Source organism: Arthrobacter senegalensis (assembly GCF_059091765.1).
The window spans coordinates 396,203-453,227 of the sequence record NZ_JBNHGZ010000003.1 but is presented as its reverse complement, the minus strand read 5'-3'; the positions used below and the strand labels follow the sequence as shown (position 1 = coordinate 453,227).

Genomic DNA, 57,025 nt, shown 5'->3' with positions numbered 1-57,025 from the left:
CGCTGATCCAGTGGCTGCGCGACAACCTGGGCCTGGTCTCATCCGCGCAGGAGGCGGAGCAGTTGGCGGGCACGGTCGAGGACACCGGCGGCTGCTACTTCGTGCCCGCCTTCTCGGGCCTGTTCGCCCCGTACTGGCGCCAGGACGCCCGCGGAGCGCTGGTGGGCCTGACCCGCTTTGTGACCAAGGCGCACATTGCCCGGGCCGCGCTGGAGGCCACGGCCTTCCAGACCCGGGAAGTCCTGGACGCGGTGAACGCGGACGCCGCGGTCCCGCTGACCGGCCTCAAGGTCGACGGCGGGATGGTCGCCAATGATGCGCTGATGCAGTTCCAGGCGGACATCCTGGGCGTGCCCGTGAGGCGGCCGCGTGTTACCGAGACCACGGCGCTGGGAGCGGCCTACGCCGCGGGCCTCGCCGTCGGATTCTGGGAGGACACGGAAAAGCTGGCCCGGAACTGGGTGCAGGACAAGGTGTGGGAGCCGCAGATGCCCGCGGAAGAACGGGAACGCAGGCTGCGTTTGTGGAAGAAAGCGGTCACCCGGACCTTCGACTGGGTCGACGACGATGTCCTGTGAACGTGCGGTAAAGTGGTCCCATGTTCGCACTGCTCCTTAGCTAGCCGCTGCCGCGGGGCCCAGGCCCTGCTTCAGCGGCCCGCCCCTCCGATGCCGAGGGGCTTTTGTGTGTCTAGGGGAGTCAGGCCAGTGCGCAGTACAGACAAAAGGACGAGGCAAGCACAGTGAGTACGCAGCCGGGAACGGAACAGCACGAGTACAGTTTCTCCGCCATGGAGGCCAAGTGGCCGGCCGTGTGGGAGCAACTTGATGTCTTCGCTCCCGCCGACGACGGTTCCCGCGAACGCCGCTACGTGCTGGACATGTTTCCCTACCCCTCCGGCGACCTGCACATGGGCCACGCCGAAGCCTTTGCCATGGGCGACGTGGTGGCCCGCTACTGGCGGCTGAAGGGCTACGACGTCCTGCACCCGATCGGCTGGGACTCCTTCGGCCTGCCGGCCGAGAACGCCGCGATCAAGCGCAACGCCCACCCCAGCGAGTGGACCTACGCCAACATCGATACCCAGGCGGCGTCCTTCAAGCGCTACGCGATCAGCGCCGACTGGTCGCGCCGGCTGCACACCTCCGACCCGGAGTACTACCGCTGGACCCAGTGGCTGTTCCTGCGGTTCTACGAGCGCGGCCTGGCCTACCGCAAGAACTCCCCGGTCAACTGGTGCCCGAAGGACCTGACCGTCCTGGCCAACGAACAGGTGGTCAACGGGGCATGCGAACGCTGCGGCACGCCCGTGACCAAGAAGAGCCTGAACCAGTGGTACTTCAAGATCACCGATTACGCCGACCGCCTGCTGGACGACATGGACGAGCTCAAGGGCCACTGGCCGGAGCGCGTGCTGGCGATGCAGCGGAACTGGATCGGCCGCTCCGAGGGCGCGCACGTCCGTTTCACGGTGGAGGAGGCGGGCGGACGCCCGGCCCAGGACGTCACGGTCTTCACCACCCGCCCCGACACCCTGAACGGCGCCACCTTCTTCGTGGTCGCGGCCGACGCGCACCTGGCGCTGGACCTGGTGGCCCCGGAGCACCACGATGCGCTGATGGCCTACCGGGAGCAGATTAAGGCACTCTCCGACATCGAGCGCCAGTCCACCGAACGCGAGAAGACCGGCGTGTTCCTGGGCCGCTACGCGATCAACCCGCTCAACGGCGAAAAGCTGCCGGTCTGGGCCGCCGACTACGTGCTGGCCGACTACGGGACCGGCGCCATCATGGCCGTCCCGGCGCACGACCAGCGCGACCTCGACTTCGCGAAGGCCTTCGACCTGCCGGTCCGCGCCGTCGTCGACACCGGGGAAGGGGATCCGGCCGAGACCGGGATCGCCACCAGCGGCGAAGGCACCCTGATCAATTCCGGCGAGCTGGACGGCCTGTCCAAGACCGAAGCCATCGCCCGCGCCATCGATCTGGTGGAGGCGGCCGGCACCGGCGAGAAGACCGTGAACTTCCGGCTGCGCGACTGGCTGCTGTCCCGGCAGCGGTTCTGGGGCGCGCCGATCCCGATCGTCCACTGCGACGAGTGCGGCGAGGTCCCGGTTCCCGATGACCAGCTGCCCGTGCGGCTGCCCGACGACCTGCGCGGCGAAGCCTTGTCGCCCAAGGGCACCTCGCCGCTGGCCTCCGCCGCGGACTGGGTCAACACCGACTGCCCGAATTGCGGCAAGGCCGCCCGCCGGGACACCGACACCATGGACACCTTCGTGGATTCGTCCTGGTACTACCTGCGCTTCGCCTCCCCGGACTACGCCGAGGGCCCGTTCGAGAAGGACGCCGCGGCCCGCTGGCTGCCGGTGGACCAGTACGTCGGCGGCGTTGAGCATGCCATCCTGCACCTGCTCTACAGCCGGTTCTTCACCAAGGTGCTCAAGGACATGGGCCTGATCGATTTTGACGAGCCGTTCCGTGCGCTGCTGAACCAGGGCCAGGTGCTCAACGGCGGCAAGGCGATGAGCAAGTCGCTGGGCAACGGCGTGGACCTGGGCGAGCAGCTGGACAAGTTCGGCGTGGACGCCGTGCGCCTGACCATGATCTTCGCCTCGCCGCCCGAAGACGACGTGGACTGGGCGGACGTCTCGCCCTCCGGCTCGGCCAAGTTCCTGGCCCGCGCCTGGCGGCTGGGACAGGACGTCGCCTCCGCTCCTGGCACGGAGTACGACGACGGCGACCGCGCCCTGCGCTCGGTCACCCACCGGACCGTCGCCGACGCGGCGGAACTGCTCGATGCCGGCAAGTTCAACGTCGTCATCGCGCGGCTGATGGAGCTGGTCAATGCCACCCGCAAGGCCATCGACGCCGGACCCGGTGCCGCCGACCCGGCGGTCCGCGAAGCCACCGAGGCAGTGGCCATCATCCTGAGCCTGTTTGCCCCCTACACCGCGGAGGACCTCTGGGCCCGGCTCGGCCACGAACCGTCCGTGGTCAAGGCGTCCTGGCCGGCCGTGGACGAGTCCCTGCTGGTGCAGGACACCGTGACGGCCGTGGTGCAGGTGGCCGGGAAGGTGCGCGACCGGTTGGAGGTGGCAGCCGACGTCGACGCGGACGAGCTGGAGAAGCTCGCCCTGGCCTCGCCGCAGATCATCCGGACCCTTGACGGCCGCGGAGTGCGCAAGGTGATTGTGCGCGCGCCGAAGCTGGTCAACATCGTGCCGGCCTGACCGGCGGCCCGGCCCCGATGAATTGGCTCGAGCACCTCGTACAGCGGTCCAAGCAGTTGCTGCACCAGCAGCAGCAGGCGCCTGCCCGGCCCGGGCAGCCGCCGCGGCACCGGGTCGCCGTCGTGACGGATTCGGCGGCCTCGCTGCCCGCGGACTGGGTCAACCAGCCGGACACGGCGGACTGGCTGCGGGTGGTGCCGATGCCGGTGATGATCTCCGGGCAGATTTACGGGGAAGGCGTCGACGACGTCGCGTCCGCCCTGGCGGTCGGGCTCGCCGAGGGGCGCGACATCAAGACGTCTCGCCCGTCGCCGGGGCTGTTGGAGCGGACCTACCGGGAGCTTGAAGACCTGGGCTTCGACGCGATCGTCTCCATCCACCTCTCGGCCGAGCTCTCCGGCACGATCGAAGCGGCAGGCTTGGCCGCCGACGGCGTGGGCATCCCGGTGGAAGTGGTGGACACGCGCAGCGCCGCTCTGGGTGAAGGATTCGCCGTCATTGACGCCGTCGTCGCGGCGCAGAGCGGTCTCGACCGGCAGGCCGTGACGGATCGCGCCAAGGCGGCCGCCGTGTGTTCGGACGTGTTTTTCTACGTGCCCAGCCTGGACCAGCTGCGCCGCGGCGGCCGAATTTCCGCCGCCTCCGGCCTGCTCGGCACCCTGCTGGCGATCAAGCCGCTGCTGGCCATCCGCGACGGTGCCATCCTGCCGCTGGAGAAGGTGCGCACCGCCGCCCGCGCCCAGGCCCGGCTGCAGCAGCTCGTGGTGCGCCGGATCGAGGAGCTCGACTACGAACCCCGGGTGGCGGTGCACTACTTCGGCAACGAAACCGAGAGCCGGGCCATCGCGGAAACCCTGCAGCAGTACCTGAGCGACGAGGTGCTGCTGACCCCGGTTCCCTCGGTCCTGGCCGCCCACACCGGCCTGGGCGTCGTCGCGGTGGTCGTCGGTCCGCCGACGCCGCCCCTGGACTAGTCGTTCCGGGGAACAACCTTTTGCTTACCTGCGGCACAACTCTCATATCGATACTCGTGTGCCAGTAATTCCAAAGGTGAAGGAACGACAATGAAACATGGCCGCGCCCGAAGTATGGACACGCGCTCCGAAAAGCAAACTGGAGCGCATCTCTGATCACGCCATGTGGTGGCTGCCCATGGTGGCTTTGCTGCCTGCAAATATGCTGCTGCCGAATGCGGACCTGGGCGCCCGGATCCTCGCCAGCCTCGGGGTAGTCATCCTCGTCGAAGCCCTGCTGCTCGCCGGTGTGAGACGCGACAAACGCAAGCGTCTGATCGTGGATATCGAAGAACGCGGGATCATTGATTGCCTCCTCCGGTACCCCAACGCTGTGCCCGGGTCACTGCGCGACCGCTGGGCACCCGGGTCGGCTCAGCTCAAACCAGGCACCATCGGTTCAGAGAGCGCAACGTCATCGAACCCTTTGGCCTGGACCAGGCTATCGGAGCCCCCCGAATCCTCCATGTCCAGCCACTCCCCGAGCAACGGGTGCCGCCTCCGCATACGCGAAAGGAGCTCCGAAGGGACCAGCGCGTGGTCAGTATCCGAACGAGCGACGGTGAAGTGGAAGTGGCAGCTGATGAGATGAGCCTCAACTCCTTGCACCGGCTCGTCTACGGAACAAACGATGGCGATTGAACGCTCACAACCGTGGTCGAGGCACGCCGGGCGAAGCCGGCGGTGATGCCAGGCCTAAGCGAGCTGCTCCAGTTTGTAGGTAGCCATGACGGGGCCATCATCTCTAACAGGTACCGGGAAATTTGTTGCTCAACGCGACACCAGCTTCAGGAGTACCTAGGCCCGGGCTTTACTGCGACCGAGCGCCGGCCGGCCCACGCTGCCATCAACAGCCCTACCAGCACCGCCGCGCCGGCGAAGCCCCGCGGCGAAGCCCATCCGAGCTCCGGCAGCGTCAGCGCCACTGCAACGACCGCGCAGGAGAGCAGGAACTCGACGGCGGCTCGCAGGAGCCGCTGCCTGTAAGCAGGCGACGCGATGAAGTGTGCCAGCGGTACTACCGGCACGATGGCGAGTAGGGCGGTACCGAGAAACGGGTAGAGCCCGTAAAAGACGAAGAACAGCGACGACGCCGCCAGGAGCACCACGAAAAGTGCCAGCTTTGCCGCCCGGTGCGTCCCGCCGTAATCGTCCCAGCGCCGGCAGACGATGGCCCAGGCCGGCAGGCCCAGCAACCAAAGCCCGCCCCAGTAGCCGGTGCCCAGCACCCACAGCGCCACCATCAACAAACCGGGCAGAACGAATGCCAAGACGCGGCCCCAAGTGACATCTCTGCGACCAGGACCGTAAATGAACAGCCCAATCACTGCGTACACGATCAAATACCCAGGCAACAGCTCAGCATCGGGCCGGGTCGCCAGCTCAAGGAGGAGGAACAGCATGCTAATGGCTGCGACAGCCACAGCGGCCACTACCCAGGGGCGGCCTGGAGCCGCCACATCGTCAAGCCACGCCCGCCGATGCATCAGGGTTTCCATGCGTGCAGTATTGCAGAGCGGGCGGTAGATACCCCGCCCGCTCTGCCGCCCATCCTGCACGCCGCACATCAGGACGCGGCAGCATGCGGGTGTTCGCAGGATTGATCAGAAGTCTCGAACGTGGAAGACAGACTTGAGGTTCAACTGGCGCCGGGGCTGGCTTTCTTTGAGGTTGTCGATTAGAACCGATGCTCCAACCCACGTCGCGCCGATTTCGTGGGTGAGTCGTTGGAGCGCCAAGAGTTGACCGCCTGTATCGACCAAATCGTCCACGGCAAGGACGCGGTCTCCGGATCTGATGAGGCCTTTGGGGAGCCCAAGTTGAAGGTGGCGGTCTTTATAGTCGGGCTGGCTCGTGACTGTGACCCAGGGATCGCTGTCGAAGGTTGGGGCTGCGTCTTTTGGCACTGGACAGAACCCGACGCCCAGAGTCGACGCAGTCAGTGCCCCTGTCAGGTACCCGCTGGCGGACGGGCCAATGACAACGGTGGGAGCGGCTGCGCGGAAAGGTTCGGCGAGCAGTTCGCCTATGCCGGCCAAAACCTCTGGCTCCCGCCACCAACTAAAAAGATTGAAGTAGTTTTGGTTGATTGAGCGGGTCGTTTTCCACTCGAATAGCTCCGCCATACGCTGTCGGAGTGCTCTAGGTTTCGCGGCCATGGGCTGAATCCTAATATCCAAGACCGTTTCGCAGGCATCCCCATGCCTAGCTGGAACCATGCCACCAGTGGGAGTGCGAAAGCGCTGAGAATGCCCCGTTGCTTGGCCTGCCGCCGCGGTCCCTTGGGGACTTCGGAACGAATCCGGGGGCTTGTTATCTTGGGTAACCTCCTGCTTCACGCCCGAAGTCGACGGGCTACGGCCAGTATGTCCGCTATTTTCGGTCCGTGCGGGGCGCGAATAAGCGTCGAAAACCTTTGAGCGGCGTAGGCCGGGAAGCTCGCTCTTCATAGTGCCCCCGAAGATCCTGCAGAAGGTTTTCGTATTCGGTCCGTTCAAAGGTGAAGGACTGGCCCGGGAAGATCCAAGGCTCGTCGTCAGCGGCCTGCCAGCCAAATCTCTGCCATGTGATTGTCTGGGGCGTCTGCGACAGTTCCATGCTTACCGTGCCGCACCATAGATCGCCGCAGACCGGACAGAGCAGGAGCGCAATACGCCCGTCGTCGAAGTCACCCGGCATATGTCCCAGCAGTCGGTCTAAGTACTCCAATGCAGCCTTCGGTGACCAATCATCACGTAGTGCGGTGGTTTCATGTTCCGGCCGCGCCGCGTCTTCTGTAATTCGCAGTAGGTCCTTTAGGGGCCGACCGTAAACCAGGAATCCGAGGAAGTCCACCGGGTGCTCTCGTCCTGTGGGAAATTCCGTGTAGTACGAGGTAGCAGTTTGACACTTAGTCGGTGGCGATCGTTTCCCATGCACTCAGTATTGCTGGCGATTTGATTGTCCATGCAGATTTCTGATTTCTGCCGAACAGACAATACGCGTCAAGAGGTACATGCGTGTCACGTCGGTCAAAAAGCAGGGAAGCAGAGACTAGGGGGGCGTCGTTGTCAGGAGAGGCGTCGTCGCGGAGGTCTTCGGACTGCAGAGGCCATCCCAAGGCTGCGTATTCCTTTCCTCCACAGACGGCGCCGCCGGAGCCGCTGTCCACGGGTGCTTGCCAGCCGGCCGGGCCGCAGCACCGCCGACCTAGTGTTGCCGCATGAGCCGACACCGCTGGCTTCCGGCAACCGCCCGCGGCGGCATCGCGTCGCGGTCGCAGCGGACTCCGCGCTTCCGCGTAGCCCTCGGGGCAGCGTTCGTGGTGGCCGGGCTGTGCCTGGGCTACGGACTTGTATCGCTGGCCACGGCTGATGTGAGCCGCTCGGCTGCTCCCATCCTGGAGAGCATTCCGCTGACGTCCGACCGGCCTGCCGGCCCGGCTGCCGACGAAGAAACGAAAGGGACGCCGCCAGCAGCGCCCTCTGCTGCCGGCGAGGACGGTACGGAGACCGCGGATGAACCGTCAGGCGACGGCCCCGGCCTCATCGTCCATGTGGCCGGGGCCGTCGCCTCGCCGGGGATCGTCCGGCTGGCCGACGGCTCCAGGGTGTTCGAGGCCATTGACGCTGCCGGGGGTGCGACGAAGAAGGCGCAGCTCGAGGCGCTGAACTTGGCGGCGCCGTTGACCGACGGACAGCAGGTCTTCGTGCCCTCGCCGGATGCGCCGGGGCCGCCGCAACAGGCGGACGGGTCGGGAGGCGGCGGCGGTGCCGGCGGGGGCTCCGGCGGCGGCGCCCAGGAGTCAGGCGGGGGCGGTGCCGGTGAGGGTCCGGCTGCCAAGATCAACATCAATACGGCGACGGCCGAGGAGCTCCTCGAGCTGCCCCGGGTAGGACCGGTTCTTGCCGCCCGGATTGTCGAGTTCCGCGAGCAGCATGGCCCGTACGGGCAGCCATCGGATCTTGATGCAGTGCCCGGCATCGGGCCGGTCATGCTGGAGGCGCTGGTGGAGCTGGTGTCGGTATGAGCCGCCCGCCGCGATGGCAGCGGTACGCGGATGCGGCCCGACGTCCGACTGTCGTGGCGCCGGACCAGAATGAGTTGGGTCAGCCGCCCAGACGGCGCAGCGACCTGGGCCGGTGGTTGCTGCGGCACGTCAAGCCGGATCCTGCGGCCGCTGAGGCCGCCGCGGCGGAGGCCCAAGGCCGGCGACTGGATCTTCGCCTGGGCCTGGCGGCGGCGGTATGCTGGGCAGCTGCCTTGGCCCTGCCGCTCGCGCCGCCGGGGGTGGTCCTGCTGTCTGCGGGCGTGCTCTTGGGAACCGCCTGTGCAGCGACCGCCCGTTTGCTGTTACCGCTGCGGCCGGCCCGGCTCCTGCCTCGACCAGCCACCAGGTTGGGACGCCATCTTCGGCCCCGGCCGCGGGAAGATCCGCCCCAGCCACGGCCCCCACGGCAGGGAAGCCGGCACCACCCACAGGCCCGGCAGCAGGGGAGCGGAGCTCATCCACGCGACCGGCCCCGGCGCGGCGGCCGCGGCGCGGCAGGCATCGCCGTCGTCATTGTGCTGTGCAGTTGCACCGGGTTGCTGGCACTGACGGTGGGGCTGCAGCAGGCGGAGCGGCTGGCGGGCCCGATCGGGACGGCCATCACCAGCGAGCAGACCATCACCGCCCGCCTGGTGGCCACTGGGGACGCTGCCGAAATGAAGGCGCCGCGGCAGTTTGGGAGCGGCCCGCGTTTCCACCTGACCGCCACCATCGTCGAGGCCACGGCCGGCCGCGTGCGATTCGAGGCCGACACGCCGGTGCTGGTCCTCGGTGGGCCGGAGTGGTCCCACGTGCGGTTCGGCGAGCGGCTGCGGACCTCCGGCAAGCTCGTCCGGGCAGACCCGGGCCAGGCCGTCGATGCCCTGCTGATCGCATCCACTGCCCCGTCGGAGCGCTCGGCGCCACCCCTGGACGCGTGGGTCTCGGGCCTGCGCGGCCAGTTCGTGGCGGCGCTGGCCGGATTGCCGCCCGACGCCCGGGGGCTCCTTCCCGGGATGGTGCTGGGGGACAAGGAACACCAGGGTGCGGACCTCGAGGAGGCCATGCGGCGTACCGGGCTGACGCACCTTCTCACCGTCAGCGGCGCCAATGTCTCCTACGTGTTGGCCTTCATCTACCTCCTCGGATCGGCGTTCAGGCTGCCCCGCTGGGCCAAGGCGGCTGCCGGCCTTGTTGGTCTCGCCGGATTCGTGCTGCTGGTCCGGCCGGAGCCCAGCGTGCTGCGGGCGGCGGTGATGGGCTCGCTGGGAGTAATTGCGGTACTGAGCGGGCGGCGCAGGGCAGCGCTGTCCTTCCTGGCCGTTGCGGTGCTGGTGTTGCTGATCGTGGATCCGTGGTTGGCCGCCAGTTACAGCTTCGTGCTCTCGGTGTTGGCCACCCTCTCCCTCGTGCTGCTGGGGACCGTGTGTTCCCGCCGGCTGCAGCGCTTCCTGCCGGTTCCGCTGGCGCACGCGGTCGCCATGCCGCTGGCCGCGCAGGTCTTCTGTGCCCCGGTCATTGTCCAGCTCCAGCCCGAACTGGCCTTGTATGCTGTCCCCGCCAATGTGGCTGCGGGACCGCTGGTTCCTTTCATCACGGTTGCCGGAATGATCGGGACGGGGCTGCTGCCGCTGTTTCCCGGACCGGGCGCGGCCGTGCTGCATACCGCGGGCTGGATGACCTTGTGGATCGCAGGGGTCGCGCGATGGTTCTCCGAATTGCCCATGGCCGCGCTGCCGTGGGCGGGTGGCCCGCTCGGTGCCGCCGGAGCGGCAAGTGCCGGTTTGGCGCTCCTGTGGGGATTGCGGGCCGCGGACAGGCGGCGGGCTGCGCAGGATCAGCACCTTGGGTCGGACGACGACGACGACGGCGGGACGGCGTTGCGGGGGCACGGCGTCGCTTCCGGCACGCGCGCCTCCGCGTTGCTCAAGCTGGTCTGCTGGACGATCCTCCCCGGGCTCGCTGCAGGAGCGCTGGCGGCTGCGCTACTGCGGCCGGCACCGGCGGGGGAGTGGGACGTGGCGGCCTGCGACGTCGGACAGGGTGATGGGTTGGTCGTGCGGACGGGCGAGGGCAGCGCGATCGTGGTGGATACCGGACCCGACCCGGAGGCGATGGACCGGTGCCTTGACGGACTCGGCGTGGAACGGATCGACCTGCTGGTGCTGACTCACATGCACCTGGACCACTATGGCGGACTCGCGGGAGCCGTGGCGGGACGGGAGACAGCGCGGGTGCTGTACTCGAGCGCCGAGGCAGCGCCACCGGCTGCCGTGCTGGCCTCGCTTGAGGACCGGCGGCTGCAGGCCGAGCGTGCCTTCGCGGGCCTCTCCGGCTCGTCCGGAGCAGTTGCCTGGGCGGTGCACTGGCCGGTGGAGGGCAGCGCCGGCCTGTCCGAAAACGACGCGAGCCTCGTCATCGACATTACCCTGCCCTCTCCTGCCGGGGGATCGACGCGGATGCTGCTGACCGGTGACCTGGAGGAGGAGCAACTGCCTGCCCTGATGCGCCGGTTGGGCCCGGACTTCGCCGTCGACGTGCTCAAGGTCAACCATCACGGCGCCCGGAACGGGGGAACGGCGCTCATCACAGCGCTGCGGCCCGCGGCGGCCCTGATCTCCGTGGGCGCCGGCAACGAGTACGGCCATCCGGCGGATGAAATCCTGGCGGCGCTTCAGGCGGCTGGCACGCACGTCCTCAGGACCGACGAGCTGGGAACGGTCTTCGTGGACGTCGGTGACCGGGAATTGTCCGTCCGCGCCAACCGCTAGCCGGGCAGCGGAGACCCGAGCCGGCGCGTATGGGTGACCTGAGCCCGCTTAGTAGCGGAGACCGAGCGAGGCGGCAGCGGGGACTGCTTTGGGCAAAAGGCCCGGATCGTGAAACTCTTGACCTGAACAAGGAGGAACCTGCCGTGAACCCGCCACCCGGATCCCGCTCTTCGGCTGCCAAGAAGAGCGCCGTCACCGTCTCCTGGCGTGACGTCGAGCCGGCCCCCGTCGTGCTCGTCAGCGGTCCGGAAGAGTATCTGGCCCATCGGGCCAAGGAACGCGTCCGGGGCCTCCTGCGTGGCCGGCACCCGGACCTCGAGCTGGTCCAGCTCGATGCCTCCGCCTACACCACCGGCGAACTCACCATGCTGGCCAGCCCCAGCCTCTTCGGAGAAGCGAAACTCATCGAGGCGTCGTCGTTGGCGCAGATGAACGACGAGTTCCTCACGGACCTGCTGGCGTATGTGGCGGCACCGGCCGAGGACGTCTGGCTCGTCCTGCACCACGGGGGCGGGACCCGCGGAAAGAAACTGCTGGACGCCGTTAAGGCTTCGGGCGCCCCCGTGGTCGACTGCCAGGCCATGAAAAAGGACTCCGAAAAACTGGACTTCGTCAGGCAGGAGTTCAAGTCGGCCCGCCGGGCCATCGAACCCGCCGCGGCTCAGGCCCTGGTGGCCGCCGTCGGCTCGTCGCTCCCGGACCTGGCTGCCGCCTGCTCGCAATTGATCTCCGACGCCGACAGTGCGGTCACCGAAGAAACGGTCGAGAAGTACTACGGCGGGCGGGTCGAAGCCACCGGCTTCAAGGTCGCGGATGCGGCCGTTTCCGGCCGCGGCGCGGCGGCCCTGTCATCTCTCCGGCACGCACTGGCCACCGGGGTGGATCCGGTGCCGATCGTCGCCGTGCTGGCCATGAAGCTGCGCCAGATTGCCAAGGTCAAAAGCGCGTCGGCCAACGCACGCGACCTGGGCATGGCGCCGTGGCAGTTCGACCAGGCCCGCCGGGACGCGCGGCTGTGGGAATCAGATGCTTTGGCCCGCTGCATCCAGGTTCTGGCCGAGACCGACGCCCAGGTCAAAGGCGAGGGCCGCGACCCGGAATATGCCGTGGAGCGGGCCGTGACCTTGATCGCCACCAGCGCGCGCCGCTGAACCTCAGGCGCCGCTGGCGCTTCCGCCGTGTCCCCGGACCCGGCTGCCCATGTAGCCGCCGAGGAAACCTCCGGCGATCGCAACGGCTGAGCCTGCCCGCGCCAAGCCGATCCCCAGCCCCTGACGTCCCCTCCGGCGGGCCAGCCACGAGCCGGCGAATACCAGGGTGGCTGCCGTGGTTGCCGCTGAATGCAAGACGCCGATGCGCCGCGTAGCCGGGTCCGCGGTGGTCCACTCGGCCAGGCCGGCCGCTGCGGTGGGTAGGGCGGCCAGCACGCCCAGACCGACCAAGCGGCGGGCAGCGCGGCGTTCTCCTCCGTCGTCGTCAAACAAGTCGAGGAACACGGCCATGAACCAGGCACCGAACGGCGCGTCGGTCAGGACCGCGTGCGGCGGGATGGCTGTGTCCACCCCACTGAAGAACCGCCTGAAAGCCGGCTTCCCGACCAAGGGAGCGCCCAGCCCGCCCAGCACCCTGACCGCCCCGTCCAGGGCGGGTGAACGCCCCATCCGGTCGACTAAACGCAAGTAAGCATTCGCGCCGTTCATTTCGCCCGCCCCATCCCGCCCCAGCTACCGGCCCGCGCCGGCCCCCAGCGCCCCGCGGGAGACAACCAGCCCAACGGGACACAACCAAAGGTACCCTCCGGGCAGGCCGCCGTCTGCAGCCGGATGCACAAAAGCCGGAGGCCGCCTCCCCGAACGGGTGGCGGCCTCCGGCCTTGGCTTGGGTCGGCCTCTCGGCCGGAGCGCGCTGCTTAGAGCGCGTTGACCTTCTTGGCCAGCGAAGACTTGTGGTTCGCGGCGTTGTTCTTGTGGATGACACCCTTGCTGACGGCCTTGTCGAGCTTCCGGCTCGCGGCGACCAGGGCGGTGGCGGCGGCGTCCTGGTCGGCAGACTGGACGGCACCGGTCACGGCGCGGATGGCGGTCTTCAGCTCGGACCGAACCGAGATGTTGCGCTGGCGTGCCTTCTCGTTGGTGAGGATGCGCTTCTTCTGGGACTTGATATTGGCCACGAAATAACTCTCTTTGTTGAGGAACTTGGTCTTTTGAGGGCAGTCGGTCCGGTCATTGACTGAGCGGCGTGGGGTACCGTAATGGCAACCGGCCCGAGGTGCCCGTCGACCTGCGCGGACACACAGCTATAAATGTTAGCAGATCCGTGCTCAGGGCGGCGGACCTGCGGGGAGCCGACACGCTGCGCCCCGACGGTGAGCCTGCGGACGGCCGACACGCCGGGGCCGGGCCGCAGCTGAGCCCGGGACAGCGATCCGCCCCTCCGATCAGCTCCAGCCGCGCCGGCGCATGGCCCGGGCAATCTCGTCGAACGAGGCCCGCGGCAGCACCGCTCCTTCGCGCCGGACCCGATCCGGCTCCAGTTGCAGCACGCGGTCGAGCTTGACTTCACTCGGGCGGCCCCGCACGTCCCAGGGGCCAGAGCCCAGGTCCAGGTAGTCGCCGTCGCGCCGGCCGTCGTTGTTCCGGTCCCGCGTGGTCAACATGAGCGCCAGCAAACGGCCGCGGTGGTAGCCGATGACCAGGACGGGCCGGTCCTTGCCCCGCGTGTAGTCCTCCTCGTACGGCACCCACGTCCAGACAATCTCGCCCGGATCCGGCGCGCCGTCGGCCTCGGGGGAGTAGCTGATGGTCCCCGTGCCCCGGTAGTCGCCCGGATACGCCGAGCCCGGACCGGATTCCGCACCCCGGCGCCCGGCCACGCCCCCGGGAGGCTGGCCCTGCCTGCCGGCCACCGGACCGCGTCCTTGGGTGGAACCTCCGGAGTGTCCGGCACCGGACAGCCCGCGCAGGGCCCGCACGGCGGAACGAAGCAGACGGTTGAGGCCGCGCTGGGAAAAAGCCATGGCTCTAGGCTACCGACGGCGGCACGGCCGCGATATCGGCGGGGCTGCCGAATCGGCACCACAGGCGAGATCGGCGGGTCCAGCGATCCGGCACCCGCGCGGTCCCGGCAGGCACGCGCCCGGGTGCGCGGATCGCGGGCAGGCGTGGGACACTTATAGTTGAGCAAATTCAGCGTGCTGGTCGACCCGGCCGCATTGCCGTAGCCCGCTTGTCTGAGAGTAAGGAACCATCTGTGTCACCGATGGCCCGCACCGCGCCGGTGCCTGCCGCCACCGATCCGGCGATCATCAGGAACTTCTGCATCATCGCCCATATCGACCACGGCAAGTCCACTCTTGCCGACCGGATGCTCCAGCTCACCGGCGTGGTCCAGCCGCGCGATATGAAGGCCCAGTACCTGGACCGGATGGACATCGAGCGGGAACGCGGCATCACCATCAAGTCCCAGGCCGTGCGCATGCCGTGGGAGCTTGACGACGTCAGTTACGCCCTGAACATGATCGACACCCCCGGCCACGTGGACTTCACCTATGAAGTTTCCCGTTCCCTGGCAGCCTGCGAAGGCGCGGTCCTGCTGGTGGACGCGGCTCAGGGCATCGAGGCCCAGACGCTGGCCAACCTCTACCTGGCGATGGAGAACGACCTCACCATCATCCCGGTCCTGAACAAGATCGACCTGCCGGCCGCGCAGCCGGAAAAGTACGCGGCCGAGCTGGCCAACCTGATCGGCGGCGATCCGGAAGACGTGCTGAAGGTCTCCGGCAAGACCGGCGTGGGCGTCGAAGCGCTGCTGGACAAGATCGTGCGCGACCTGCCGGCCCCCACGGGCGACGCGGACGCACCTGCCCGAGCGATGATCTTCGACTCGGTCTACGACACCTACCGCGGCGTGGTCACGTATGTCCGGGTGGTCGACGGAAAACTCTCGCCGCGCGAACGCATCCAGATGATGTCTACCCGGGCCAGCCACGAACTGCTCGAAATCGGAGTCAGCTCGCCCGAACCCACCCCGTCCAACGGCCTGGGCGTCGGGGAGGTCGGCTACCTGATCACCGGCGTTAAGGACGTCCGCCAGTCCAAGGTTGGCGACACCGTCACCAACCTGCTCAAGCCGGCAGCGGAGTCCCTGGGCGGCTACGCAGACCCCAAGCCCATGGTCTTTTCCGGGCTCTACCCGATCGACGGCACGGACTACCCGGTACTGCGCGACGCGCTGGACAAGCTCAAGCTTAACGACGCGGCACTGATCTACGAGCCGGAGACCTCCGCGGCCCTCGGCTTCGGCTTCCGAGTCGGCTTCCTCGGGCTGCTGCACCTGGAAATCACCCGGGAACGGCTTGAGGCCGAGTTCAACCTGGACCTGATCTCCACCGCTCCCAACGTGGTCTATGAGGTCACGCTGGAGGACAAGAAGGTCCTGACGGTCACCAACCCGAGCGAATATCCGGACGGAAAGGTTTCCGAGGTCCGCGAGCCGATGGTCTCCGCGACCATCCTCGCGCCCAACGAGTTCGTCGGCACCATCATGGAGCTCTGCCAGGGCCGCCGCGGCGAGATGAAGGGGATGGATTACCTCTCCGAGGACCGCGTGGAGCTGCGCTACCGGCTGCCGCTGGCGGAAATCGTCTTCGACTTCTTCGACAACCTCAAGTCGCGCACCCGCGGCTACGCCTCGCTGGACTGGAAAGCCGACGGCGAACAGGTGGCCGATCTGGTCAAGGTGGACATCCTGCTGCAGGGAGAACAGGTCGACGCGTTCAGCGCCATCACGCACCGCGAGAAGGCCTACAGCTACGGCGTCATGATGACCTCCAAGCTGCGCGAACTCATCCCGCGCCAGCAGTTCGAGGTGCCCATCCAGGCCGCCATCGGTTCCCGTATCATCGCGCGCGAAAACATCCGCGCCATCCGCAAGGACGTGCTGGCCAAGTGCTACGGCGGCGACATCTCCCGTAAGCGGAAGCTGCTGGAGAAGCAGAAGGAAGGCAAGAAGCGGATGAAGATGGTCGGCCGCGTGGAGGTCCCGCAGGAGGCCTTCATCGCCGCGCTGTCATCGGATGACTCCAAGGACAAGGCAAAGAAGTAGCTCTGCAGTGCTTGTGACCACAACGACGACGGCGGAGGCGCGCCTCAGTGCCTAGCGTCCTTCCCGTGGGGGACCCGGCGCCGGCCGACGGCCTGCTGCCTGCTCAGGCAGCGGCAGGCGCGGAGGACCGCGCGTTCTGCCTGTATGTGCACATCCCGTTCTGCCGGGTGCGCTGCGGCTACTGCGATTTCAACACCTATACCGCCAAGGAACTGGGTTCCGGCGCGTCGCAGGATGAGTACTCGGGCACCCTGAACACGGAGCTGGAGCTGGCGGCGCGGGTGCTGCGTGACTCCGGCCTGCCCGACCGTCCGCTGGCCACCGTGTTTTTTGGCGGCGGCACACCGACCCTGCTGCCGGCGGCGGACCTGGCGTCGATGCTTCGCCAGGCCGCGGACCTGTGGGGTTTGGAGCCGGGCGCCGAGGTCACCACGGAAGCCAACCCGGACTCGGTCACGCCGGAATCACTGAAGATCCTGGCCGACGCCGGTTTCACCCGCGTGTCCTTCGGCATGCAGTCGGCCGTGCCGCATGTGCTGAAGGTCCTCGACCGTACCCATAACCCGGAACGGGTGCCGCAGGCGGTGCAGTGGGCCCGCGACGCCGGGCTGAACGTCAGCCTGGACCTGATCTACGGCACGCCGGGGGAGTCCATTGCGGACTGGGAGGCCAGCCTCGACTCCGCGATCGCCTGCGCGCCGGACCATATCTCCGCCTATGCCCTGATCGTCGAGGACGGGACCAAGCTCGCGGCGCAGATCCGCCGCGGCGAGGTGCCCGGAATCGACGACGACGACCACGCCGCCAAGTATGAGATCGCAGACGCGCGGCTCGGCGCGGCCGGGTTCGGCTGGTACGAGGTCAGCAATTGGGCCCGCACTCCCGAGGACCGCTGCCGGCACAACCTGGCTTACTGGCGCGGGGACGACTGGTGGGGAGCCGGCCCGGGCGCACACTCGCACGTGGGCGGGGTCCGGTGGTGGAACGTGAAGCACCCCGCGGCCTACGCCCAGCGGCTGGCCACGGGGGTATCTCCGGCAGCCGGCCGCGAAACGCTGGACACCGGCACCCGCCAGCTGGAACACGTGATGCTGCAGACCCGCATCATCGACGGGCTGCAGACCCGGGACCTGGGCCCGAACGGCCGGAAGGCCGTGGCCGGGCTGATCGCCGACGCCCTGGTCGACCCGGCCGCGGCCTTCGCCGGGACGATCCGGCTCACCCTCAAGGGCCGGCTGCTGGCCGACGCCGTGGTGCGGCGGTTGCTCGAGGACTGACCGCGCAGGCCTAAAGCGACCGGCCGATCCGGTGCAGGGCCGCCTCGTAGGCGGAGTCCCAGCTCCACCCGGCAGCCGGCGCGCCCGCCAGCTCCAGCGAGACGAGCCCGTGGACCTGGCCCCACACCACGCCCACCATGGACGCGACGTCGTCGTCCGATGCCCCGGGCAGGGCGGCGGCGACGGCGGCAAACAGCGGCGCGATCGCCGGTTCCGCGGCGCCGGGCGTCGGCTGGCACGGCACCTGGCTGGCCAGTGAGCCGCCGAACATGAGGCCGTACAGGACCGGATGCTCCAGGGCCCACGCCCGGTAAGCCTTGCCCAGCGCCTCCAGTCCGTCGGGAGCGGCGCGCTGCTGGGAGGCCGCGAAGGAGGCGAAACCGTCGTCGAGGATGGCGGTGAGCAGCTCCGCCTTCCCGCCGAAGAGCGAGTACACCGCCGTCGTCGACGTCCCGGCCGCCGCCGCGATCGCCCGGAGCGACACGGCGGGGGCGCCGTCGCGGGTAATCAGGGCCGCGGCAGTGTCGAGCAGCGTGCGCCGCAGCGAATCATCGTGGACTATGGGTCTTGCCATGAGCCCAGTATTCCATAACAATGTTCTGTAACACTGTTACGAAAGGAATCGGCTCATGTCGGAACACGTACACACAGGACGGTTCACAGCCGATCCGGGCGGCGAACGGGTCACGGTCTTCCTCATCGGGATGCGGGCGAACCGCTGGTGGAAGATCGGCAAGGTGGCCCGCACCGCGTCGGCTATGCCGGCGATGCTGGCGCACCTGGCGGCATCGCCGGAGGCCGGCCTGCTGGGCTTCCACCAATGGTTCGGGCGCACCACGATCATGCTCAGCTACTGGAAGAGCCCGGAACACCTGCAGCGGTTCGCGTCCGACCGCTCGGCGCCGCACCTGGAACCCTGGCGGCGGTTCATGCGCGAATCGGCCGGCAGCGGGGACGTCGGTGTGTGGCACGAAACGTACGAGACGGTGCCGGGGGGCCGGGAGAGTGTCTATAGCGACATGCCGCGCTTCGGCCTGGCCGCGGCGACCGGCCACGTGCCGATCGCGGCGGGGATGAACACCGCCCGCCAGCGGTTCTCGCGGCAGGCAGGGTAGGAGGGCGGCCCTGTAGGAGGCCGCAGCGCTGGCGGAACGGCAGCGCTAACGGAGCGGCTGTGGGGGCCGGATGTCAGAGCTACCGAAACAGGCGCAGGTTGTAGGCGTACCGGTAGGGAACGCCGCGGTTGCACTTGACGCCGGCAATGACGGAGTAGACCGTGAGGAAGACCCAGATGGCGGCCGCGATGACGGCAAAGAGTCCGCTGACCGCCGGGATGAGGATCAGCAGGTTCGCAATGATGGCCACCGCCGTGGGCGGAACCGTGAAGTTCAGGGCCTCTTTGGACTCCTGGGCGGTAAAGGGACCCCGGTCCTTGAAGATCAGGTAGATCGCCAGCGACGGGAAGCAACCCAGGATGCCGCCGAAGTGCGCCATGGTGGCCCATTGCCGGTCCTCCGAAGGGGTCAGGGGCAAAGCGGACGCCGACGCGCTCTGGTACTGCTGGCGCGGAGCGGACTTGCGCTCCGGCTGCTGCTGACGAGCAGAGTTCTCGGACACTGGACCTACCTTCGGAAAATCTTCTGACGGCTCACTTCTGTTCCTAGCCTAGCTGTTCCAGCCCGTCTCCCGGTGCATTCCGCGGGCGGGGGCGCCGGACGGAACCGGCTCAAACCGTCAGGAAATCGATGACTTCTTCCACCCTGCCCAAGAGACTGGGCTCCAGGTCGGCATAGGTGTTAACACTGCCCAGCAGCCTCTTCCAGCCGTCGGCGATGTCTATCTGGGTCCGGTGCGGCCAGCCGAGGCCGGCGAGGATGCCGGTCTTCCAATCGGTGCCGCGCGGAACCACCGGCCACGCGGATCGGCCGATGACCGCCGGTTTGATGGCCTGCCACACGTCGACGTAGGGGTGGCCCACAATCAGTACGTTGCCCGCCGCCGCGGGCACGGCCATGGCGGCCTCGGCTATCCGCCACTCCTTGGAGTTGGGGACCAGGTGGTCCACCAGGATGCCGAGCCTGCGCTGCGGGCCGGGGGAGAAGTCCGCCACGGCCGCTGCCAAATCGTCCACGCCGTGCAGGGGTTCGACCACGATCCCCTCCACGCGGAGGTCGTCTCCCCAGACCTTCTCCACGAGTTCGGCGTCATGCTTGCCTTCGACCCAGATCCGGCTGGCCCGCGCGACCCTGGCCCGCTGTCCCTCGACCTTGACCGAACCGGAGGCCGTCCGTTGCCGGACGGGAGCCTTCGCCGCGGGCGCCGCCGGCACCACCTTCACCGGCTCGCCCTCGAAGAGGAAGCCGAAACCCAGCGGGAACGAGCGGACCTTGCCCCGGCGGTCTTCCAGCGACACCAGATGCACACCGCCGGACTTCTCCACCCGGACGACGGCGCCGACCCACCCGCTCTGTGCGTCCTCGAGCACCAGTCCCGGTTCGGCGCCGATTTCGCGCAGTGCCCGGGCCTTGGGGGCGGTGAGATCCTGGGGGCCCCAGCCGTAGCTGCTCATAAACTTTAAGTCCTCTGCTGGTTGTCGTCCTCACGGCACGGCCGCCCGACAATGCTAACAACGGCGGCGACGTATTAGACTTAGCACTTGGACGTGTTGAGTGCTAACGGTCTGTCCGCAGACGAGTTGGAGACAGGAGGAGTGCAGTGAGCGAGGTCCGGAGGCTGGAAGTGCTCCGCGCCATTGTCGAAGACTATGTGCACTCGCGTGAGCCGGTGGGCTCCAAGGCACTGGTCGACCGGCACAGCCTGGGCGTATCCTCAGCCACGATCCGCAACGACATGGCGGCGCTGGAGGAAGAGGGGCTGATCGTCGCCCCGCACACCAGCGCCGGCCGGATTCCCACGGACAAGGGCTACCGCCTGTTCGTGGACCGGATTTCGGACGTCAAGCCGCTCTCTGCCCCCGAGCGCCGCGCCATCCAGAAACTGCTGGAAGGCGCCGACGACCTAGACGATGTCATGGAACGCACCGTGCGGCTGCTGTCCCAGTTGACCAACCAGGTGGCCGTCATCCAGTATCCCCAGCTGGGTGCTGCCAAGGTGCGGCACATCGAGTTCATCCTGCTGGCTCCCAAAAGGGCCCTGGTCGTGCTGATCGCGGACAACGGCAAGGTGGAGCAGCATGTCGCGGCGCTTCCGGCGGACGTCACCGAGGAGGCCCTGGCCACGCTGCGCACGGCATTCCTGTCGGTGCTGTCCGGGAAGCCGCTGGCGGCAGTGCCGGGGCTGCTGAAGACCTCCCCGGTGCCGCCGCAGGCGGGGCCGGCGGGCACGGCCGAGGCCCTGGCGTCGCAGCTTTCGCAGCTTGCCGCGGCCACGAACGAGGAGCGGATCCTGATGGCCGGCACGGCCAACCTGGCCCGTTCCACGGTCGACTTCCAGCTGAGCATCGGTCCCATCCTCGAGGCTCTTGAAGAACAGGTGGTGCTGCTGCAGTTGCTCTCCGAACTGCATCAGGACGCGCGTGGCATGTCGGTGAGCATCGGCAGCGAAAACCCCTACGGTTCGCTGGCCGAAACCTCCGTGGTGGCCACCGGATACGGCCCGGGCGCGACGGCCAAGGTCGGCATCCTCGGCCCCACCCGGATGGACTATCCCACCACCATGGCCGCGGTCCGCGCCGTCGCACGTTATTTGTCACGGATCCTCGCCGGCTAGCCACGCCGCGCAGTGTCCGCACCGGCCGTCGGCGCCGGTGAACCGATCCCCAGGAAGTGAAGTACTACAAGGTGAGTAACCACTACGACGCCCTCGGTGTCAGCCAGGACGCCTCCACCGAGGAAATCAAGAAGGCCTACCGCAAGCTGGCCCGCAAGCTGCATCCGGACGTGAACCCCGGCCCGGAGGCAGCCGAACAGTTCAAGCAGGTCAGCCACGCGTACGAGGTGCTGTCCGACCCGCAGAAGCGGCGCATCTACGACACCACCGGCAACGAGAACGGCAACGACACCGGCTTCGGCGGCGGCTTCTCCGGGTCCGGGTTCGCCTTCCAGGACATCTTCGAAAGCTTTTTCGGCGGCGCCGGAGCGGGCGGCGCCGGTCCGGCCTCCCGGACCCGCCGCGGCCAGGACGCCCTGATCAACGTGCGGATCGACCTCAAGGACGCGGTCTTCGGCGTCAACAAGAAAATCGAAGTGGACACCGCCGTCGTCTGCCCCACCTGCGACGGCAGTTGCTGCCGCCCCGGCACCAGCCCGCGCACCTGCGACATCTGCGGCGGTTCCGGCCAGGTCCAGCGTGCGGTGCGGTCCATCCTGGGCCAGGTCATGACCACTGCCGCGTGCGGCAGCTGCCAGGGCTTCGGTACGGTCATTCCCGACCCCTGCAACGAGTGCAACGGTGAGGGCCGCGTCCGCAGCCGTCGTTCGCTGACCATCAAGCTCCCGGCGGGCGTCGGGACCGGAACGCGGATTCAGCTGGCCGGCCAGGGCGAAGCAGGCCCCGCCGGCGGCCCGCAGGGTGACCTGTATGTGGAAATCCGCGTGAACCCGGACAAGAATTTCATCCGCGAGGGCGACGACCTGCACGTCACGCTCTCGGTGCCGATGACCGCTGCCGCGCTGGGCACCGACCTCACACTGGACACCTTCGACGGCGAACAGGAAGTCAGCATCAAGCCCGGCACGCAGGCGGGCGAGACCCTCACCCTGCGCGGCCTGGGCGTGACCCACCTGCGCGGCTACGGTCGCGGCGACCTGCAGGTGCACGTGCATGTGGAGACCCCGAGCAAGCTGGATGCGGAGCAGGAGGACCTGCTGCGCCGGCTGGCCAGGGCCCGCGGCGAGGAATACACCGAGGGCAAGCTGGCGTCCTCCGGCACTGGCGTCTTCGCCCGCCTGCGGGACCGGCTCGGTAACCTCTAGGCGTGACCAACCACCTGTTCTTCACCGCTCCGGGCGAGCTCGACGACGTCGCTCCGGGCGACAGCTTCACCCTGGCCGGCGACGAGGCGCGGCACGCCGTCACGGTCAAGCGGATCGAACCGGGTGAAGCCGTCGATCTGGCCGACGGGCGGGGCCGGCGGCTGGTAGGGGAGGCCGTTGCCGGCACCTCAGGCCAGCTTACCGTCCGCGCGCTCCGGATCCTGCAGGAGCCACGGCCCGACCCGGAGTTGGTGCTGGTGCAGGCGCTGGCCAAGGGAAACCGCGACGAACTTGCCATCGAGGCGGCCACCGAACTGGGTGTCGATGCCGTGGTGCCGTGGCAGGCCGAACGCAGCATCGTGCGCTGGAGGGCGGACAAGGCGGCCAAGGGCGCGGCGAAATGGCAGCTGGCGGTCCGGGCGGCCGCCAAGCAGTCGCGGCGTGCCCGCGTTCCGGAGGTGGAGCCGCTGGTGGAACGGGCCGGGCTCTGTGCCCTGATCCGGGACAGCCGGCTCTCGCTGCTGCTGCACGAGGACGCCGCAGGCAGCGTGGCCGACGCCGTGGAGGGGGCCGGGTTGCGTGCCGGCTCCTCCGCCGGGGAGCGCGGCGGAAACGACGGCGGCGCTGCCCCGCCCGGAGCCCGTACCGGCGGCGCGGGGCGCGTGCTGATGATCGTGGGCCCCGAAGGCGGGATGAGCCAGGCCGAAGTGGAGGCGATGCTCGACGCCGGGGCGGTGGCCGTGAGGCTGGGGCCGCACGTCCTGCGGTCCTCCACGGCCGGACCCGCCGCCTTGACCCTGCTCAGCGAGTTGCTGGGCCGCTGGCGCTGACCACGTCCGTCAGCAGAGCCGGCCTAGGTGATGGTGAAGACCTTGCTGTCCGCATTCTGCCGTTCGTCGGTCCGCCCGTCCTGGTCCTTTTGGAACACGTACAGCCGGTAGGTGCCCGGATCCAGCTTCTGGCTGAACCGGAACTCGCCGATCTGCCCGCTGTCGGCATCAACGAGGGCCGTGCCGTCCTTGACCAGGTCGCCTTCGGACGTGTCGTCGGAGCCGGCAAGGCGGAAAATCTGCCAGCTCAGTTCCGATTCGTACGCGACCCCGCGGCCGAACACCTCCACGCGTCCGGCTGCGGTGGCACCGTCGGCAGGATCAATGATCCATACCGGGGCGGCCAGGCTGCTGTTCCGGCCCATCGGCTGGCCCAGCGGCACATGGCCAAAGGCTTCGTAACCGTGGTGCCCGTCCACGAGGATGACCACTTCCAGCGGATCATCCGACGTGCTCAGCCCGGCGTTCGCCGCCGCGGCCGTGGCGGTGAAGACCAGTTGCTGCACGGCCCGTTCGGCGATGCCGGCATCCACGCGGCGGCTGAACGCGTCCGAGGAAATGTCCAGCGTGATGACCGAACCGTTGGTGATGGAGGCGCCCACCTTGCTCGCCGGGCTGAGCGGATTAAAGTAGTCCGGATCGAGGGGCTGCAGCCGCGTCAGCGCGGCCACCGCCGTCGTAATGGGATCACCCAGGTTCTCCGCCTGGCGGTATTCCCGGTACAGGAACACGTTCCCGGCATTGGTGCCCAGCCAATAGACGGGGGAGAGCTCCGAGGAGCGCAGGGTCTCGACCGGCACGCTGGAGACCAGGGGGCTGCTGGCCGAAGCGGGGTCGGTGGGATTGGGCATGGAGGTCTGTCCGCCGCCGCCACCGCCGGCGGCCTGCGGCGAGCATCCGAGCAGCACCAGCGATGAGGCAGTGACCAGGGCCAACCACGCACCGAAGCGGCGTGTTGGGACCGAGCCTGCAGGCTGCCGGAGCTGGTTGCTGGTGATGCTTTCGATCCCTTCTGACGTTGGCAATGACCGGGTTTTTGTGGGCCGAAAAGGGCTGCTGCCGCCTTTCCTGCCTCACTAGCTTGGCATACGGGAGGGGGGCTGATGGCTGCTTTAACCGGCGCTCAACCGGACTGATGCAGGATTGATGCAGGATCGATACCAAGGCGTTTTTCGGGCCCGCAGAGGACTGTGCGGCGGCTCGTGCCGTAGCATGGACTTGTACCGTCGGGACCGGATCCATTTCCGGTTACCGCCAGCAAGCGCCCACCGAAGGAGCGATGAAAGGCCACATCGGCCGGACTATGTCCCAATCACGCCTGGATGTCGATCCGCTGGGATCAAGCAGCCGTTCCGTCCATTTCGATTCGTCGGAACACATGGTCAGGGCGCTCGGCGCCCACGACGAGGTGCTGCGGGTCATCGAGTCGGAGTTCAGCGATGTGGACCTGCATGTACGCGGCAACGAACTTTCCATCACCGGCCCCGCCGACGCAGTGCAGCTCACGCTCAACGTGGTGGAAGAGATCCGCGCCCTGGCAGCGAAGGATACGAGGATCACCGCGCAGGTGGTCGCCCAGCTGCTGCGCATGCTCGGGGAACAGTCGGCGCAGCGGCCGGCCGAAGTCCTGACGCTGAACATCCTCTCTTCGCGCGGCCGCAACATCCGGCCCAAGACCCTGAACCAGAAGAATTACGTCGAAGCCATCGACAACCACACCGTGGTGTTCGGCATCGGCCCCGCGGGTACCGGCAAGACCTACCTGGCGATGGCCAAGGCGGTCCAGGCCCTGCAGCACAAAGAGGTCAACCGCATCATCCTGACCCGTCCCGCGGTCGAGGCGGGGGAGCGGCTGGGCTTCCTGCCGGGCACGCTCAGCGACAAGATCGACCCGTACCTGCGCCCGCTCTATGACGCCCTGCACGACATGATGGACCCGGAATCGATTCCGCGCCTGATGGCCGCGGGCACCATTGAGGTGGCGCCGCTGGCCTACATGCGCGGGCGCACGCTCAACGACGCGTTCATCATTTTGGACGAGGCGCAGAACACGACCCCGGAACAGATGAAGATGTTCCTCACCCGGCTGGGCTTCGGTTCCAAGATGGTGGTGACCGGGGACGTGACGCAGATCGACCTGCCCGGCGGCACCAGCTCGGGCCTGAAGATCGTCAGCGAAATACTCGACGGCGTGGAGGACGTCCGCTTCTCCCGGCTGGACGCCACCGACGTGGTCCGCCACCGGCTGGTCAGCGACATCGTGACGGCGTACAGCCGCTGGGACGAGTCCCGCCGCGGCGAGGGCGGCCGGGACGAGTCGCGCCGCTCAGACGGCGGCCGGGGACCGCGCCGCGCACCCGCGGCCAGGCGGAAGACGGACGTGGAAGCCGGCCCGGAGGATCGAGCATGAGCATCGAGGTCAACAACGAATCGGCCGTCGCCGCCAACGAGGAAGAGCTGGTGCGGCTGGCACGGTTCGTGCTGGACTCGCTCTACGTCCATCCGGAGGCGGAACTGTCCATCATCATGGTCGACACCGAAGCGATGGAGCGGCTTCACATCGAGTGGATGGACGAGCCGGGCGCCACCGACGTGCTGTCCTTCCCGATGGACGAACTGCGTCCCGGCACCGCGATGAAGCCGGGCCCGCCCGGCGTGCTGGGCGACATCGTGATCTGCCCGCAGGTGGCGCAGGAGCAGGCAAAGAAGGCCGGCCACGGCCTGTTGGACGAAATGCTGCTGCTGACCACGCACGGCATCCTGCATTTGCTCGGTTTCGACCACGCCGAGCCGGCCGAGAAGGAAGAGATGTTCGGCCTGCAGCGCCAGTTGCTGTCCTCCTTCACCGGCAAGGCAGCCCCCACCGAAACCACCCTGTAGAGCCCGGCGATGCTCTGGATACTCGCCGCCATGACGCTGGCTTTCACGCTGTTCGCCGGGGTGCTGACCGCCGCCGAGGCCGCCTTTACCTACCTGCCGCGCCACGACGCGGAAAACCTGCTGCGTTCCGGGCGGAGCCGCAGCCTGCGCCTCATCCTGGCGTCGCCGGCGGCCCACATGCACGGGCTGCGTTTCTGGCGCGTCTGGTTCGAGATGGCCGCCGCCGTCGCCATCGCCCTGCTGTTCCACGACCTGCTGGACAACATCTGGCTGGCCGGACTGCTGGCCACCGTCACCATGGCCGCCGTCGGGTTCGTGCTGGTCGGGGTCTCCCCGCGGCAACTGGGCCGGATGCACGCCGGCGCCGTCGTGCTTTCCACCGCCTTGCTGGTCAGGCTGCTGTGCTCGATCCTCGGTCCCGTGCCCCAATGGCTGGTCCGTCTGGGCAGCGCGGTGGCCCCGAACGCGCCGCGCGCCGACGCGGCCTTCTTCACCGAAGAGGAGTTCCGCGAACTCGTGGACCGGGCCAACGAGTCCGACATGATCGAGGACACCGAGGCGGAACTAATCCACTCCGTCTTCGAGCTGGGCGATACCAAAGTCCGGGCGGTGATGGTGCCGCGCACGGACATGCTCAGCATCGACTCCGGCTCCACCCTGCAGGAGGCCATGACGCTGTTCCTGCAGTCGGGCTATTCGCGGATCCCCGTGATCATGGACACCGCGGACCAGATCCGCGGCATCGTCTACCTGAAGGACGTGGCCGCCCGGATCCACGGCCGGGAGGACCACGGCGCCGGCATGCTGGTGGACCAGATCTGCCGCGAGGTCCGGTACGTGCCCGAGTCGAAGTCGGTCGGCGAGCTGCTGCAGGAAATGCAGCGCGAGTCCACGCACGTGGCCATCGTGATCGACGAATACGGCGGCACCGCCGGCCTGGTCACGCTCGAGGACCTCATCGAGGAGATCGTCGGCGAGATCGTCGACGAATACGACACCGAGCGCCCCGAAATCGAGGCGCTGCCGGACGGCCTGTACCGGGTCAGCGCGCGCACCGGCATCGACGACGTCGGCGAACTGTTCAATCTGGAGCTGGACGACGAAGAGGTGGACACCGTCGGCGGGTTGCTGGCCAAAAGCCTCGGCCGGGTGCCGATTGTCGGCAGCGAAGTAGAGCTGGACGGCCTGCACCTGCGCGCCGAACGGCTGGAGGGCCGGCGCAACCGCGTCAGCCATGTCCTGGCCTGGTACGAAGCGCCCGCCCGGAACCAGTACGCCAACGACGACGGCGCTGCCGCCGCCGATGACCCCGCCCGGATGCCCGGGACGGAGAGGGAACGATGACCAACCCCGAAAACGCCACCGGCGCCAACAGCACCGACAAGGCCGTGGCCATGCCGTCAAGCGGCTGGCCCAAGGACTACCGCGCCGGTTTCGTGTCGCTGGTGGGCCGCCCGAACGCGGGCAAGTCCACGCTGACCAACGCGCTGGTCGGGCAGAAGGTGGCCATCACCTCCGCCAAACCGCAGACCACGCGGCACACCATCCGCGGCATCGTGCACCGGCCGGATGCCCAGCTGGTGCTGGTGGACACGCCCGGCCTGCACCGGCCCCGGACCCTGCTGGGGCAGCGGCTGAACGACCTCGTGGCGGACACGCTTGCCGAAGTGGACGCGATCGGCTTCTGCCTGCCGGCCAACGAGAAGATCGGCCCCGGCGACCGCTTCATTGCCAACCAGCTGGCCGCCCTGTCCGGCAAGCCCGTGGTGGCGCTGGTGACCAAGACGGACCTGATGGACAAGCAGGCGCTGGCCGAGCAGCTGCTGGCGGTCGCGGCACTGGGCGCGGAGATCTTCGGCCCGGACGGCTTCGCCGACATCGTGCCGGTTTCCGCCGCCAAGGGAGACCAGGTCCAGACGGTCGCGGATGTGCTGGTCCGGCAGATGCCGCTGTCGCCGCCGCTCTATCCCGACGGCGAGCTCACGGACGAACCCGAAGCCGTGATGGTGGCCGAGCTGGTCCGGGAGGCGGCGCTGGAGGGGGTGCGCGACGAACTGCCCCACTCGCTGGCCGTGGTGGTCGAGGAGATCGTTCCGCGCGAAAGCCGCAGCGCCGACAACCCGCTGCTGGATGTCCGGGTGAACCTCTTCGTGGAGCGTCCGTCGCAGAAGGCCATCATCATCGGCAAGGGCGGGGAGAGGCTCCGCGACGTCGGCACCCGCGCGCGCAAGGGGATCGAGGGCCTGCTGGGCACCCGCGTCTACCTTGACCTGCACGTAAAAATAGCCAAGGACTGGCAGCGCGACCCCAAGCAGCTGGTGCGGCTCGGTTTCTGAGCCTCCGGCGCCGCCGGGAACTTTCCCCGGCCGCAACCCGTAGAATACTTAGCGGCCAGTGATGGGCTGGCCGCGTCTTTTTTATCTGACTTACAACCGTGCAGAGGGGTATCCCGTGGATCATCGCGGCAGTTCCGGTGATGACCCGCAGACCCCGACGGGACAGCCGCCCGCGGGGCAGGATCCCGCCCCGCGGTCACCGGCCGGCGGCCCGCCGCGGCGCGCGCAGGCGCGGGCCGCCAATCCGAGGCACATGGGCCGCGGGCCCAAACTGCTGTGGCTGAAGGTCGTGGCGGGCGCGCTGGCGCTGGCCCTGGCGGCCGGTGTGGGCGTCGTGGTGTTCAAAATCGTGGGCCTGCGCGACAGCATCAGCACCTCGCCGCTGAACCTGGGCACCGGCGCCCAAGGGCTGCCGGTGGACCTGAGCCGTGATCCCGTGCAGATCCTCATCCTGGGTACCGACACACGCGCCGGCAGCGACGGCCGGTACGGCTCGGACGGCTCGTCGGCCGGCTTCGGCAAATCGGACGTGATGATGCTGATGAACCTGTCCGCGGACCGGGAGCGGGTCACCGTGGTCAGCCTGCCGCGCGACCTGCTCACCACCATCCCCACCTGCACCGATCCGGAGACCGGCGAGGTGTACCCGGAGCAGCAGGATGCCCAGCTCAATGCCGCCCTGACCTATGGCGGCCCCGGCTGCACCGTGGCGGCCGTCAACGAAATGACAGGCCTGGAGATCGACCACTTCATGATGGCCGACTTCAACGCGGTCAAGGAGCTCTCCACGGTGATCGGCGGCGTGGAAGTCTGCGTCAACGAGCCCATTAATGACACCTACTCCAAGCTGCGGCTCCCGGCCGGCGTGAGCACCGTGCAGGGCGAGCAGGCGCTGGCGTTCCTGCGCACCCGGCACTCCTTCGGCGACGGCGGAGACCGCGGCCGTATCCGTGCGCAGCAGAGCTTCCTGGCGTCCATGGCCCGCAAGATCCAGTCCGAAGGCACGCTGACCAACGTGCCCCGCCTCTACTCCATCGCCGAGGCCGTGGTCAACAACCTCACGGTGGACGAAGGCCTGGCCGAGGTTTCCCGGCTGCTGGCCCTGGCGGACCGGGTCAAGAGCGTTGACCTGGGGAAGGTCGCGTTCGTCGCGCTGCCCACTAAGAGCGCCCCCATGGACGAGAACCGCCTGGTCCTGGACGAGGAACCGGGACAGGCCCTGTTCCGGATCCTGCGCCAGGACGGCGACGTCACCGCACCGGAGGTCAACACCGCCGGGTCGCCCGACCCGACGACGACGGGGGAGGCCGGCGGAGAACCCGCGGCCGGCGCCTCGGGCGGCGGCACCCCGTCCCCGACGGCAACCGACGACGGCGGGCCGACGGCCGGGGCGACGACCGCGCCGGGCGGGGACCCGACGGCCGGCGTGCCGTCCTTCGACCCGGCCGTGCAGCCCGTCGAGGTAATCAACGCCTCCGGCGCGGCCGGCCGCGACGAGGAACTGGCCGAACAGCTGCAGGCGCTGGGGTACCTGCTGGCGGCCCCGGGCGACGGCGGATCCGAACGCACCACCACGCAGCTGTTCTACTCGGCCGGATTCGAACACGTGGCCCTCTCCCTCGCGGAAGAACTGAACGTCCCCCGGGCCAACGTCCTCGCCTCCGGCGACCACTACGGCGTCGCCCTGTCGGTCGGCCGGGACTTCGCCAGCGGCACGCAACTGGCCGAGACCGGCGGCGTGGCCGGCGGCTTCAAGGGCCAGACCGCCGACCAGGTCACCTGCCAGCAGCCCGGCGCCTTCTAGCAGCCGCTACCAGATCCTGACCCGCTCGGCCGGGTCGAGCCACAGCCCGTCGCCCGGAGCGGTGCCGAACGCTTCGTGGAACGCGTCCAGGTTGCGCACCACCTGGTTGCAGCGGAACTCGTTCGGGGCATGCGGGTCGATCGCCAGCCGGCGCGCCGCCTCCTCCGAACGGATCTTCTGCCGCCAGCACTCGGCCCAGGAGTAGAAGAACCGCTGGCTGCCGCTCAGCCCGTCAATCACCGGGGCTTCCCGGCCCGCCAGGCTCAGCCGGTACGCGCGGTACGCGATGGCCAGCCCGCCGAGGTCGCCGATGTTCTCGCCCAGGGTGAGTTCGCCATTGACCGTGTTGCCGGGAGCCTCCGCCGGACTGAGCGCCGCGTATTGGGCCACCAGTTGGCCGGTGAGCCGCTCGAAGGCGGCCCGATCTTCGTCGGACCACCAGTTCCGCAGCGCGCCGGTGCCGTCGTACTGCGATCCCTTGTCGTCGAAGCCGTGGCCGATCTCGTGGCCGATGACCGCACCGATGGCGCCGTAGTTGGCCGCGGCATCGGCGTCGGCATCGAAGAAGGGCGGCTGTAGGATCGCCGCGGGGAAGACGATCTCGTTCATGGTCGGCATGTAGTAGGCGTTGACGGTCTGCGGCGTCATGTGCCACTCGGCCTCGTCGATGGGCTTACCCAGCTTCGCCAGGTTGCGGCGGACCTCGAACTCGTTGGAGGCGAGGACGTTGGACCAGACATCGTCCCCGGGCACGAAGGCGGAGTAGTCGATCCACTTCTCCGGGTAGCCGATCTTGGTGCGGAAGGCCGCCAACTTCTCCAGCGCTTTCCCGATCGTTGCGCTGCTGAGCCACGGCAGGGCGGAGATGCTCTCCCGGTAGGCGGCCAGAAGGTTGGCGACCAGTTCTTCCATCCGTTCTTTATGCGCCGGCGGGAAATGCCGCGCCACGTATTCCTGCCCGATGGCCTCCCCGAGGGCGCCTTCCACCAGGGACACGCCGCGCTTCCACCGCTCCTTGAGTTCCGGGGTGCCGCTGAGGGTGCGGCCGTAGAAGCCGAAGTGCGTCTGGACCGCTTCGTCGTGAAGATAAGGCGCCGCCGTCGTCAGCACGTGGAGCCGCAGCCAGGCCTGCCAGGCCTCCAGCGGCTCGCTGTCCAGCAGGGCGTCGAGCGTGCCGAGGAACCCGGGCTGGCAGACCACCAGCTCGGCCGCCGCGCCCGCTTCGGGGCCCAGCGCCGCCAGCCATTCCGGCATCCAGTCCGCCATGGCGGCCACCTGCCCGGCGGTGCGCAGGTTGTAGGTCTGCTGCGGATCGCGGCAGGAGACCTTGTCCAGGTGGCCGGCCGCCAGCTTGTGCTCCAGATCCAGCGCCGCGTCAGCCTGCACCGGGTCGAAGCCGGCCAGCTGCAGCATCTTCCGGGCGTAGTCCCGGTAGGCCTCGCGGATGGGACCGAAGTCCTCCTCGCGGTAGTACGCCTCGTCCGGCAGACCCAGTCCCGCCTGGTACAGGTAGATCAGGTAGCGGGTGGGGTCGCCGGCGTCGTTGTTGACGAAGAACGCGAGCGGATACGCGGCGCCGCTGCGGCTGAAGGCCCCGATCACCTCGCGCAGCCCGTCCCGGTCGGAAATCTTCGCGATCGCGGCGAACTGCTCCGCCAGCGGCGAGAAACCCTTGGCCTCGGCCGTGTCGGTGTCCATGAAACCGGCGTAGAGGACGCCGATCTTACCCGCCGGGCTGGTGGGATCCGGGTGCGCGGCGGCGTCTTCGATGATGGCCCGCACGGATTCTTCGGATGCGTCGCGCAGGGCCGTGAAGGAGCCTTCCAGCGCCCGGTCGTCGGGGATGGCGGTCTCGGCAAGCCACTTCCCGTTCACGTGCCGGAAGAGGTCGTCCTGCGGGCGGACGGCCGGGTCGACGTTGGACAACACGATGCCGGAGCGGCTCATGTGCGCCTCATTTCTTCGTTGCTTTCATCTATTCCCTCACATCCTACGCACCGTGCTAGTGTGAAATTGTGCGCGCAGGAATGCTCCTTCTTAGCTGCCGCGGCGAGGCCACGCGAACTACTGTTTGACAGGCCGAACCCTCGCTGCGGAGTTTGTGTTGCCCGGCCAAAATTTTTCGATTAGCTCACATGAGAAAAGGCCACACACCAAAATGCGAAACGCACAAAAGTCCTCCGGAATGCCCATCCATAAGTACATTCCCTTCCAGGACCAGATCGCCGTAGAACTGCCCGACCGCACCTGGCCGGACAAAGTGATGACGAAGTCCCCGCGCTGGTGCGCCGTGGACCTGCGCGACGGGAACCAGGCGCTGATCGATCCGATGAGCCCCGAACGCAAGCACAAGATGTTCGACCTGCTGGTGAAAATGGGCTACAAGGAGATCGAAGTCGGTTTCCCGTCCGCATCGCAGACCGACTTCGACTTTGTCCGCCAGCTGATCGAAGGCGACCGGATCCCCGATGACGTGACCATCCAGGTCCTCACACAGTCCCGCGAGCACCTGATCGAGCGCACCTACGAGTCCATCGCCGGCGCCGGCCGCGCCATCGTGCACCTGTACAACTCCACCTCCGTGCTGCAGCGGCGGGTGGTGTTCCGGGAAGACCAGGACGGCATCGTGGACATCGCCTTGCAGGGCGCCCGGCTGTGCCGGAAGTACGAAGAGGGCCTGAAGGGCACCGAGATCACCTACGAATACTCGCCCGAGTCCTACACCGGCACGGAACTGGAATTCGCGGCCCGCATTTGCAACGCCGTCACCGACGTCTTTGAGATCTCCGCCGACCGGAACGTCATCCTGAACCTGCCGGCCACGGTGGAGATGGCGACCCCGAACGTGTACGCCGATTCCATCGAGTGGATGTCGCGGAACCTGAACAACCGCGAGAACGTGATCCTCTCCCTGCACCCGCACAACGACCGCGGCACCGGGGTGGCGGCGGCGGAACTGGGCTACCTGGCCGGCGCCGACCGGATCGAGGGCTGCCTGTTCGGCAACGGCGAGCGGACCGGCAACGTGGACCTGGTGACGCTGGGGCTGAACCTGTTCAGCCAGGGCATCGACCCGATGATCGATTTCTCCAACATCGACGAAGTGCGCCGCACCGTCGAATACTGCAACCAGCTGCCGGTGCCCGAACGCTCCCCGTACGGCGGCGACCTGGTGTTCACCGCATTCTCCGGCTCCCACCAGGACGCCATCAAGAAGGGCTTCGAGGCCATGGAGGCCGACGCGGCCGCCCAGGGCAAGACGGTGGACGAACTCGTCTGGGCGGTGCCCTACCTGCCGGTCGATCCGAAGGACCTGGGCCGCAGCTATGAAGCCGTGATCCGGGTGAACTCGCAGTCCGGCAAGGGCGGCGTGGCCTATCTGCTCAAGCACGAGCACAACCTGGACCTGCCGCGCCGCGCCCAGATCGAGTTCTCGGGCGTCATCCAGCGGCGCACGGACACCGTGGGCGGCGAGGTCAGCCCCGCGCAGCTGTGGGAGACCTTCACCGACGAGTACCTGCCGACCCCGGACAACCGGTGGGGCCACTACACCCTGGGATCCGTTAAGACCGACAGCGCCGACGACGGTTCCTTCCAGCTGACCGCCACCATGGGCGTGGACGGCGTCCAGAGCCGCCGCACGGCCGAAGGCAACGGCCCGATCGCCGCGCTGCTGGAAATTTTCCGGCAGGACGGCGTGGATGTGCGGGTACTGGACTACACCGAGCACGCGCTCTCCGAGGGCGGCAACGCCCGGGCCGCCGCCTACGTGGAGTGTGCCGTGGGCGACCGGGTGCTGTGGGGCATCGGCATCGACACGAACACCACCATGGCCTCCCTGAAAGCCGTCGTGTCCGCGGTAAACCGCGCCATCCGCGACGAAGGGGCCAAGGCCGCCGGCTCCCTCTAGGGAACCCTCCAGCGGGCTTCCCTGCCGTGCCGCGGCGGGGGAGCCCGCTTTAGTGGGAGAATGGGACGGTGTCCAACAGATCCTTCGCCTCCCGCACGTACCGGGACCAGGGCGTCATCCTGCGGACCCACAAACTCGGCGAGGCCGACCGGATCATCACGCTTCTCACCAGGCAGCACGGCCAGATCCGGGCGGTTGCCAAAGGCGTGCGCCGCACCAGCAGCAAGTTCGGCGCGGTGCTGGAACCCTTCATGGTCGCGGACCTGCAGTTGGTCTCCGGCCGGAGCCTGGACATCGTCACGCAGGCCCAGATGGTCGGGCCGTACGGCCGGGACATCGCCGCCGACTACACCAAGTACACCTCCGCCGCCGCCATCTGCGAGACGGCGGAAAAACTCACCGACGTCGACGGCGAATCGGCAGGAGCGCATTACGGGCTGGTCATCGGCGCGCTCTCGGCGCTCAGCCGCAGCGTGCACGCACCCGAGCTGATCTTGGATTCCTACCTGCTGCGGGCGCTTGCGACGGCGGGCTGGGCCCCCAGCTTCGACCAGTGTGCCCGGTGCGGCGCCCAGGGACCGCATACCGCCTTCGCCGCTCCGCTGGGCGGCGCGGTATGCCACGACTGCCGTCCGCCCGGGTCGGCCTCGCCCGCACCGGAAACGATGCAGTTGCTCGCCGCCCTGCTCTCCGGAGACTGGCCGGCAGCGGACGCCTCCGCCGCCGGCCCGCGCCGCGAGGCCGCCGGCCTGGTGGCCAGTTACCTGCAGTGGCACCTTGAACGAACCCTGAAATCCCTCAAGCATGTGGAGCGAGTGTGACCCCGATTTCCCGGCAACCGCAGCAGCCATGGCCGCATCCCTCCGGCGCCAGACCGCCCGCCCTGCCTCCGGCGCTGGTCCCGGAACACGTGGCCATCGTGATGGACGGCAACGGCCGCTGGGCGAACCAGCGCGGGCTGCCGCGGACCGAGGGGCACCGCGCCGGGGAAGCGGCCCTGCTGGACGTGATGGCCGGCGCGATCGAAATCGGGGTCAAACACGTCAGCGTGTATGCCTTTTCCACCGAGAACTGGAAGCGGTCCCCGGAAGAGGTCCGCTTCCTGATGGGCTTTAGCCGGGATGTGCTGCGCCGCCAGCGCGACCAACTCGACGATTGGGGGGTGCGGATCCGCTGGTCCGGCCGCCGGCCCCGGTTGTGGAAGTCGGTGGTCAACGAACTGGAGGTCGCCGAGCGACAGACGGCCGGCAACTCCACCTGCACCCTGACCATGTGCGTGAACTACGGCGGGAGGGCGGAAATTGCCGATGCCGCCGCCGCCATCGCCGCCGACGTCGCGGCCGGACGGCTGCGGGCATCGTCGGTCTCGGAAAAGACCGTGCAGCGCTACCTCGACGAGCCGGACCTGCCGGACGTCGACCTGTTCCTGCGCACGTCGGGGGAGCAGCGTTTCTCCAACTTCATGCTGTGGCAGTCCGCGTATGCGGAGATGGTGTTCATGGATACCCTCTGGCCCGATGTGGACCGCCGCACCCTTTGGGAAGCCATCGACATTTACGCCCGCCGCGACCGGCGGTACGGGGGAGCGGTGGACGCCGCCGCGGCCGGCGGGGCCTAGCCGGTTGCAACCGCGGCGGCCGTACTACCGCTGCTGGGTGTCCGTAAGGTCCTCGGTCCGGTCGTCCTGCAACACGTAGGCCTGCGCCCAGCGCTGCAGCCGGGCATAGGCGTCCCGCCGCACGTCGGTGCGGGAGAGGAACACGTCGTGCAGGGCGTCATGCACCTGCTCGATGGAGACGCTGTATCCCAGCCGGACCGCCCGCTCAGTCATGGTGCGGATGTCCAGCACCACGTCGGTGCTCCTCATGTCCTCGTGCCAGACCGAGCCGTTCATGCTGCGCGTCGAAGACATCACCAGCACCGGGATCTCGAGCTTCAGCCCCTTCGCGACCTTCGACTGTCCCTCCCAGATGGCGCTGAGCCAACCGGCGCGCACGGGGAAGGACTCCGGCGGCCGCAGCCTGGGGTCCAGATCCCATTCGCCCTCGGCGGTGCGGCTGATGCTGCGGTAGTAGAAGCCCCGGACCGGCAGTTTGATCTCGGTTTCCGGCTTGAGCCGGGACAAGGGTTCCAGCACCGCGCCGGCGGCTCGCCGGACCAGGGAGCTGCCGTGCATTTCCAGCCAGGGACTGTTCAGGACCAGGGCGCGCAGCTCGCCCGGGTGTTCCGCCGCCCACAGGGCCGCCACCAGCCCTCCGGTGGAGTGTCCCATCAGCGTGATCTTCGTCTCCGACTGGCCGCGTTCCTCACGGATCAGATCGAGCGCCAGCGAAATCTCGTCCTCGTACTGGCGCAGGTCCGTCACGAAGCCCGCCGGATCCCCCTCCCGCAGGCTGCGTCCGTGATGGTGCAGGTCCAGCGCAAAGAACGCCACGCCTTGGCGGTGCCAGAACTCCGCCAGTTCCGTGTTGAAGAAATAGTCGCTCCAACCGTGCACATACAGGACGGCGTGCCCGCCGGGGGAGCGCTGCGGGGAGTGCGGCAGGTAGCGGATCAGCGTCGCCCGCTGCTCCCGCCCGCCGGGGGCCGGCACTTGCAGGACCGTGGACTCGAACTCCGGGCCGAGGATGTCTTCTTGCCAGTCGGCTGCCGTCGCCACGTGGTCCTTCCTCTCTGTCCGGTTGCTGCCCCCATGTTATCGCCGGGTGGACACGGTTTGGTGCGGCGGCCTCCGCACGGAAAACTAGGACCATGCGCCTCTACCCCGCCTTCTTCCGCGCCGCGTTCTCCTGGATGGACGCCGAGCGTGCCCACCGAATCGGTTTCCAGCTCATCCGTGCCGCGCACCGGTGCGGGGCCGGGGCAGTGCTGCGCCGCGTCACGCGCCCGGATCCGTCCCTGGCCACCGAGGCGCTGGGCCTGACCTTCCCCTCGCCGTTCGGCCTGGCCGCGGGCTTCGACAAGGAGGGTTTCGGCATCGAGGCGCTGGCCGACCTGGGTTTCGGCGCGGTGGAGGTCGGCACCATCACCGGGAGCGCGCAGCCGGGCAACGCGCAGCCCCGGCTGTTCCGGCTGGTCGAGGACCGCGCCGTGATCAACCGGATGGGCTTTAATAACGACGGCGCGGCGGCCGTCGCGCCGCGGATCGCCGCCGCCCGGCGCGGCCTGGCTTCCCGATACGGCACGCTCCGGCCCGTCATCGGCGTGAACATCGGCAAGACGAAGGTGGTGGAACTGGCTGATGCCACCGAGGACTATCTGAAGAGCACCCAGCTGTTGGCCCGGTCCGCCGACTACCTCGTGGTCAATGTTTCGTCGCCGAACACGCCCGGATTGCGGCTGCTGCAGAACGTGGAGACGCTGCGGCCGCTGCTGCGGGCAGTGGGGGAGACCGCCGATTCCGCGGCCGGCCGCCATGTCCCGTTGCTGGTGAAGATCGCCCCGGACCTCAGCGACGAGGACATCGACGACGTCGCCCGGCTCGCGCTGGAACTGAACCTGGACGGCATCATCGCGACCAACACGACGGTTTCCCGCGAGGGCCTTGTCTCGGACGACACCAAGATCGCGGCCTGCGGGGAAGGCGGCCTCTCCGGGGCCCCGTTGAAGCAGCGCTCCCTCGACGTGCTGCGCCGGCTGCGCGCCGCCGTCGGGGACGACCTGGCGCTAATCTCCGTGGGCGGTGTCGAGACGGCCGGCGACGTGCAGCAGCGGCTGGACGCCGGTGCGACCCTGGTGCAGGGCTATACGGCGTTCCTGTACGAGGGACCCTTCTGGGCAAGCCGCATCAACCGCGGCCTGGCCAAGCGCCGGCGCTGAACGGACCCAGCGCCATCCGGCGCCCCGGCATGCCCTCCGAAGCGCGACCGGGCCTCGGACGGGATGCGAAAGGGCAGGGCCTTGATGCTCCAAGCCCCAGGGATGCGAAAGGGCCGGGAGCCGCGATGCTCCCGACCCTTCGACCGGCCCCTCCCCGCTGGATCAGGCGGGGTATTCGCCGCGCTTGACCTGCGGCTTCGGCAGGCGCATCCGGCGCAGCTGCAGCCCGCGCATCACGCCGTACCAGACAGCCCCGCGCTCCACGTCGCCAAACTTGGCGGCCAGGCGCTTCTTGAGCTGGCGGCCGAGGATGAAGGCATCGATGGCGACCAGCGCCAGCAGCACCCAGAAGCCGAACAGGATGAACGCCTGGACGTTGAGGTCGCGGATAAAGCTGAGGACCACGAAGATGAGGGCGAAGACGATCAGGAATTCGCCCAGCACCCAGCGGGCGTCCACGAAGTCGCGGACGAAGCGCTTCTGCGGCCCCTTGTCGCGCAACGGCAGAAAGCGCTCGTCGCCGGTGTTCATGGCCTCGCGCATCTTCAGCCGCTGATCCGCCATGGCGGCCCGGTTGGCCTCCTTGGCGGCCTTGCGGTCGTTCGGAACCAGGGGGCGCTTGCGCGCAGCTTCCTGGTCCTTGCGCCGGGGCGTGGGCGCGCCCTTGCCGTATCGAGGCTGCTGGGCGTCGTTGGCCTGGTCGATGGTTTCCTGGGGCGTGGGAGCCTCTTTTTTACGTCCGAACACCAGTCAAGAATACCGGACCGCGTACGGCCGTTGTCCCCCTTGGGACCCGCGCCGCCGGGGGAGTCACGGGGGCATCGTCGCGACGGAGCCCGGGCGATAGGGTGTCGACTATGACCAATGTGAACGTAGACGAACTTGCGGCCGCGGTCGACGCCGGCATGGGGCTCACCATCTCCTCGTTGGAACAGCTGGTTTCGATCCCGGGGATCGCCTGGCCGGCCTTCGACCCGGAGGACCTGGCGCGCAGCGCGGATGCCGTAGCCGGCATGGTCCGGGAGCTGGGCCTGGAGGACGTGCAGATCCTCAGCGTCGCGAACGGCGAGGCCGCCGGCGGCCCCGCCGTCGTGGCCCGCCGCCCGGCCGCGGCCGGCAAGCCGACCGTCCTGTTGTATGCCCACCACGACGTGCAGCCGCCGGGGGACCCGGCGCTCTGGCGGACGGAACCGTTCAAGGCCACGGAGATCGACGGCCGCCTCTATGGGCGCGGAACGGCCGACGACAAGGCCGGGATCATGGTCCACCTGTCCTCGCTGCGCACGCTGCTGGAGGTCCTCGGAGACGATTTCGGGCTCGGCATCACGTTGTTTATCGAGGGGGAGGAGGAGGCCGGCTCGCCAAGCTTCCGCCCGTTCCTCGAAGCTCACCGCGAACTGCTGCGGGCAGACGCCATCATCGTCGCCGACTCCAGCAACTGGAAGGTCGGCGTCCCGGCACTGACCACGAGCCTGCGTGGCCTGGTGGACGGCACCGTGGAGCTGCGGGTGTTGGAACACGCCGTCCATTCGGGCATGTTCGGCGGGCCGCTGCTGGACGCGCCCACGCTGCTGGCCCGGCTGATTGCCACCTTCCACGACGACGACGGGTCGGTCGCCATCGAGGGCCTCGTGTCCGCTCCCGCCGCCTCGGTGGACTATCCGGAAGAAGACTTCCGCCGCGATTCGTCGGTGCTCGAGTCCGTGCGGCTTGCGGGCACCGGAAGCATTGCCGACCGGCTCTGGAACAAGCCGGCCTTGTCGGTGATCGGCTTTGACGCCCCCAGCGTCGAGCTCGCGTCCAACACCTTGATCCCCGCCGCCCGCGCCAAGATCAGCCTGCGGCTGGCACCGGGACAGGATCCGGACCGGGCGATGGAGGCGGTGGCCGCGCATGTTGCCGCCCACGCGCCCTTCGGCGCCGCCGCCACGTTCGTGCCGGGGGAACGCGGCCACGCGTTTGCCACCGACACCTCCGCGCCGGCGGCCCGGGCGGCGCTGTGGGCCCTGGAGCAGGCGTGGGGCACGCTGCCGGTGGAGGCCGGCATGGGCGGGTCCATCCCGTTCATCGCCGACCTCACGGAGGTCTATCCGGAGGCACAGATCCTGATCACCGGCGTCGAGGACCCCGATTCGCGGGCGCACTCGGCCAACGAGTCGCTGCATCTCGGGGACTTCCGCAACGCGGTCCTGGCCCAGGCGCTGCTCCTGGCACGGCTGAACGGCGAGGGACTCTAGGCCTGTTCGCGCCAGGCTGGAGGCGGGGGAGAGTTATCCCATTTCGGCCCACCAGACGTACGATGGATGGGAAGCCCGACGCACCACTGAGTAATAGCAGCAGGTCACCGGACGGCCCGAAATAGATAAGGAAGTGCAATGAGCGCAACGACCAACTCGTCCGCCCCCACCACGGCACCCGAAGCGGCAGAACTGCCCACGCATGAAGTTGCTTTGACCGACGTCGCCGCCGGAAAGGTCCGCAGCCTCCTGGAGCAGGAAGGCCGCACGGATCTGCGCCTGCGCGTTGCCGTACAGCCGGGCGGATGCTCCGGCCTGATCTACCAGCTGTACTTCGACGAGCGGATGCTCGACGGAGACGCTGTCCGTGATTTCGACGGGGTCGAGGTCGTCGTCGACAAGATGAGCGTTCCTTACCTCTCGGGCGCCTCGATCGACTTCGAGGACACGATTTCCAAGCAGGGCTTCACCATCGACAACCCGAACGCCGGTGGCTCCTGCGCCTGTGGAGACTCCTTCCACTAAGGGCCTGCAGGGCGCTCTCCGGCCGCCGGGACGGCCGACGCACGGGGGAGCCTGTCACATGGAAGTCATGTGGGCGGGTAAGCTCTACAGTGAGTAGTAAAACTGGATATGCGGCCAGGCTCAGCTCTGCCATGGCCGCATCACTTGCACGAAACAAAGAGGAAGGGCCGTCTGTGAGTTCGCAGGTTCGAACCGGCAGTCGACGCGCCAGAATCGCCAAGGCTACAGGTCTGGGTGCACTCGGTGCGTTGTTGTTGACGGGATGTTCAGAAGAAGTCCGTTTGGGTTGGTTGCCCACCGAGCGGGACGTTACCAACCACACGCCCGAAATCATTGATTTGTGGGTCAACGGATGGATCGCCGCGCTGGCCGTCGGTGTCGTGACCTGGGGCCTGATCCTCTGGTGCATCATCGCGTACCGCCGCCGCAAGGACGAAACGGGTTACCCGCGCCAGCTGAGCTACAACCTGCCGCTGGAGATCTTCTACACCGCGGTTCCCGTGGTCATGGTCATGGTCTTTTTTTACTTCACGGACAAGACCACGTCCAACATCACCGAGCGGGTGGACAACCCCGACGTCGTCGTCGACGTGCGCGGCAAGCAGTGGGCCTGGGACTTCAACTACGTCAAGCAGGACAAGTACTTTGCCGGCGTGCAGGCCCACCTGACCGGCGAGACCGGCGTCCCGGAGACCCTGCCCACGCTGTACCTGCCGGTCAACCAGAGCGTGGAGCTGCAGATCAACTCCCGCGACGTCATCCACTCGTTCTGGGTTCCCGCCTTCCTGCAGAAGGTGGACATGATCCCGGGCAAGACCAACTTCCTGAACTTCACCCCCACCCGTGAGGGCATCTACGACGGCAAGTGCGCCGAGCTTTGTGGCGAGTACCACTCCGAAATGCTCTTCCGTGTCGCGGTGGTCTCCGAGGCTGAATTCGACGCTCAGATGGCGCGGCTCAAGGACGGCCAGCTCGGCGAAGAGTACGACCGCAACCCCTACGCTGAAGCGTCTGAGTAAAGGAGCGAGGGCCACAAGTGTCAACGTACGAATACACAGCTGACGACCGGGCTACCACGGTAGCTCCGCGCGTCGTGCCGGTGTCCAAGGGGCGCATCGTCGTCAACTGGATCACCTCCACGGACCACAAGACCATCGGGTACATGTACCTGATCGCGTCGTTCATCTTCTTCTGCCTCGGCGGCGTGATGGCCTTGGTCATCCGCGCCGAACTGTTCGAGCCCGGCATGCAGATCCTGCAGACCAAGGAACAGTACAACCAGCTGTTCACCATGCACGGCACGGTGATGCTGCTGATGTTCGCCACGCCGCTGTTTGCCGGCTTCGCCAACGTCATCATGCCGCTGCAGATCGGTGCCCCCGACGTAGCGTTCCCGCGCCTGAACGCGCTGGCTTTCTGGTTCTTCCTGTTCGGCAGCATCATTGCGGTGGCCGGTTTCATTACCCCGCAGGGCGCCGCTTCCTTCGGCTGGTTTGCCTATGCACCGTTGTCCAACACCACCTTCTCCCCGGGAGTCGGCGGGGACTTGTGGGTCTTTGGCCTGGCGCTGTCCGGCTTCGGCACCATCCTCGGTTCGGTCAACTTCATCACCACGATCATCACCATGCGCGCCCCGGGCCTGACCATGTGGCGGATGCCGATCTTCACTTGGAACACGCTGGTCACCGCCATCCTCGTCATGATGGCATTCCCGCCCCTGGCCTCGGCGCTGTTCGCCCTCGGCGCCGACCGGCGCTTGGGTGCGCACATCTTCAACCCGGAGAACGGCGGTGCCATCCTCTGGCAGCACCTGTTCTGGTTCTTCGGCCACCCAGAGGTTTACATCATCGCCCTGCCGTTCTTCGGCATCGTTTCCGAGATCTTCCCGGTGTTCAGCCGCAAACCGATCTTCGGATACAAGGGCCTGGTCTACGCCACGATCGCCATCGCCGCGCTGTCCGTGACGGTGTGGGCCCACCACATGTACGTCACCGGCTCGGTGCTGCTGCCGTTCTTCGCCTTCATGACGATGCTCATCGCGGTGCCCACCGGGGTGAAGTTCTTCAACTGGATCGGCACCATGTGGCGCGGATCGATCACCTTCGAGACGCCCATGCTGTGGAGCCTGGGCTTCCTGGCGACCTTCCTGTTCGGCGGCCTGACCGGCATCATCCTGGCTTCGCCGCCGCTGGACTTCCACGTCTCCGACACCTACTTCGTGGTGGCGCACTTCCACTACGTGGTCTTCGGCACCGTCGTGTTCGCAATGTTCGCAGGCTTCTACTTCTGGTGGCCCAAGTGGACCGGCAAGATGCTCAACGAGCGCCTCGGCAAGATCCACTTCTGGATGCTGTTCCTGGGCTTCCACGGCACCTTCCTCATCCAGCACTGGCTCGGCGTCGAGGGCATGCCCCGTCGCTACGCCGACTACATGCCGGAAGACGGGTTCACCGCGATGAACCAGTTCTCCACGGTTGCATCCTTCGTGTTGGGCGCCTCGATGATCCCGTTCTTCTGGAACGTCTACATCACCTGGCGCAACGGCAAGAAGGTCGAGGTCGACGACCCCTGGGGCTTCGGTGGTTCGCTTGAGTGGGCGACCTCCTGCCCGCCGCCGCGGCACAACTTCACCTCGCTGCCCCGCATCCGGTCGGAGCGCCCCGCCCTGGACCTGCACCACCCGGAGCTGGCACCGCGGCACACCCCGACGACTCCGGCACCGGTGGCCCAGATGGCCGGTCCCGCTGACCAGAAGGACGCATAACTGTGAAGATTGAAGCCTGGCTATTCATTGCGCTTGCGCCGTTCTTCGCCCTCGTTGCCACCGTCTACGGCTACATGGGGAACTGGGAAGAGCCTGTCGGCTGGCTGGCGCTGTACCTGACGGCCGGATTGTCCCTGATGATCGGCGGTTACCTCTGGTTTACGGCGCGGCGCATCGGTGCCCGTCCGGAGGACCGGGTCGACGCCGAGATCCATGAGGGTGCCGGCGAGCAGGGCATGTTCAGCCCGTGGAGCTGGTGGCCGATCGTGCTCGGTCTGGGTGCCGCCACAGGGTTCATGGGCCTGGCGGTCGGCTGGTGGATCGTCTACATCGCCGTCGGCCTGACCACGGTGGCCATCATCGGCTGGGTCTACGAATACAGCCGCGGGGACCACGCGCACTGATTCCCGCAACTACACGACGAAAGGGTCCGGAACCGTCAGGGTTCCGGACCCTTTCGTCGTCCCCGCCGGGCGGCCGGGCGCGGCGACGCTGGTCTAGACCGGATAGGATGAAGGGGATTCCAACCGGCTGAGCAGGAGGCCGCATGTCCGTGAACGCCGCCGCGATCGAGGGTGGGCTCGATGGCTCCTCCCGTACCGCCAAGCACGTCCAGCTCAGGGACATTTTGCGCAGGCATGCACAGGAGCGCTGCGAACCCGGGGCCGCTTTTCCCTCGGAGAGGGAGCTGGCCGAACGCTTCGGCGTGGCGAGGATGACCGTGCGCCAGGCGATCGACTCTCTGGTCGCCGAACAGGTGCTCGAACGGATTGTCGGCCTGGGAACGTTTGTGCGGCAGCCGAAGCTGGACCTGCAGGTCAAGCTCACCTCCTACAGCGAAGAGATGCAACGGCGCGGCATGGTTCCCGATGCCCGTGTCCTCAGCTTCGAGCAGATCGGCGCCACCCCGCTGGTGGCCCGCGAGCTGCAGATCGAGGAGGGGCAGCCGGTGGTGCGCTTCCGCCGCCTGCTGCTGGCGGACGCCGAACCGATGAGCGTGGACGAAAACTTCATTCCGGCGCAGCGCGTGCCGGGGATCCTCGACGAGGGCCCGCCGTCGTCGCTGTATAACGTCTTGAGCGAACGGTACGGACTCATCATGGAGTGGGGCGAGGACACGATTGAGGCGACCGCGGCCCAGCCCTCCATCGCGCGGCTCCTGAGCGTGGACATCGGATCGCCGCTGCTGAAAATCCAGCGGCATGCCTACGTCTCCAAGACCATGGTCGACTTCTCGATCTCGTATTACCGCGCGGACCGGTACAAGCTGTGGGTGCCGCTGCAACGGCCCGGAGGACGCGCGCCGCGTTCCTACAACGTCAAGCGCTTCTAAGGGCTGTACGGCGCTGCTGAAGGCCGTCCCGGCCGCAAACGGCGCCGCCGGCCGGGCCCAGAGCTACTGCTGCGCCGGGGGAGCGCCGTGCGGCCGCGTGCCGCCCGTGGTCGCCGTGAGAGCCCGTCCCGCCCGGTATACGCAGGGTGCCCCACCGCGGGTGAGGCAAAAGGGCGAGACACAGAGAAATGGCCCCGGACCAGGTCCGGGGCCATTTCTCTATGTGGATATTGCCTTAGCGGGCGGTGACTTCCGCCTTCTCGGCGGGTGCCTCGACCTCGGCGTGGTGGCTATGTGCAGCCTCCAGCTCGGCCGGGGTAACCGGTGCCACACGGTCTTCGAAGAAGAACCGGGACAGGGCACCGCGCAGCTTCTCGGAGCGCTTGATGTGCCCGGCCCTGTTCGGCTGCGCCGGGATTACCTCGGGCGACTCGTAGCTGACCAGCCGGTACTGCTTGTACTCGTTCAGCGGCTCGTGGACCTCGATGAACTCGCCATGCGGCAGGCGGACAATGCGTCCGGTCTCCCGGCCATGGAGGGCGATCTCGCGGTCCTTGCGCTGCAGCGCCAGGCAAATGCGGCGCGTGACGATAAAGCCGAGGATCGGGCCCAGGAAGAACAGGGCGCGCAGCCAGTAGGTCACGTCGTTGAGCGACACGTGGAAGTGCGTGGCGATCAAGTCGGAGCTGGCAGCTGCCCACATCACCGAGTAGAAGACGATGCCGGCGACGCCGGTGGCGGTGCGGAACGGGACGTTGCGCGGGCGGTCCAGGATGTGGTGCTCGCGGGTGTCCTTGGTCACCCAGCTTTCGATCCACGGCCAGGCGAACATCACGGTGAACAGCAGGGCCGCCGGGCCGAGGGCCGGGATGAGCACGTTCAGCGAAATGGTCCGGCCGAAGATCACGAACTCGCCCACACCGGGCATTAGGCGCAGCGCGCCGTCCACCCAGCCGATGTACCAGTCAGGCTGGGTACCGGCCGAGACGGGGGAGGGGTCGTAAGGGCCGTAGTCCCAGATCGCCAGAATCTGGAAGTTCGCGGCAATGACGGCCAGGATGCCGAAGACAACGAAGAAGAAGCCGCCTGCCTTGGCCGCGTAGACCGGGCCGATCGGGAAGCCGACGACGTTGGTCTCGGAACGGCCGGGGCCGGGGTACTGGGTGTGCTTGTGCACGACAACCATGAACAGGTGGACGGCGATCATCAGGAGGATCAAGGCCGGGACCAGCAGGATGTGGAGCACGTACAGGCGGCCCACGATGTCCGTACCCGGGAACTCGCCGCCGAACAGCAACAGCGATATGTAGGTACCAACCAAGGGGATTGCCTTGATCACGCCGTCGATGATGCGCAGGCCGTTACCGGAGAGCAGGTCGTCCGGCAGGGAGTAGCCGGTGAAGCCGGCTGCCAGGGCCAGGATCAACAGGACGCAGCCGACAACCCAGTTCAGCTCACGCGGGCGGCGGAACGCGCCGGTGAAGAACACGCGCAGCATGTGGAACGAGACCGAGGCAACGAACAGCAGCGCAGACCAGTGGTGCAGTTGGCGCATGAACAGGCCGCCGCGGACCTCGAACGAGATCTCCAGGGTGGACTGGTAGGCGACGGACATTTCGACGCCCTTGAGCGGGACGTACGGTCCGTCGTAGTGCGTCTCGGCCATCGAAGGATCGAAGAAGAACGTCAGGAACGTTCCGGTGAGCAGCAGGATGACGAAGGAGTACAGCGCCACTTCGCCGAACATGAAGGACCAGTGGTCGGGGAAGATCTTCCGACCGAATTCCTTGACGATCCCCGAACCGCCGACGCGGGTATCGACGAAGTTGGTGATCCGCCCGACCCGCGTCTTGGGTACGTAGGTATCAGTTGAAGCGCTCATGCTTAGCCACGCTCCCAGTAGCTCGGTCCGACAGGTTCATGGAAATCGCTCGTGGCGATCAGGTAGCCCTCGTCGTCGACGCTGATCGGCAGCTGGGGAAGGGCGTGCGCGGCCGGGCCGAACACTACCTTGCATTCCTGGGCGGCATCGAAGGTCGACTGGTGGCAAGGGCAGAGCAGGTGGTGCGTGTGCTGTTCGTACAGCGCCACCGGGCAGCCAACGTGGGTACAGATCTTGGAGTACGCAACGATGCCATTGTAGTTCCAGTCTTCGCGGCCTGGGGAGACCTGGAGGACGTCGGGATTCAGGCGCATCAGGAGGACGACGGCCTTGGCCTTCTCCTCGAGCTTGTGCTCGGCCTCGTTGAGCCCCTCGGGGATAACGTGGAACGCGGAACCAATGGTGACATCCGAGGCCTTGATCGGGGTGCCGCTGGGGTCGCGGGTCAACCGGACGCCTGCGTCCCACATGGTGTGCCGCAGCACCTCCGGGTTCAAATCCTTGGACAGGTCGCGGAAAATGCCGATGGCCGGCAGGATCGCCAGCACGCCGGCGCCGATCAGGGTGTTGCGGATCAGCGGGCGGCGGGAGATGCCGGACTCGTCCAGGACCTGGCCGATGATCTGCTCGGCGTCCTTGCGGTCTTCCTCGGTGCGGACCTCGTGGCGCTCTTCGACGATCTCGTGGTCCGGCATGAGGGTCTTGGCCCAGTGGACAATGCCCACGCCAATGCCCAGCATGGCAAAAGCGGTGCCCATGCCGAGGGTGAAGTTCTGCAGTCGCAGCGTTGCGGTGGTGTCATCCAAGCGGATGCCAAAGTACCCGACGAAGAAAAGTACGGTGCCGATGATGGAGATTACGAAGAGTATCGCAACCTGGCGTTCGGCTCGCTTTTCCGCACGGGGATCTTTGTCGGCACGGCGCGGGCGGTGCGGGGGGAGTCCAGGATCCTGAAACTTCTCCACGTCGCTCTGACCAGCCGTAGCAACGGTGCCCGAGGTGTTCGGACTGCCGTGACTATGGTCGCCCATGATCCCTCTCATCCTTCTCTAAATAGTTCAAAACTCATTAATGACTGTTGGCGCTTCTCCGGCGGCCCGTTGGGCCGCCGGAAGCGAAGGTTAGGAAGACCGCTGGGTCAGCCAAATGGTGAACGCGATGACCACGCCCAATCCAAGCGTCCACATCAGCAGGCCCTCGGACACGGGGCCGAGCCCGCCAAGCGAGATCCCGCCGGGGGAGGGCTGCTCTTCGATGGTCTTCAGGAAGGCGATGACGTCGCGCTTCTCCTCCGGGGAGATGTTCGCGTCGCTGAACACCGGCATGTTCTGCGGACCGGTGGCCATGGCTTCGTAGATGTGCGCTTCGCTGACGCCGCTAAGCGCCGGCGCGAACTTGCCGCGCGTCAGGGCACCACCTGCTGCGGCAGCGTTGTGGCACATGGCGCAGTTGACCCGGAAGATCTCGCCGCCGGCCGCAGGATCACCCTGGGAGACGTCGAGGAATTCATCCGCCGGAATCGCGGGACCGGCGCCGAGGGAGGCTACGTAGGCCGCCAGCTGCATGGTCTGCTCTTCGTTGAACTGGTTCGGCTTTTCCAGTGCCTGGGGGCCGGACATCTGCATGGGCATGCGGCCGGTTCCTACCTGGAAGTCCACGGCTGCGGCGCCGACGCCGATCAGCGACGGACCGGCCTGGTTGCCGTGCGCACCCTCCGGGGCCCCGACAGCACCGATTCCGTGACAAGTTGCGCAGTTGGCCACGAAGAGCTTCTCGCCCTCTTCGATGTCCTGCGCGGAAAAGGTGGTGGTTTGGGCCTTGGCCTCGTTGACGTTCCCGGCAACGGCGTACAGTCCGCCGGTGACGAGCAATCCCATGAGCAGCAGGGCAACGGCCGCCAGGGGATGTCGTCGCCTCTGGGAGAGTGCCTTCACTTGTTGGTTCCTAACTTTGCGGTGCGTGTGCGTAGATGTTCGGCTGGCTCGGTTCGCAGCGAGGCGCGGACCTTTCGGCCGTCTACTTAAGGAAGTAGATGATGATGAAGAGAGCGATCCACACGACGTCGACGAAGTGCCAGTAGTACGACGTGACGATGGCCGATGTGGCTTCGAAATGGCCGAACTTCTTGGCGACGTAGGCGCGGCCGATGATCAGCAGGAAAGCGATGAGGCCGCCTGTGACGTGGAGGCCGTGGAAGCCGGTGGTGATGTAGAACGCGGAACCGTAGGAGTTCGAGGACATCGAGACGCCTTCGGAGACGAGCATCGCGTATTCGTAGGCCTGGACGGAGACGAAGATGGCGCCGAGGATGAATGTCAGCAGGAACCATTCGACCATGCCCCACTTGGCGACATTGAAGAGCCCGCCGGAGCGGCGGGCCTGCAAGCGCTCTGCGGCGAAGACGCCGTACTGGCAGGTGAAGGAGCTGGACACCAGGACGATGGTGTTGGCCAGCGCAAACGGAACATTCAACTTCTCGGTTTCCATCGCCCACATCTCGCCGGAGGTGGCGCGGAGGGTGAAGTACATAGCGAAAAGGCCGGCGAAGAACATCAGCTCGCTGGAGAGCCACACAACGGTTCCGACGGAAACCAGGTTGGGGCGATTCAGCGTTGGATGCGCCGGGGTACTGGGGGCATGGGTTGCAGTTGTCACAAGGCCATTATGTCTATAAATCTGCCCACTTCACCAATGCATTTGAACGCGTGGCGCCGCGTTCCGGTTCCTGAACCGCTGGATTCCGCGGAACGGCGCGGAAGTTAACAATCCGGAAGTTTCTACAAAACGTAGATAACCTAGTGAAGTGACGACCGAACCCAACGCTCAGAACACACCCACCTGGCCTGAACTGATCTCTGCCCTGATCTCCCGGCAGGACCTCACGGCGGCCCAAACCCAGTGGGCGATGAACACAATCATGTCCGGCGGGGCCTCCGACGCGCAGATGGCCGGCTTCCTGGTCGCGCTGCGGGCGAAGGGGGAGACGGTCGACGAGCTGACCGGCCTGGTGGAGGCCATGGTCGGCAACGCCCGGCCGATCGACATCCCGGGGGAGAAGCTGGACATCGTCGGTACCGGCGGGGACCGGCAGAACACCGTCAACATCTCGTCCATGGCCGCCCTGGTGTGCGCGGGGGCCGGGGCCCGGATCGTCAAGCACGGAAACCGCGCCGCGTCGTCGTCGTCCGGTTCGGCCGATGTGATCGAAGCCCTGGGCGTTCGCCTGGACCTCCCGGTGGACCGCGTGGCGCAAACTGCCGTCGAAGCGGGGATCACGTTTTGCTTCGCGCAGGTGTTCCACCCCTCCATGCGTTATGCGGGCGCGGTGCGCGCGGAACTCGGGGTGGCCACCGCCTTCAACTTCATGGGACCGATGACCAACCCGGCGAATCCCACGGCGGCCGCCATCGGCGTTGCCGATGCCCGGCTCGCGCCGCTCATCGCCGGCGTGCTGGCCGCCCGGGGCATCCGCGCACTCGTCTTCCGCGGCGGGGACGGGCTGGACGAGCTGACCACCACGGGCCCCTCGTCGGTATGGGAGGTGCGCGGCGGCGCCGTGACGGAACACGCCCTGGACCCGCTGGACCTCGGCATCCCCCGGGCCACGCTGGACGACCTGCGTGGCGGGGACGCCGCCGCGAATGCCGAAGTGGTGCGCCGCGTGCTCGCGGGGGACAAGGGGCCGGTGCGCGACGCCGTCGTCCTCAACGCAGCCGCCGCCCTGGTGGCCAACGAGGCAACAGCCGACGCTCCGCTGCTGGAGCGGCTGGCCGCCGGTTTGGAACGGGCCGAGGAAGCCATCGACAGCGGTGCTGCGGCCGAGGCGCTGCAGCGCTGGATCGACGCTACCCGCTGACCTTCCGGCCCGCGCGTTGGGCGCAACAGCTTAACAATTAACAGGGAGTGCCCCGGACAAAATGTCCGGGGCACTCCGCCTGTCCGCGGAGCCTAGTGCTCGAACCCGAGCGAGAAGGCTGCATCCAGGTCGTGCTTGGAATAGGCGCGGAAGGCGATGTGAGTGGTCGTTGCCTGAACGCCCTGGACCTTCGAGAGCCGGTCGGCGATGACATCGGCCAGCTCGTCGTGCTTGGCGACCCGTGCGACGGCGATCAAATCCCATTCCCCGGTGACCGAATAGACCTCGCTGATGCCCTCTATCTCGGAGATCTCCTGGGCGCACTCCGGAATCCGGGTCGCATCGGTGCGGATGAGAACGAATGCTGTAGCCACTGCACTGCCTTTCTGCTGGAACTGGGTGTTCTTCCCTATGTCCGAGGTTATTCCACCCGTCGGGCGAAACGTAGTTTGATGAACAGTGCGGCGGCCGCGCGCCACCCCAACAGCAGGGCGCCGAGCACCAGGAAGGCCACGATCTGGAAGGACGGCGCGAGCCCGCCGCCCGCGAGGCCGCGAAGGGCGAGCCCCAGGGCCACTGCGGCCAGCCAGACCGCGACTCCGGTCGGCCAGAGGGCGGCCGGCCGGCGCCAGGCGCGCGAGGCCAGCCAGCCTACGAGGGCCCCGGCCAGAAACGGGCTCGCGGTGATCAGGATTCCGGCCAGCGCCATTCCGTGTTCGTGCGTGTCTCGGCCCGCCGCCGCAAAAATGACGACGGCGGCCAGGTCCAGGGCGAGCGATGCTGCCACCAACGGGATGCCCGCGCGGAGCCGGGGCGTTGTTTCAGTCACCCCTCCACACTATCGGGCAGGCACGGGCGTACGATTCGAGGACGAGCCGGTCGGGTCCCTGGCGACGGGTCAGGGGCCGAAGCCGGTCGGCTGGTCAGGGGCCGAAGCCCGCGGCGGATGGGGAGGAGCGGAAGCCATGAAGTTGGCACAGGTCGCGCTCGGTGTGCACGAGCTCGAGCGGGCCACCGCTTTCTACACCGACCTGCTCGGTTATCCGCCGGCCGGGGTCTTCGACCCTCCGGGCCTGGTGTTCTTCGATCTCGACGGCGTGCGGCTGCTGCTGGAGGTGGGCGCGCCGGCCGCCCTGTTGTATCTGCAGGTCGACTCGGTGCGGGACCGGGTCGAGGAACTGCGCGCCCGGGGAATACCGGTTGCCGAAGAACCACACATCATTTTCCGGCATGCCGATGGTGCCTTGGGACCTGCCGGCATGGATGAATGGATGGGCTTCATCCGCGACTCGGAAGGCAATCTCGTGGGGCTGGTCAGCCACGAGCAGGCGGAGCATTAAGGTTGCACCCGTGCCCACAACCCTGCATACTTGTTTCTTGAGCAACAAGGAAGCAGATTTGTATGTATGTGTTGACGGTCGATCAGCGGCGCTCCCGGCGCCACGTGGACCTCGTCGAGGGCGCGCTCAGCGCCCTGAATGACGACCCGTCCCGTCCGCTGGAGCGCGGTTTCGAACGCACCGCCGGCGACGAGATGCAGGCGGTGGTCGCCGACCCTGCCGTCGCGGCTGATCTTGCCCTGGACCTGGCGGTCAGCAACCACTGGAGCGTGGGAATAGGCGTGGGCGGGGTCGTCACTCCGCTCCCGGAGTCTACCCGCGCGGGTTCCGGCGAGGCCTTCGAGCGCGCGCGCGAAGCGGTGACCGCGGCCAAGACATCGCCCGGCAACGTCGCCGTCTCCGGTGCCCGCGAGGAGGCCGGCCATGCCGAAGCGGTGCTGCAGTTGCTGGTATCAGTGGCACGGAAGCGCAGCAGGCAGGCGACGGAAGCCGGGTTGCTCAGTGATGAAGGACTGACACAACAGCAAATTGCCGACCGGCTGGGGATCACCCAGCAGGCCGTCTCCAGCAGGCTGCACAGTGGGCTCTGGCCCGAGTGGCGACGCGCACGGCTGGCGGCCCAAGCGTTGCTGGAAGGGGCCGACCGATGAGCATTATGGCACTGCTCACGCTCTGCGCGGCCGCGGCCGTGGCGGCGCCCATGTACTTCGAGCGGTTCCAGGGCCGGGGCAACCGCTGGCTGTACGCCGCCAGCGCCGTATCGCTGTTGCTCCTGGGCATTGCGGCATTGTTGGCGGTCCTGGGGTCGGGCGGTCTAGGCCCGGCAGCCTATGCGCTGGGCGTGGCGGCCGCCGCGATCGGCGGTGGCCCGGCCACCGTGACCATCCTGCGGTTGTCGTTCAATGCCTCGCACCCTGACAACCACACCGACCCCGAAGCATCCCCGGTGCTCCGCGGAGGGGCCTGGATCGGGGTGCTCGAGCGGACGGCCATCGCGGCCACCCTGCTGGCCGAGTGGCCGGAAGGATTGGCAGTCGTCCTCGCGGTGAAAGGCCTGGGTCGGTATTCCGAACTCGGTCAGTCCGGGGCGGCCGAGCGATTTATCCTGGGCACCTTCGCGAGCGTGCTGTGGGCCGCGGCCGCTACCGGCATCGCGGTTCTCCTGCGCTGAGCGCAGGGGGGCTCGGCATTCCCGGGCCACGGCGGCGGCGCCAGGCCAGCGGCGCGCAGTCCGTAACAGAAACCACGGTCCCGCCCGGTGCTGCCGCCGCCCCTGCTGGGCCCGTGTTCCGTCCCCACGAAATATTGCCCGCGGTCTGTTGCCCACGCCACATTCGGCCTCTTATGATGATCACCGGTCAAGGAGCGGCCATGGGGAACTCTTGAGGGGACAAAGCATGGATCCCAAACTGCGAGTGGTCGTCCGGCTGGATATCGATCGGGAATCCGCCAATATTGAAGTGCGCGGGCACGTGACAACCCGAAACATCGTGGCGCTGTATTCGTTGGTTCGCCGCACCAGCGCCCTTGCGCCCGGTCGGGGCGTCACCATCAACCTTCAGCATGCCCGGATTGAAGCTGCCGCGCTGGAAGAGCTTCACCGCTGCAGTGAAAGCAAGCAGCTTCCCGGTTATGCGGCGCCCGAAGGGGAGGGGTGCCGCCTGCAGGTGATAGACCCGGGTGGCAGGGACGCCACGGCCCCGGTGCTGGCCGGTGCCCCCGGCTGAGCCGGAGGCATAATGTTTGGCTGCCGGTGGGTGCCCGGTTCACGTTGAACACCCGATTCATGGACGTTCGAGGGGCGGTTCTGGTACGCCTGACGCAGGGGAGGAGCCCATCATGCAGAAGATCACGCCATGCCTGTGGTTCGACAGCGAAGCCGAAGAGGCGGCACAGTTCTATGTCCAGCTGTTCAAGAACTCGAAGATCCTGGACGTAACGCATTACGGCGAGAGCGGTCCCGGGATGGAAGGCCAGGTGCTGACCGTAGAGTTCGAGTTGGACGGCCAGTCCTTCACGGCCCTGAACGGGGGAGCCCAGTTCACGTTTAATGAGGCCGTGTCCCTGCAGGTGGACTGCGAGGACCAGGCGGAGGTCGACCGGCTCTGGGACGCGCTGACCGCCGACGGCGGTGCCGAGAGCCAATGCGGATGGCTCAAGGACAAGTACGGATTGTCCTGGCAAATCATTCCCTCGGTGCTGCCGCGGCTGATCGGGGGGCCGGATGCGCAGAAGGCCCAACGTGCCATGGAAGCCATGCTGCAGATGCGGAAGATCGACATCGCCGAACTGCAGCGCGCCTACGACGCCGGCTAGCGCCTCGTGCGCAGCGAGCCCATTCTGTCCGCTGCCGCCGGCCGGGTGCTCACAGGATGCCGGCCGGCAGGTGCGTGTTTCTGACTGCGTCGAAGACGACGTCGGTGAGTCTGTGCTGGCGCGCGAGGACTCTCCGCTGCCTTGCCGCGCCGGTGCCGTCGCGAAGGATTCCGTCGACGACGACCTGTATGGGTTCCAGATCGTCCGTTTCCGCCAGCACGGGGCCGACGTGTTCGAGCAGGGCGCTGACCACGTTTCGGGCCGGGGTGCGGTCGCTCTTCAACGGGTGGAGCAGTTCGTCTTCCAGTCCTGACCTGCTGGCCCGCCAGGACGCAAGACGCAGCAGCTCTGCCGGTACCGGAGGCGGCGGGCTGCCGTCGCTCCATTGGCGGGCAGCCGTCTCTACCAGCGCCCGGCACAAGGCGGCCACGGCGGCAGCTTGTTCCGCTTGCAGGCAGACATCGGCCACGCGTATTTCAACCGTGGGATGCCGTTGACCGAGCCGCGCGTCGAAATAGATCATGCCCTTATCCAGCAGCACGTCGCACTCGAGCAGCATCCCCAACAGTTGGTGGTAGGCAGCGGGGGAGCCGAAGATGCCGGTCGGCCCGGCGGTGGGCCACCGTTTCCAGACCTGGTAGCGGAAGCTGGCGTAGCCACTGTCCACGCCCTGCCAAAAGGGGGAGTTGGTGCTCAGCGCTAGCAGGACCGGCAGCCAGACCCGGATCCGGTCAAGCACGGCAACGGCTTCCTCATCGGAGGCAACCGAAACGTGCACGTGGAAACCGCACGTCAGCTGTTCGTGCAGGGTCAGACCGAACCGGGCTTCCATGGCCTGGTATCGCGGGCGCGGCACGAGGCTGGTAGTGGCGGGCAGGGGATAGGTGCCCAATGCTGCAGCCCTGGCGCCAAAACGCCGCGCCTGTCGGTCAGCCTCGGCGCGCCCGGCCCTGATACCCGCTGCCAGCTCCTGCAGATCCTTGTACGGAGCGGACACCGCTTCGAGCTGTTCCTGCTTGACCTCCGACATCAGGCTGCCCTTGTAGCCTCCGCGGGACGCCGTATCCCGAGGTGTATCCAACGTCGCAGGCTCTCCCTGCCTCCGGAGCAGTTGTTCCGAGACGGAGGCCAGGGCGCCGGTCTTGGCGTCCACCAGGAGCAGCTCTTCCTCCACGCCAAAGGTTCGCATGCTGTTTAGTGTTCACCACAGGCGGGCTTGGCGAAAGACTGTCGCGGCCCGCCGGACATTCCTTGGGGGCCGGACGCGGCACGTTCACGCCGGTTGATCAGGTTCGCCCGCGGTCATGACCGCATTCAGGGGTCCCGCCGGGCCGCAAAACGGGATACCGTAGCCGTCACGGAGGAGCGCATGCACCTTCGGCAGGGCCCGCAACCGATCAGAAAACCCACGGCCTGATCTTCGCAAGGCCGCTTTGCAGCCCCGGGGTCTGTGCCGTTGCGAGCCGGCGTATATCGGCCCTCACCCTAGGATCGTGCTGTGGAAATCGTCGAAACCATGCTCCCCGGCGTCGGCATGCGTTATGACCTCAAGACGAGGACCAACGTCAATTTTTCCCTGGTGATAGACCGGAATGGCGGGGCCGACATCCTGACCTTTGACGAGGCCGATCCGGACCGGGCAATCAGCAAGCTCCAATTGGAACCGGAAGAAGCGTTACAGCTGGCCGAGCTCTTGGGCGCGCCCCGGATCACGCAGCGCTTTGCGGATCTTTCCAGGGAGGTCCCGGGATTGGAAACCAGCCGCTTCACCGTTCGGCCCGACTCACCGTATGCGGGCCGGGCTCTGGGCGACAGCAAGGCCCGCAGCCGGACGGGGTGCTCAATCGTGGCGATCATACGTGGAGAGCGCGTGATCACGGGCCCGACCCCGCAAGAGCAACTCCTGGCCAACGATGACCTGATAGCCCTGGGGTCGGCCGACGGGCTCGCCGCACTTGAGGCCCTCATCAATGCGCCGACCGCCACCTGAACGTGACACACCTGTCGCTCCTCCTGATCGAACTGGGAGTGCTGTTCACCGTCCTATCCGGGCTCGGGCTTCTGGCCCACAGGCTTGGCCTTTCACCGGTCCCGTTTTACCTCCTTTCCGGCTTGCCGTTCGGAGAGGACGGACTGCTGCCGGTGCATGCCGCGGGGCCCTTCGTGGAAACCGCGGGGGAGATCGGCATTGTCCTTTTGCTGCTCCTGCTGGGACTCGAGTTCTCCGCGGCCGAGCTGATGTACAGCCTCAAGCGGCATCGTGTCTCGGGTTTGATCGACTTCCTGCTGAACGCAGTACCCGGATTCCTGCTGGGACTGGTGCTGCAGCTGCCGTGGCAGGCGGCTTTGGCGCTTGGGGGAGTCACCTGGATATCCTCGTCCGGCATCATCGCCAGGTTGCTTGATGACCTGGGCCGCTTGGGAAATCGGGAGACGCCGGCGGTGCTGTCGATTCTGGTCCTGGAAGACATGGCCATGGCACTGTTCCTGCCCATCCTGGTGGTGGTCCTTGCCGGCGGCGGAGCCTGGCAGGCAGCCGGGGGAGTCGCCCTGGCCGCAAGCGCTGTGACACTCGCCCTTGTCGCGGCACGCAAGGCCGGGTATCGGATGGGACGTCTGTTGTCTCATCCCCAGAATGAACAGGTCATGTTGCGCCTCCTCGGCATTACATTGGCCGTTGCCGGAGTGGCCGAGGGTATGGGCGCCAGCGCAGCAGTCGGCGCGTTCCTGGTGGGCATAGCGATTCCTCAGCACTTTGCCGACCGTGCCCGGCACGTTTTGAGCCCGCTGCGCGACCTCTTTGCTGCGATCTTCTTTGTGACCTTCGGCCTGGCCATCGATCCTGCGGACATGT

Annotated in this window: 56 protein-coding genes (2 of these 56 cut by a window edge); 36 read left to right on the top strand and 20 right to left on the bottom strand. The window is 67.4% G+C overall.

What is annotated here, in order from left to right; all coding sequences use genetic code 11:
* The 4 genes from glpK to AC5RVG_RS12240 all read left to right on the top strand — a co-directional run.
* Positions 1–578, top strand: partial view of a glycerol kinase GlpK gene (gene glpK / locus AC5RVG_RS12255; RefSeq protein ID WP_494014037.1) — the 3' end only. The gene continues 937 nt to the left of window position 1, outside the view; only the last 578 of its 1,515 coding nucleotides appear in the window; its start codon lies beyond the left edge, outside the window; the stop codon is at positions 576–578.
* Between the two features lie 164 nt (positions 579–742).
* Positions 743–3,232: a leucine--tRNA ligase gene (gene leuS, locus AC5RVG_RS12250; protein ID WP_494014036.1), complete on the top strand. Its 2,490-nt coding sequence runs from the start codon at positions 743–745 to the stop codon at positions 3,230–3,232.
* A gap of 17 nt (positions 3,233–3,249) precedes the next feature.
* Positions 3,250–4,206, top strand: coding sequence for a DegV family protein (locus AC5RVG_RS12245; protein ID WP_494014035.1), 957 nt, complete (start codon positions 3,250–3,252; stop codon positions 4,204–4,206).
* Between the two features lie 97 nt (positions 4,207–4,303).
* Entirely contained in the window at positions 4,304–4,837 is a 534-nt protein-coding gene (locus AC5RVG_RS12240) for a hypothetical protein (protein WP_494014034.1), read from the top strand.
* Between the two features lie 196 nt (positions 4,838–5,033).
* Here AC5RVG_RS12240 and AC5RVG_RS12235 read toward each other — a convergent pair whose 3' ends face one another.
* From AC5RVG_RS12235 to AC5RVG_RS12225, 3 genes are all read right to left on the bottom strand, one after another.
* Entirely contained in the window at positions 5,034–5,744 is a 711-nt protein-coding gene (locus AC5RVG_RS12235; RefSeq protein ID WP_494014033.1) for a hypothetical protein, read from the bottom strand.
* 105 nt (positions 5,745–5,849) lie between these two features.
* Entirely contained in the window at positions 5,850–6,404 is a 555-nt protein-coding gene (locus AC5RVG_RS12230) for a phosphoribosyltransferase family protein (RefSeq protein ID WP_494014032.1), read from the bottom strand.
* A 214-nt stretch (positions 6,405–6,618) separates the two neighbouring features.
* Complete coding sequence (locus AC5RVG_RS12225; protein ID WP_494014031.1) at positions 6,619–7,080, bottom strand: hypothetical protein; 462 nt, start codon at positions 7,078–7,080, stop codon at positions 6,619–6,621.
* Positions 7,081–7,447: 367 nt separating this feature from the next.
* On the opposite strand from AC5RVG_RS12225, the gene AC5RVG_RS12220 reads away from it, so the two are divergent.
* The 3 genes from AC5RVG_RS12220 (at position 7,448) to holA (ending at position 12,176) form a co-directional block, all read left to right on the top strand.
* Positions 7,448–8,254 (top strand): ComEA family DNA-binding protein, encoded by an 807-nt coding sequence (locus AC5RVG_RS12220; RefSeq protein WP_494014030.1) that lies wholly within the window; start codon positions 7,448–7,450, stop codon positions 8,252–8,254.
* 557 nt (positions 8,255–8,811) lie between these two features.
* Positions 8,812–11,025 (top strand): ComEC/Rec2 family competence protein, encoded by a 2,214-nt coding sequence (locus AC5RVG_RS12215; protein WP_494014029.1) that lies wholly within the window; start codon positions 8,812–8,814, stop codon positions 11,023–11,025.
* Between the two features lie 143 nt (positions 11,026–11,168).
* On the top strand, positions 11,169–12,176 hold the full coding sequence (holA, locus tag AC5RVG_RS12210) for a DNA polymerase III subunit delta (protein ID WP_494014028.1): 1,008 nt from the start codon (positions 11,169–11,171) through the stop codon (positions 12,174–12,176).
* Between the two features lie 3 nt (positions 12,177–12,179).
* Here the strand turns inward: holA and AC5RVG_RS12205 are convergent, their stop codons facing one another.
* The 3 genes from AC5RVG_RS12205 to AC5RVG_RS12195 form a co-directional block, all read right to left on the bottom strand.
* Complete coding sequence (locus tag AC5RVG_RS12205; RefSeq protein WP_494014027.1) at positions 12,180–12,686, bottom strand: DUF2231 domain-containing protein; 507 nt, start codon at positions 12,684–12,686, stop codon at positions 12,180–12,182.
* A 248-nt stretch (positions 12,687–12,934) separates the two neighbouring features.
* On the bottom strand, positions 12,935–13,195 hold the full coding sequence (rpsT, locus tag AC5RVG_RS12200; RefSeq protein WP_493978395.1) for a 30S ribosomal protein S20: 261 nt from the start codon (positions 13,193–13,195) through the stop codon (positions 12,935–12,937).
* Positions 13,196–13,462: 267 nt separating this feature from the next.
* Positions 13,463–14,041, bottom strand: coding sequence for a type II toxin-antitoxin system PemK/MazF family toxin (locus AC5RVG_RS12195; RefSeq protein WP_494014026.1), 579 nt, complete (start codon positions 14,039–14,041; stop codon positions 13,463–13,465).
* Between the two features lie 233 nt (positions 14,042–14,274).
* Between AC5RVG_RS12195 and lepA the strand changes: the two genes are divergently transcribed.
* Entirely contained in the window at positions 14,275–16,128 is a 1,854-nt protein-coding gene (lepA, locus tag AC5RVG_RS12190; RefSeq protein WP_493999775.1) for a translation elongation factor 4, read from the top strand.
* Positions 16,129–16,175: 47 nt separating this feature from the next.
* Positions 16,176–17,405, top strand: a complete 1,230-nt coding sequence (gene hemW / locus AC5RVG_RS12185) for a radical SAM family heme chaperone HemW (RefSeq protein WP_494014025.1) — start codon at positions 16,176–16,178, stop codon at positions 17,403–17,405.
* Between the two features lie 10 nt (positions 17,406–17,415).
* Here the strand turns inward: hemW and AC5RVG_RS12180 are convergent, their stop codons facing one another.
* Positions 17,416–17,979 carry a TetR-like C-terminal domain-containing protein gene (locus AC5RVG_RS12180; RefSeq protein ID WP_494014024.1) on the bottom strand — a complete coding sequence of 188 codons (564 nt, stop codon included), beginning with the start codon at positions 17,977–17,979 and terminating at the stop codon, positions 17,416–17,418.
* 55 nt (positions 17,980–18,034) lie between these two features.
* Here AC5RVG_RS12180 and AC5RVG_RS12175 point away from each other — a divergent pair, with 55 nt between their 5' ends.
* Positions 18,035–18,520, top strand: coding sequence for a DUF4188 domain-containing protein (locus AC5RVG_RS12175; protein WP_494014023.1), 486 nt, complete (start codon positions 18,035–18,037; stop codon positions 18,518–18,520).
* Between the two features lie 79 nt (positions 18,521–18,599).
* Here the strand turns inward: AC5RVG_RS12175 and AC5RVG_RS12170 are convergent, their stop codons facing one another.
* A complete protein-coding gene (locus AC5RVG_RS12170; protein ID WP_494014022.1) occupies positions 18,600–19,022 on the bottom strand; it encodes a DUF4870 domain-containing protein in 423 nt (140 codons plus the stop codon).
* Between the two features lie 109 nt (positions 19,023–19,131).
* Positions 19,132–19,974, bottom strand: coding sequence for a DUF3097 family protein (locus AC5RVG_RS12165; RefSeq protein WP_493999770.1), 843 nt, complete (start codon positions 19,972–19,974; stop codon positions 19,132–19,134).
* Between the two features lie 146 nt (positions 19,975–20,120).
* On the opposite strand from AC5RVG_RS12165, the gene hrcA reads away from it, so the two are divergent.
* The 3 genes from hrcA (at position 20,121) to AC5RVG_RS12150 (ending at position 23,169) form a co-directional block, all read left to right on the top strand.
* The gene (hrcA, locus tag AC5RVG_RS12160; protein WP_494014021.1) at positions 20,121–21,134 is read left to right on the top strand and encodes a heat-inducible transcriptional repressor HrcA; all 1,014 of its coding nucleotides are present in this window, start codon (positions 20,121–20,123) and stop codon (positions 21,132–21,134) included.
* Positions 21,135–21,205: 71 nt separating this feature from the next.
* Entirely contained in the window at positions 21,206–22,339 is a 1,134-nt protein-coding gene (gene dnaJ / locus AC5RVG_RS12155) for a molecular chaperone DnaJ (RefSeq protein ID WP_494001258.1), read from the top strand.
* 2 nt (positions 22,340–22,341) lie between these two features.
* Complete coding sequence (locus AC5RVG_RS12150; protein ID WP_494014020.1) at positions 22,342–23,169, top strand: 16S rRNA (uracil(1498)-N(3))-methyltransferase; 828 nt, start codon at positions 22,342–22,344, stop codon at positions 23,167–23,169.
* Positions 23,170–23,192: 23 nt separating this feature from the next.
* On the opposite strand, the gene AC5RVG_RS12145 is transcribed toward AC5RVG_RS12150, so the two are convergent.
* Positions 23,193–24,194: a GerMN domain-containing protein gene (locus AC5RVG_RS12145; RefSeq protein ID WP_494014019.1), complete on the bottom strand. Its 1,002-nt coding sequence runs from the start codon at positions 24,192–24,194 to the stop codon at positions 23,193–23,195.
* A 278-nt stretch (positions 24,195–24,472) separates the two neighbouring features.
* On the opposite strand from AC5RVG_RS12145, the gene AC5RVG_RS12140 reads away from it, so the two are divergent.
* From AC5RVG_RS12140 to AC5RVG_RS12120, 5 genes are all read left to right on the top strand, one after another.
* Positions 24,473–25,579: a PhoH family protein gene (locus AC5RVG_RS12140; protein WP_494014134.1), complete on the top strand. Its 1,107-nt coding sequence runs from the start codon at positions 24,473–24,475 to the stop codon at positions 25,577–25,579.
* Positions 25,576–26,049: an rRNA maturation RNase YbeY gene (ybeY, locus tag AC5RVG_RS12135; RefSeq protein ID WP_493978405.1), complete on the top strand. Its 474-nt coding sequence runs from the start codon at positions 25,576–25,578 to the stop codon at positions 26,047–26,049. Before AC5RVG_RS12140 ends, ybeY begins: the two co-directional genes overlap by 4 nt.
* Positions 26,050–26,058: 9 nt before the next feature.
* Positions 26,059–27,393: a hemolysin family protein gene (locus tag AC5RVG_RS12130; RefSeq protein ID WP_493999765.1), complete on the top strand. Its 1,335-nt coding sequence runs from the start codon at positions 26,059–26,061 to the stop codon at positions 27,391–27,393.
* 50 nt (positions 27,394–27,443) lie between these two features.
* Entirely contained in the window at positions 27,444–28,385 is a 942-nt protein-coding gene (era, locus tag AC5RVG_RS12125; protein ID WP_494014133.1) for a GTPase Era, read from the top strand.
* A 115-nt stretch (positions 28,386–28,500) separates the two neighbouring features.
* Positions 28,501–30,189 (top strand): LCP family protein, encoded by a 1,689-nt coding sequence (locus AC5RVG_RS12120; protein WP_494014018.1) that lies wholly within the window; start codon positions 28,501–28,503, stop codon positions 30,187–30,189.
* A gap of 6 nt (positions 30,190–30,195) precedes the next feature.
* Here the strand turns inward: AC5RVG_RS12120 and AC5RVG_RS12115 are convergent, their stop codons facing one another.
* A complete protein-coding gene (locus AC5RVG_RS12115) occupies positions 30,196–32,136 on the bottom strand; it encodes a M13 family metallopeptidase (RefSeq protein WP_494014017.1) in 1,941 nt (646 codons plus the stop codon).
* Positions 32,137–32,347: 211 nt separating this feature from the next.
* Between AC5RVG_RS12115 and leuA the strand changes: the two genes are divergently transcribed.
* The 3 genes from leuA to AC5RVG_RS12100 all read left to right on the top strand — a co-directional run bounded on the left by leuA (position 32,348) and on the right by AC5RVG_RS12100 (position 35,717).
* Complete coding sequence (gene leuA / locus AC5RVG_RS12110; RefSeq protein ID WP_494014016.1) at positions 32,348–34,099, top strand: 2-isopropylmalate synthase; 1,752 nt, start codon at positions 32,348–32,350, stop codon at positions 34,097–34,099.
* Between the two features lie 68 nt (positions 34,100–34,167).
* Positions 34,168–34,920, top strand: coding sequence for a DNA repair protein RecO (gene recO, locus AC5RVG_RS12105; protein WP_493999761.1), 753 nt, complete (start codon positions 34,168–34,170; stop codon positions 34,918–34,920).
* The gene (locus AC5RVG_RS12100) at positions 34,917–35,717 is read left to right on the top strand and encodes an isoprenyl transferase (RefSeq protein WP_494014015.1); all 801 of its coding nucleotides are present in this window, start codon (positions 34,917–34,919) and stop codon (positions 35,715–35,717) included. Before recO ends, AC5RVG_RS12100 begins: the two co-directional genes overlap by 4 nt.
* A gap of 24 nt (positions 35,718–35,741) precedes the next feature.
* Here AC5RVG_RS12100 and AC5RVG_RS12095 read toward each other — a convergent pair whose 3' ends face one another.
* The gene (locus tag AC5RVG_RS12095) at positions 35,742–36,758 is read right to left on the bottom strand and encodes an alpha/beta hydrolase (protein ID WP_494014014.1); all 1,017 of its coding nucleotides are present in this window, start codon (positions 36,756–36,758) and stop codon (positions 35,742–35,744) included.
* Positions 36,759–36,850: 92 nt separating this feature from the next.
* Between AC5RVG_RS12095 and AC5RVG_RS12090 the strand changes: the two genes are divergently transcribed.
* Entirely contained in the window at positions 36,851–37,918 is a 1,068-nt protein-coding gene (locus tag AC5RVG_RS12090; protein WP_494014013.1) for a quinone-dependent dihydroorotate dehydrogenase, read from the top strand.
* A 162-nt stretch (positions 37,919–38,080) separates the two neighbouring features.
* Here the strand turns inward: AC5RVG_RS12090 and AC5RVG_RS12085 are convergent, their stop codons facing one another.
* Positions 38,081–38,665, bottom strand: coding sequence for a DUF3043 domain-containing protein (locus AC5RVG_RS12085; RefSeq protein ID WP_493999757.1), 585 nt, complete (start codon positions 38,663–38,665; stop codon positions 38,081–38,083).
* A 110-nt stretch (positions 38,666–38,775) separates the two neighbouring features.
* Between AC5RVG_RS12085 and AC5RVG_RS12080 the strand changes: the two genes are divergently transcribed.
* The 6 genes from AC5RVG_RS12080 (at position 38,776) to AC5RVG_RS12055 (ending at position 44,777) form a co-directional block, all read left to right on the top strand.
* Positions 38,776–40,155 (top strand): M20/M25/M40 family metallo-hydrolase, encoded by a 1,380-nt coding sequence (locus tag AC5RVG_RS12080; protein WP_494014012.1) that lies wholly within the window; start codon positions 38,776–38,778, stop codon positions 40,153–40,155.
* Between the two features lie 138 nt (positions 40,156–40,293).
* Entirely contained in the window at positions 40,294–40,680 is a 387-nt protein-coding gene (locus AC5RVG_RS12075) for a HesB/IscA family protein (RefSeq protein WP_493978415.1), read from the top strand.
* 173 nt (positions 40,681–40,853) lie between these two features.
* Positions 40,854–41,699 carry an aa3-type cytochrome oxidase subunit II gene (gene ctaC, locus AC5RVG_RS12070; RefSeq protein ID WP_493999755.1) on the top strand — a complete coding sequence of 282 codons (846 nt, stop codon included), beginning with the start codon at positions 40,854–40,856 and terminating at the stop codon, positions 41,697–41,699.
* A gap of 17 nt (positions 41,700–41,716) precedes the next feature.
* On the top strand, positions 41,717–43,444 hold the full coding sequence (ctaD, locus tag AC5RVG_RS12065; RefSeq protein ID WP_493999754.1) for an aa3-type cytochrome oxidase subunit I: 1,728 nt from the start codon (positions 41,717–41,719) through the stop codon (positions 43,442–43,444).
* A 2-nt stretch (positions 43,445–43,446) separates the two neighbouring features.
* Positions 43,447–43,848: a cytochrome c oxidase subunit 4 gene (locus AC5RVG_RS12060; protein WP_493999753.1), complete on the top strand. Its 402-nt coding sequence runs from the start codon at positions 43,447–43,449 to the stop codon at positions 43,846–43,848.
* Between the two features lie 143 nt (positions 43,849–43,991).
* The gene (locus AC5RVG_RS12055; RefSeq protein ID WP_493999752.1) at positions 43,992–44,777 is read left to right on the top strand and encodes a GntR family transcriptional regulator; all 786 of its coding nucleotides are present in this window, start codon (positions 43,992–43,994) and stop codon (positions 44,775–44,777) included.
* Between the two features lie 235 nt (positions 44,778–45,012).
* Here AC5RVG_RS12055 and qcrB read toward each other — a convergent pair whose 3' ends face one another.
* The 4 genes from qcrB to ctaE form a co-directional block, all read right to left on the bottom strand.
* Positions 45,013–46,659: a cytochrome bc1 complex cytochrome b subunit gene (gene qcrB, locus AC5RVG_RS12050; RefSeq protein ID WP_493999751.1), complete on the bottom strand. Its 1,647-nt coding sequence runs from the start codon at positions 46,657–46,659 to the stop codon at positions 45,013–45,015.
* Positions 46,660–46,661: 2 nt separating this feature from the next.
* Positions 46,662–47,690, bottom strand: a complete 1,029-nt coding sequence (qcrA, locus tag AC5RVG_RS12045) for a cytochrome bc1 complex Rieske iron-sulfur subunit (RefSeq protein WP_493978421.1) — start codon at positions 47,688–47,690, stop codon at positions 46,662–46,664.
* Positions 47,691–47,780: 90 nt separating this feature from the next.
* Positions 47,781–48,593 (bottom strand): cytochrome bc1 complex diheme cytochrome c subunit, encoded by an 813-nt coding sequence (qcrC, locus tag AC5RVG_RS12040; RefSeq protein WP_493999750.1) that lies wholly within the window; start codon positions 48,591–48,593, stop codon positions 47,781–47,783.
* A gap of 82 nt (positions 48,594–48,675) precedes the next feature.
* On the bottom strand, positions 48,676–49,314 hold the full coding sequence (ctaE, locus tag AC5RVG_RS12035) for an aa3-type cytochrome oxidase subunit III (protein ID WP_493999749.1): 639 nt from the start codon (positions 49,312–49,314) through the stop codon (positions 48,676–48,678).
* Between the two features lie 148 nt (positions 49,315–49,462).
* On the opposite strand from ctaE, the gene trpD reads away from it, so the two are divergent.
* Positions 49,463–50,515: an anthranilate phosphoribosyltransferase gene (trpD, locus tag AC5RVG_RS12030; RefSeq protein ID WP_494014011.1), complete on the top strand. Its 1,053-nt coding sequence runs from the start codon at positions 49,463–49,465 to the stop codon at positions 50,513–50,515.
* A 92-nt stretch (positions 50,516–50,607) separates the two neighbouring features.
* Here trpD and AC5RVG_RS12025 read toward each other — a convergent pair whose 3' ends face one another.
* A complete protein-coding gene (locus AC5RVG_RS12025) occupies positions 50,608–50,889 on the bottom strand; it encodes an Lrp/AsnC family transcriptional regulator (RefSeq protein ID WP_493978425.1) in 282 nt (93 codons plus the stop codon).
* 47 nt (positions 50,890–50,936) lie between these two features.
* Positions 50,937–51,344, bottom strand: a complete 408-nt coding sequence (locus AC5RVG_RS12020; RefSeq protein WP_494014010.1) for a DUF3054 domain-containing protein — start codon at positions 51,342–51,344, stop codon at positions 50,937–50,939.
* A gap of 136 nt (positions 51,345–51,480) precedes the next feature.
* Between AC5RVG_RS12020 and AC5RVG_RS12015 the strand changes: the two genes are divergently transcribed.
* The 5 genes from AC5RVG_RS12015 to AC5RVG_RS11995 all read left to right on the top strand — a co-directional run bounded on the left by AC5RVG_RS12015 (position 51,481) and on the right by AC5RVG_RS11995 (position 54,171).
* Entirely contained in the window at positions 51,481–51,855 is a 375-nt protein-coding gene (locus AC5RVG_RS12015; RefSeq protein ID WP_494014009.1) for a VOC family protein, read from the top strand.
* Positions 51,856–51,917: 62 nt separating this feature from the next.
* On the top strand, positions 51,918–52,505 hold the full coding sequence (locus AC5RVG_RS12010) for a sigma factor-like helix-turn-helix DNA-binding protein (protein ID WP_494014008.1): 588 nt from the start codon (positions 51,918–51,920) through the stop codon (positions 52,503–52,505).
* On the top strand, positions 52,502–53,026 hold the full coding sequence (locus AC5RVG_RS12005; RefSeq protein WP_494014007.1) for a hypothetical protein: 525 nt from the start codon (positions 52,502–52,504) through the stop codon (positions 53,024–53,026). The genes AC5RVG_RS12010 and AC5RVG_RS12005 overlap by 4 nt, the downstream gene beginning before the upstream one ends.
* A 226-nt stretch (positions 53,027–53,252) precedes the next feature.
* A complete protein-coding gene (locus AC5RVG_RS12000; protein WP_494014006.1) occupies positions 53,253–53,582 on the top strand; it encodes a hypothetical protein in 330 nt (109 codons plus the stop codon).
* A 112-nt stretch (positions 53,583–53,694) separates the two neighbouring features.
* On the top strand, positions 53,695–54,171 hold the full coding sequence (locus tag AC5RVG_RS11995) for a VOC family protein (protein WP_494014005.1): 477 nt from the start codon (positions 53,695–53,697) through the stop codon (positions 54,169–54,171).
* A gap of 49 nt (positions 54,172–54,220) precedes the next feature.
* Here AC5RVG_RS11995 and AC5RVG_RS11990 read toward each other — a convergent pair whose 3' ends face one another.
* The gene (locus AC5RVG_RS11990) at positions 54,221–55,360 is read right to left on the bottom strand and encodes a glutamate--cysteine ligase (protein WP_494014004.1); all 1,140 of its coding nucleotides are present in this window, start codon (positions 55,358–55,360) and stop codon (positions 54,221–54,223) included.
* Positions 55,361–55,669: 309 nt separating this feature from the next.
* On the opposite strand from AC5RVG_RS11990, the gene AC5RVG_RS11985 reads away from it, so the two are divergent.
* Both AC5RVG_RS11985 and AC5RVG_RS11980 read left to right on the top strand, forming a co-directional pair.
* Positions 55,670–56,161, top strand: coding sequence for a cation:proton antiporter regulatory subunit (locus tag AC5RVG_RS11985; protein WP_493999740.1), 492 nt, complete (start codon positions 55,670–55,672; stop codon positions 56,159–56,161).
* A 2-nt stretch (positions 56,162–56,163) separates the two neighbouring features.
* On the top strand, positions 56,164–57,025 hold the 5' portion of the coding sequence (locus AC5RVG_RS11980) for a cation:proton antiporter (protein ID WP_493999739.1). It continues 323 nt past the right edge of the window; 862 of the gene's 1,185 nt are visible here — the first part of the coding sequence; it begins with the start codon at positions 56,164–56,166; its stop codon lies off the right edge, out of view.

Excerpts from the sequence above, each read along its gene's own strand:
- AC5RVG_RS12245 (WP_494014035.1), top strand. The coding sequence starts at position 3,250 with ATGAATTGGCTCGAGCACCTCGTACAGCGGTCCAAGCAGTTGCTGCAC.
- AC5RVG_RS12240 (WP_494014034.1), top strand. The coding sequence starts at position 4,304 with ATGGCCGCGCCCGAAGTATGGACACGCGCTCCGAAAAGCAAACTGGAG.
- AC5RVG_RS12235 (WP_494014033.1), bottom strand. The coding sequence starts at position 5,744 with ATGGAAACCCTGATGCATCGGCGGGCGTGGCTTGACGATGTGGCGGCT.
- AC5RVG_RS12230 (WP_494014032.1), bottom strand. The coding sequence starts at position 6,404 with ATGGCCGCGAAACCTAGAGCACTCCGACAGCGTATGGCGGAGCTATTC.
- AC5RVG_RS12220 (WP_494014030.1), top strand. The coding sequence starts at position 7,448 with ATGAGCCGACACCGCTGGCTTCCGGCAACCGCCCGCGGCGGCATCGCG.
- AC5RVG_RS12205 (WP_494014027.1), bottom strand. The coding sequence starts at position 12,686 with ATGGGGCGTTCACCCGCCCTGGACGGGGCGGTCAGGGTGCTGGGCGGG.
- AC5RVG_RS12195 (WP_494014026.1), bottom strand. The coding sequence starts at position 14,041 with ATGGCTTTTTCCCAGCGCGGCCTCAACCGTCTGCTTCGTTCCGCCGTG.
- AC5RVG_RS12180 (WP_494014024.1), bottom strand. The coding sequence starts at position 17,979 with ATGGCAAGACCCATAGTCCACGATGATTCGCTGCGGCGCACGCTGCTC.
- AC5RVG_RS12175 (WP_494014023.1), top strand. The coding sequence starts at position 18,035 with ATGTCGGAACACGTACACACAGGACGGTTCACAGCCGATCCGGGCGGC.
- AC5RVG_RS12165 (WP_493999770.1), bottom strand. The coding sequence starts at position 19,974 with ATGAGCAGCTACGGCTGGGGCCCCCAGGATCTCACCGCCCCCAAGGCC.
- AC5RVG_RS12140 (WP_494014134.1), top strand. The coding sequence starts at position 24,473 with ATGTCCCAATCACGCCTGGATGTCGATCCGCTGGGATCAAGCAGCCGT.
- ybeY (WP_493978405.1), top strand. The coding sequence starts at position 25,576 with ATGAGCATCGAGGTCAACAACGAATCGGCCGTCGCCGCCAACGAGGAA.
- AC5RVG_RS12130 (WP_493999765.1), top strand. The coding sequence starts at position 26,059 with ATGCTCTGGATACTCGCCGCCATGACGCTGGCTTTCACGCTGTTCGCC.
- era (WP_494014133.1), top strand. The coding sequence starts at position 27,444 with ATGCCGTCAAGCGGCTGGCCCAAGGACTACCGCGCCGGTTTCGTGTCG.
- AC5RVG_RS12115 (WP_494014017.1), bottom strand. The coding sequence starts at position 32,136 with ATGAGCCGCTCCGGCATCGTGTTGTCCAACGTCGACCCGGCCGTCCGC.
- leuA (WP_494014016.1), top strand. The coding sequence starts at position 32,348 with ATGCGAAACGCACAAAAGTCCTCCGGAATGCCCATCCATAAGTACATT.
- AC5RVG_RS12090 (WP_494014013.1), top strand. The coding sequence starts at position 36,851 with ATGCGCCTCTACCCCGCCTTCTTCCGCGCCGCGTTCTCCTGGATGGAC.
- AC5RVG_RS12080 (WP_494014012.1), top strand. The coding sequence starts at position 38,776 with ATGACCAATGTGAACGTAGACGAACTTGCGGCCGCGGTCGACGCCGGC.
- AC5RVG_RS12075 (WP_493978415.1), top strand. The coding sequence starts at position 40,294 with ATGAGCGCAACGACCAACTCGTCCGCCCCCACCACGGCACCCGAAGCG.
- AC5RVG_RS12055 (WP_493999752.1), top strand. The coding sequence starts at position 43,992 with ATGTCCGTGAACGCCGCCGCGATCGAGGGTGGGCTCGATGGCTCCTCC.
- qcrB (WP_493999751.1), bottom strand. The coding sequence starts at position 46,659 with ATGAGCGCTTCAACTGATACCTACGTACCCAAGACGCGGGTCGGGCGG.
- qcrA (WP_493978421.1), bottom strand. The coding sequence starts at position 47,690 with ATGGGCGACCATAGTCACGGCAGTCCGAACACCTCGGGCACCGTTGCT.
- AC5RVG_RS12015 (WP_494014009.1), top strand. The coding sequence starts at position 51,481 with ATGAAGTTGGCACAGGTCGCGCTCGGTGTGCACGAGCTCGAGCGGGCC.
- AC5RVG_RS12010 (WP_494014008.1), top strand. The coding sequence starts at position 51,918 with ATGTATGTGTTGACGGTCGATCAGCGGCGCTCCCGGCGCCACGTGGAC.
- AC5RVG_RS12005 (WP_494014007.1), top strand. The coding sequence starts at position 52,502 with ATGAGCATTATGGCACTGCTCACGCTCTGCGCGGCCGCGGCCGTGGCG.
- AC5RVG_RS12000 (WP_494014006.1), top strand. The coding sequence starts at position 53,253 with ATGGATCCCAAACTGCGAGTGGTCGTCCGGCTGGATATCGATCGGGAA.
- AC5RVG_RS11995 (WP_494014005.1), top strand. The coding sequence starts at position 53,695 with ATGCAGAAGATCACGCCATGCCTGTGGTTCGACAGCGAAGCCGAAGAG.
- AC5RVG_RS11990 (WP_494014004.1), bottom strand. The coding sequence starts at position 55,360 with ATGCGAACCTTTGGCGTGGAGGAAGAGCTGCTCCTGGTGGACGCCAAG.